We start from the raw sequence: 57671 nt of genomic DNA, 5'->3' as shown, positions 1-57671 counted from the left end.
GCTATTTTATCTTCAATGACAGTGGAGGATGCTTATAGCAATAGAGAGCAATTTGCACAAAAAGTACATGAAGTTGCTTCGACAGATTTAAAGAAAATGGGACTTCGTATTGTCTCCTTTACGATTAAAGAAATCATGGATAAAAATGGTTATTTAGATGCTTTAGGTCAACCGCAAATCGCAACAGTGAAACGTGATGCAACAATTGCGAATGCGGAGCGCGAAAAAGAAGCACGTATTGAAAAAGCTCGTGCAGAAAAAGAAGCAAAAGAAGCTGAATATCAACGTGATGCACAAATTGCTGAGGCTGAAAAGCATAAAGAATTAAAAGTACAATCGTATAAGAGAGAGCAAGAGCAAGCTCGTGCTGATGCGGACCTTTCGTATGAATTACAGCAGGCGAAAGCACAACAAGGCGTTACAGAAGAACAAATGCGAGTTAAAATTATTGAGCGTGAAAAACAAATTGAATTAGAAGAAAAAGAAATTGCGCGTCGTGAAAAACAATATGATGCGGAAGTAAAGAAAAAAGCAGATGCAGATCGTTATGCAGTTGAACAATCAGCGGAAGCCGAAAAAGTAAAACAAATGAAAAAAGCAGATGCAGATCAATATAAGATTGAGGCAGAAGCAAAGGCACGTGCGGAAGAAGTACGTGTAGAAGGTTTAGCAAAAGCTGAAATTGAAAAGGCACAAGGGCAAGCAAAGGCAGAAGTTCAAAAAGCGCAAGGTACAGCGGAAGCGGATGTTATTAGGTTAAAAGGTTTAGCAGAAGCAGAAGCAAAACAAAAAATTGCGGAAGCATTTGAATTATATGGGCAAGCAGCAATTATGGATATGGTTCTTAAAATGCTTCCAAGCTATGCGAAAGAAGTTGCAAGCCCACTTAGCAATATTGATAAAATTACTGTTGTTGATACAGGCGGCGGTGGAAAAAACAGCGGCGCTGGAAAAGTGGCAGGATACGCAACGGATCTAATGGCAACGATGCAAGAAACATTAAAAGCTTCTTCTGGTATTGACTTAAAAGAACTATTAGAAAGCTTTGCTGGAAAAGGTACTGTGCAGCAAGCGGTAAGTGAGAAGCCTGTTGTGCAAGTAGTGGAAGAAAACGAGAAAACTGAAAAATAAAAGCGGAAGGCCCCTAGCATTAGGGGCCTTTTTAGGATCTAATGCAAAGAGAATATACTACATATATTTCTAGCGGAATTATATTCGATGATATCAGTGAAAACAATTGATGGATGAATTCCTTCAATTAGTTAAATTTAATTTGAATAAAGTAAATACAGATTAATGGAGAAATGATTATGTGTTAAACTACATTAAAATATATTTAATTATAATTCGTTACATAACTTGCTGCAAGAACATTAGGAGGATTAGAAAGATGAGGAAATTGAAAGCAGAGATATACAAGTATGGAAAGATTACTACCTTTTACTAAACAAGCTTATTTCAAGTGAGATTACAAATAGGATGAACTGTTGTGTATAGAGTAACTCAAACATTTTTATGGTCATATAAAAAATATTTTGTAACCCATTTTTATTTTTAACATTCTTTAAAGTTGATAAGAAGCAAGAAATAACTTAGGAAGGCTAATTATATCAGCACTATTTTGTAAAAGTATAATTTTATTTAGTGTGTTGTTATCGCAGTTTTTATAAGTAACTAAGGAGATTTAATGTATGAAAAAGAGAATTGTAATCATAGAAGATGAAGATAATATCCGAGACATATGTAAACGGTACTTGGAAAGAGAAGGATATGAAGTATACACCGCTGTAAATGGAACGGAAGGTTGGGATGTATTTCAGCAATATCAACCAGATTTAATTATTTTAGATTTGATGATGCCGAAAAAAGATGGTTGGGAATTATGTGAGGAAATTCGCCAATACTCTAATATCCCTATTATTATGTTAACAGCTAGGGGAGAGGAAAGAGATCGAATTTTAGGATTAACAATGGGTGCGGATGATTATGTGACAAAGCCGTTTTCACCTCGTGAATTAGTATTAAGGGTACAAATTATATTAAGAAGAGGAAATTATGTAACACCACAAACACAAGAACCGGTATCGGAAATGATAGAGTTTTTAGATTTGAAGATTTGTCCAACAAAAAGGCGTGTATTTGTTTGTGAACATGAAATCGAGCTAACTGTGAAAGAATTTGAGGTACTTTATCTAATGGCAAAACATCCAAAACAAGTATTTTCCCGTTCCCAACTTCTTGAACAAATTTGGGGTTTTGAGTATGAAGGATGTACAAATGCAGTTACTGTGTTAATGAGTCGCTTACGTGAAAAATTAGAGAAGCATACAACAAAGAGCCGTTGGATTCATACAGTTTGGGGCATTGGTTATCGCTTTGAGCCAGAGGAAGGAAGTCAAGCATGAAATTACGTAATCAATTGTTATTGATGAATCTATTAAGTACAAGTATCATGTTAATTTTTATTTGGTACAGTGAAAGGCGAATGTTACTTAGACCGGAACAAACAAAATTATTAATAGGAATTGTGATTGTAGCAATGATTGTTTCAACGATTATTTACTGGTTAATGACACGTCCTATTATGAGATCTATTCAAAATTTGATTGCATTAACCCAACAGTTTAGTGATAGGCAATTTGGAACGATGTACATAATAGGAAAAGAACCAGAAGAATTTAAGGAATTAGCGACAGCTTTTCAACAAATGGCTAAAAAATTAGAAGAAAGCTTTACTAAGTTAGAAAAAGGGGAGAAAGCACGTACAGAGTTAATTGCGAATATTTCCCATGACTTACGAACTCCTATAGCTAGTATACAATTGATGATAGAAGCGTTACAGGATGGTTTAATTGAGGAACCTAACATGAAAATGCAGTACTTAACGACAATTCTAAACGAAATACAAAGATTAAGTGGATTAATTAATAATTTGTTCGATCTTTCTAAGTTAGAACTTGGACAAGAAGCATTTCAGCCAAATTTAACACATGTAGATAGCATTCTATTAAAAGTACTAGATTCACATTCAATTTTACTAGAGGAAAAAGATATTCAGTTGCAATTGCAAGTTGCGGATACATTGCCACGACTTTGGATTATGCCATGTAAAATAGCACGAGTTATAGGGAATTTGTTACAAAATGCGATTCGGCATTCTCCTACGTTTGGAACAATTGAGTTAATTGTAGAGGAAAATAAACAGAAACAGCAAGTCAAATTCACTCTGCGTGATGAAGGAGAAGGGATTTCTTCCGATGACCAATTACGTATATTTGATCGTTTTTTCAGAACAGACCCATCAAGAAGTTCACAATCTGGAGGATCTGGACTTGGGCTCGCCATTGCAAAATCGCTAGTTGAAATGCACAATGGGGAAATTGGTGTTCAGGATCGTCCAGATGGAAGACAGGGATGTGAATTTTGGTTTACTCTCCCTGTTATATCAGAAAAGAAATAAGACGGTTGAAAGACTTTTGTAACATTTATGAGAGAGAAATGAAAGCTTTGTTGGCTATGATGAAGTTAATCTTACTAGTAGATGTTCGAACTCATCTAGAAAACAAGGAGAAAAATGACGATGAAGAAATTAAAACCAACACTTGGGGTATTAAGTGGTGTAACGATGGCGCTGACTTTAGCATCCCCTACTTTAGCTGAAACAACACCTGAACAAGGCGGAAAAGTGGAAACTTTTAAAGAAGATAAAAATATGAAGGAAGGGCAAAATATTATCTATGATGGTTCTGAAAAAAAAGGAATCATAATTATGGAAGAGCCTCAGGAAAATAATGACTGGGATAATGATGGCATTCCTAATGATGTAGAAGAAAAAGGATTTAAAATTGTATTTAATAAAAAGACAGGAAAAAATGAAGCCCAACTATGGGATCAACAGCAAGACTTTGGTGAAAAGAGATTTATAACAAATCCTAGGAGTGCAAACTCAGATGGAGACCCTTTTACAGACAGCTATGAAGTGGAGCATTATGGCAGTGATTCTGATGTAGATTTCAATCCTATGATTGCGAATGTACCAAATCTACAAATTGCTGTAAAACGCATCGATATTACTCCAGTTGCTAGTATTACAGATTCAAATGGTGAATCACGTACTAAGACTTGGGAAAAAAGTTTATCGGTACAACATTCTTTTAATATAGGTTTAGCTGGTGAAGCTGGTGCTGAGGGATCAGCAGCGGGTCCTGTACCTTCAGGAAAAGGATCGTTAAATGTGGGGTATGGTTATTCTAATACAAAAACGGAAACAGAAAGTATCTCTAATAGTTTTGATTGGTCAACAGCAACCACTGTTGATTCAGCTAAAGCAGCAAATGTGCGCTTTCATCTAGAATATAAAAATACGGGTACAGCATCTGCTGGAGATGTTTCACCTCACTTTAACATTCGATTAGGAAATAAAATTATCAATACTGTAAAGGCAACACAAGACCGTTATAAAGCAAACTTGTTAACTACAGAAAAAGGAGGGAACAATAAAACTGAAATTCTAATGGACAGTGTAGAAGGTCAAGCCGATGTGAAAATTTCCCTAACACTGGATGAATTAAAAGCAGTAGAACAAGGGGCACCTCTTTCTATTGAAGTATTGCCTACTAGTACGATGAATGTGTATACAATGAAAGATGGAAAATTTGAAAATTTAGGAGATTGGGCGCATTTTGCGTCTAATGTAAATGCTTCTACTACATTAGTAGAAACAAATTTGGGTTCTATACCAAAATTTAGAGTGTATACGCCAAAAAATGATAAAACAAAACCTGCTAGCGTTGATCATAATCTTTCACTGGACGAATTTTTTAAACATAGCGGGATAGATAGTTATGTTTGGTCAGTAAACGCTGTAGTGAATGGTCAGTTAAACAAAAATCTAGTTCGTTATGGTCCAAATCGGACTCTTTTAGAACGAGGTAAGAACCTTGGTTTCTTTGATAACCGCGCACTACGACCAACTCTATCATATAGCAGTTATGATTATAGCAAGAAAAAGATTTATGCATCGGTTATACCAGGTTTATTTAATATAAGTGAAGAAATCTTTGTTACGGTTAGAAATAAAGAAGGTGAGCAACAAAAGGTAAAGTTAGTTCGAAATAAGAATTCAAATGTGTATGAATCTAAAGAGAATGAACCTGTAGACTTAGCAGTAAACAAAAGAGCTCTTGGAGAAACAACAGTTAAGTTTGAACTCAATGATGTCCAAGATAATAAAACTGAAGTTTCTGTGCCCCTTGTTTCAAATAAAAGCTATCTAGAGGCTATCGATAAATTAGTAGTAGATAATTCCGGAGAACCTATTCTAGAAGGAAAACAGTACTATTTGAAGACGAATGTTAACATACGTGAAGGGGTACAGGAGAATTGGCACATTGGTTTAGACCAAACAATTAGTGGGCGATATGTACACTTTTCACCTCAGTCGAATTGGGATAGATTGAGACTCGGTCCTATACAAAAAGCAATACATGGGGCAGACATTCAAGCAACACCAGTAATGATAGAAAGAAAAGGACAGCCTAAACCAGGACAACCATTCAAAAAAGATGAAGAAGTGTTCCTTAAGTTTACTAGCAGTAGTTATAGTGGTTATCAGTATTTAAATATTGGAAATGGTTATGATTATAACTGGTTAGATACTGAAAACAATAGATCTTCTATTAAATTAGACAAGCTTCCTAATCAGAATAGCTTCTATCTAAAATCTGATTCTACTTATATCACATTTAGACAAAATAATTGGCTAAGTAGTGTTGCAGATAATGGTAGCGCCCCACTTGTAGCAGGTAGTGAGTTTATTTTAAAACCTGAGCATACAACTTCACCAGGTAATAACCATAAATGGGAATTAGAAAGTATTAAGTAAAGTAAGAGATTATAAGGCTGGAAGTCTGGTTTTAGAAGACTTAGCGACCTATGCATATTTGAAAGCTACGTGCGGTAACAATCAATAAAGGTTAAGTTTATCTTGTTATTTACGCGGGCAGTAATACTACTGCCTAAGAACAAAGAGTAGAAGTACTACTGTCCGTAAAATTCTAATAAGTGAAATCTTACAAAACTGTCATCTTTATGTAAGGTTATTAGATGGTTCATTTATTATTTCAATGTGATAATAAAGGTATAAGAAATACCAGTAAATTTGTAGATATTATAGGAGAGTGTCAGTGATGATTATAACAACAACTTCAACGATTCAAGGAAAAGAAATTATTGAGTATATCGATATTGTAAACGGTGAAGCGATTATGGGTGCAAATATCGTACGTGATCTATTTGCTTCTGTTCGTGACGTTGTCGGTGGCCGTTCGGGTGCATATGAAAGTAAATTAAAAGAAGCTCGTGATATTGCAATGGAAGAGATGAAAACTCTTGCGAAGCAAAAAGGTGCAAATGCAATTGTTGGTATTGATGTAGACTATGAGGTCGTTCGTGATGGAATGTTAATGGTTGCTGTAAGTGGCACAGCTGTACGTGTATAAAATAAAAAGTATAATGGCTAAAGCACCTTGTTAAGAGTAAGGTGCTTTTCCTTTTTTGTAAAATGAGAAAGGTGAAACACTTAAAGGGAAATAATATCTTATTTTCTTTAAGTTACTGTAGTGTTTTTTGTACCATTAATATTTTCAATTATGATATATTTTTTAGCAGAAGAAGATGTTCAATTCATCATAAAAAGGAGAATGTGTTGTTGGGAAAAAGTGGGGTAACTACAATTATATCGATTTCAATACCAGTTTTATTGATCTTACTCATAGTTAACTTTATAAATGAAATTATTTTAACTGTATTTCATGGGATTTCCCTTGTTTTACCTTTATTTCTTTGTCCTATTGGATTTATTTTAGCTATATTTTCTTATACAGTAGATAAAAATAATGGAGCAAAGATTGGGATAGTATTAAATGTGTTAGTATTCTTAATTCCTTTTATTTTGCTGATACGGGGAACGATGTGATTTCTATTTTGATTATATTTAAATAGAGTTACTTTCTCTAAATGGGAAAAAACGTAGAAAAAGCCCTTGATAATTTTGGGGGATTCTGGTGCTAGAAATATATGTGGTATATTCTCTTTTATTTTGCACCAGCCCACCTTTTTAGACACTATTTAGAAGTGTATTTTATTTCTTCTAGTCTATCCAGTATCCTTCTTTTCTTATAAAGCATTTTCCCTACTTCTGCAATTTCTTCAATTGTTTTTCGGTTTAAGTAGGCTCCAAAAATCATGCCAGCAACAGGAATCATCTGAAATAACTTTTTCCAACCATAATTGTCACGATACACAGTAAACACTTCTCGCCATGATTTAATTTGTGACACACTGTCGTCATGATTGGCGCGGCCATCAAAATGTTTTAATTCATGAAGGATTGTTTGTTTTCCTACAATATCAGATGAAGAGAATTGTAAGCATTTTACGATAAATAACCTCTCTTGAATATCTTCGGGATTATACCCGTAGCAAATTGCAATTTCTTGCAAAATATTTAGTGACATACTTAAAACTGCCGGAATATCAATTGCTAGAGTAAAAATACCGCCAAATCCAGTTGTGGCTCCTTGGGCTGTTGCGACAGATTTTCTATTTTCGATAATTTTATCAACGATTGTATCCATCTCATGTAAAGAGAATTTTTGAACATCTGTTAAAGAAGCTGCATTTTCAAATTTCTTTATTGTTGTTTGTGGATGAATTAAATATTTACTTCCAGAATTGAGATATTGAATGAGTTCATCTAGTAAAATATTAATTTTTTTATGAATGAATTTTGGAGTTAGTTTATCAAGAATAGCAAACGGAATTTTCCCCCACTTTTCAAAGAACCAAAGGTCTTCCTGGTTTCTCTCCCATTTTTCAATCATTGCGATTTCTTTTAATAAAAGTTCCTGTGACTCCATTTTTTACCCTACTTTCTTATAACCGTATCTTTTTATTTTACTGGATATTTTTTGAATAATAAATAAAATTAGGAGTTTGGATTAGGGTGGAATATGGTAAATAATTAGAGAAATAATGTTATTAAACGCATAATTGTCATTTTATTTATGAATTTAATTTTGAATTTTTAAAAACATAATGAGTTTATTACATGAGTGATAGAATAGATGAGAAAAATAGAGAAGCGTGAAGTAGGGAGTAGATTTTGAATGAAAGCGATGATTGAAGAAATTTATAGTTCATATAAAGGAAGAGTAGAAGAGATTTTCGTTGATGAATCATCTTACGTATATGAATGGGAACAACTAATGACAATTCGAAAAAATGATGGAATACTGGAGAAAGTAGCAGTAGGAATTAGTGGTCATATACGATCTATAAATATAGAGATTGGTCAGGAAATTGATACGGATACATTGTTACTTAAGTTAGAAGATGATTTATTAATTACTGGCTGTGAATGAAAAAAGATGTGTAGAAATTGCTACACATCTTTTTCATTAGTAATAGTTCTTCATATATAATATAAACATCTGTATTATATACTTGTTCTCATTTTTGATAATATGGGCATAGGATATATTAGGAAAGAAGAGCGCTTTTAACTATATATTATTCTTGGAAAACAGTGAGGAGAGAATAAACATGGGGAAAGAACTGTTTGTGACGATGGAATGTGCGTATACACTTCAAGGAACATTAACACTCCCTACATATTATTCTGAATCGTATCCAGCTATTTTAATAATTGGTGGTAATGGAACCGGAGATCGTGATGGAAATACAGGTCGTTTGCAGTTAAACTTATATAGAGGGTTAGCGGATTATTTTACCTCTCTAGGATTTGCGGTGCTTCGTTATGATAAGCGTGGTACTCATAAAAGTAAGGGGGATTATTATAAATCCGGGGTAACAGACTTTATTGATGATGCTGTTTTATGGATTAGGTTTTTAAAGGATCACCCGCAAATAGATCCAAAACGTGTTATTATTGCAGGACATAGTGAGGGTGCTTTACTTGCACCAGCTGTCTACGCAAGAGAATCAGTTGCAGGATTAATATTACTTGCTGGTGCAGCAGAACCATCTAAATCTTTGTTTGAAAGACAAATAGAGAAAGTTGCTAACGAGTTAACAACTACATCAGGGTCTATTGGATGGTTATCTAGAATGTTGAAGATTCCAGAGCGGATGAAGAAGAAAAATGAAGTGCTTATGAAAAAGGTGCAAGATTCAACAAAATCTGTAATATGGATAAAAGGTATAAAAGTGAATGCAAAATGGCTACGAGAACAGTTACAATATAATGTAGTTACATATTTAGAACAAGTATCATGTCCTGTTTTAGCAATTACGGGAGACAGTGATATACAAGTGCCACCTGAGCATGCTAAACTAATTGCTTCATATGTTAATGGGGAAGCAGAGTGGCATATCATTCCGCACATGAATCATATTTTAAGAAATTATGAACATAAGCATACAATGATTCGATTAATGAAGGAATATAAGGGGCTTATGGATAAATCTATTGAAGAAGAGTTGTTACATGTGATGAAGGGATGGTTAAAAAAACATTATCTTTCATAGGAGATGTAGTTGTGAGGAAACAAAAGTTTTTATTATTTATGTTGTTAGGGCTTTTCACCATGATAGTAGCTTGTGAGAAGCAAGAAGAGGCTGAATCTAAACCGGTTCAAGTAAAAAATGAAAAAAAACAAGAGAAGACGCATACAGAGGAAGAAGAGAACAAAGAGAAAAAGGGTATGAATTTAATGGATAGGCAATTGTTACTTTCTGCAACAATTGGTGATACAGAAACAGCTATGAAATTAATAAAAGATGGGGCTAATATAAATATATCAGGAGATAAAGGAGAAACACCTGTAATGGCAGCGACGTATCATAATCATGTTGAGACAGTGAAAGCATTGATTGATGCAGGTGCAAATATTGAATTGCCAGATAAAAATAAAGAAAATCCATTCCTTTATGCGAGCAAAGAGGGTTATGTTGATATTGTGAAACTAACAATTGATGCAGGAACGAATATTAGACAAACAAATCGTCATGGTGGAACAGCGCTCATTTCAGCGGCTGAAAGAGGGCATGTGGAAGTTGTAAAAGAGCTAGTAGATCGTACAGATATCGATGTGAATTATAAGAATGACTTTGGTTGGACGGCATTGCTCAAAGCGATTGCTGTTGGGAATGGCAGTGAAAACCATAAACAAATTGTACAGTTACTTATTGATCGTGGTGCAGATGTAAATATGCCAGATCGAGAAGGAATTACTCCTTTGCAGCATGCGGAGAATCGAGGATTTAAAGAAATAGCAAATATGCTAAGAGTAGCAGGAGCAAATGAAATTATCAAACAATCTACTGAATAATGTAAGATATGGAAACAGAGATAAGATAGAATCTTATCTCTGTTTTGTTTAAAAACGATATTTTTTTGCCATCGGTTCCATACATGTATTTAATATCCAACTTAAGATTTTCCAGACCTTTTGTTGTTTATGTGGCAAATGTGCATTATATATATAGCTGTATTCAATCTGCTGTTTTGCACCGCGATTTCGTTTGAATTCCCCAGCTCCAGCACTGCAATGACAAATTAAATTTTTTTCGATAGAATCCATTGTAATAAGGAGCGAAAGAATACGATATAAGCCTTGCTGTTGGTCGGAGTTTGTATCATAGCCAAGTATAGGAGTTGTCATAACTCCATCTCTAATAAAATAAGCAATGACACCATCAATTGTATCTCCTTTTTTAATGACTTTTATTTCAAATAAATGATGCTGAAGTGCATTCCATAAATAAGCTGGTGTAAACATTGGATTATGGACGGAATACTTTTCAATATATAGTTGATTGTACAACTTGGAAATTTGTACAATGTCCTCTTTTGTTAATCCCTCATTCGTAATTATTTCATAATTGCTTTTTTTTAATAAATTTTTATCGTTTAATAAGTCTTTTCGTTCTTTTCGGTTCATTTTCTTATAGTGTTTCGGATCAAATAAGTATATGGAACGAGACATAATTTTATTGTAACCTACTGTAGATAATGCTTGTGTAATTGTAGGGTATAATTCGTTATTTAAAGAACGGAATAGAATTGTATGCTCTGGAAATTTCTCAACAAGCAAATTTGTAATCTGTTCGATTTGTTGTTTATTGACAGAATGATAAAGGTTTGTAGATAGCATCCAATTATTTACTACAATTACCTTATTAATATTCGTTCGCCTTAACCAGCTTCCGATAAAATGAATCGGATAGGTTAGTAACTTCTCTAACCACGGTTTTTTTAATTCCCATAACTCTTCTAGTGCATAGGATATGTAATGGGTATAAGGAGAACATACATAAGAGTTTTCAAATTCCTCGTTATTAACAGTAACTGGCAAGATAAGATCATCAATTTCTAATAGAAATAGCTGAGTGTTAACATTTTCAATAAATACTGTAAGGTCATTTTGTAAGAGGGGCAGAAAGCTGTCTCTTACATATGCTCCATCTTTTTTTGTGGTCCATTCAATGCTGTGTAAGGAATGAACATCATGTAACTTAATCATACATGCTCACCATGCTTTATAAGGCTCTCTATTCTTTTTAATTTTTTATCACATAGTTCAATATCATAATGCGAAAAGAAAAAGTGTGGTACAATACAATTTTTTGTGCTCCATAGTGTGTTTAATTCTCGTATCACATTTGATTTACATGATTTGAAATGTTCAGGTGGTATTTTAAGTTGAATTTCAATTTCCTCTGTGCTGTGCTGAATCACTTTAAATTCTTGAATTTCATTGGATGCAAACATAATTGCTCTTCGAATGAAGTCAGGAAAAATAGATACTTCACTCTTATCCAATTCATTTATCCCAATAAATATATCATCACATCGACCATCAATTCGTTCTAAGGCTAAGAAGGGAGAACCACAGGTGCACGCTGTTTTTTTCTCAATTAATATGTCATTGAGACGATAGCGGATTATAGGCTGTGTTTTCCTCATGAAATCAGTAATAATGGGAACGAATATCCCTTTTTCCTGATCTAAGTATTCTTTTTCAATATGAACGAGATCTTCATTGATATGTAATGTACCATGTTTACATGTTGTAGCAAGAAATCCTTCTGTGCATTGATAAATTTGGTGTACTGTCTGTTGAAAAATTGTACTGATAAACTCTCTATCAATATCTTCAAGTACTTCTGCAACAGAAATAATTTTCTTTGGACAAATCGTAATAAGCCCTTCTTCTTTCCAATGTGCGATTTTTCGCAACATTGAAGGGGGAGCAACTAAAATAGATGGATTTACTTCATTTAGTCGAGTGATATGTTGTTGAAAGGAATCTAGTAGATCGAAAAAATGAAATGAAATGCGTTTGTTCTTTGTCGTTTCATATAAATTGCTGTTCGCTCGTAAGAAAAAGGCAATTGTATGTTTATGTAGAATGCTAGAAGGAAGCACTTTGCCGATAATAGAACCAGCCCACATCATTTGTTCCTCTTCAGAAACGAGAAAGATTCCGCGATTTCCGCTAGTGCCAGATGATAGTCCAACAGTTATATTACGGATTGTTGGAGAGAAATTTCGGGTCTTTTCTGCTTCAAATGCTATATGAAAGGCCTCTTCCTTTGAAATATCAACTGTATTTAATGTGTCAAAGTGCGCCATCATTACTTTTTTGTCAATGATGGGAAGTACAGTTAAATTCCCCTTGTGGATTTCTTTTAAAAAAGGGGTATATAACTGGCGATAGAACGGAGACGTTTCTATCGTAAACAAAAGTTGTTTTGTTATTTTTTGCTGATGAAACTGTTCCAATTGCTGGCGATTTGAAAAACGTAAGTAATATTTTGTTTTCAAATATTGCTTTAGAATCTGTAATTTATTCATAGTGTACTCCTGTTTTAATTTTGTCCCATGTGTACTCACAGTGAGTTGGAAGAATTTCAATTTCTGGTGATATTCGCGATAAATGATGTAACTTTTCGATGTTTCGACGATAAGATTTCGTATCTCCAGTTAAAAAATTGGCAACCTTACTTGGAAATACAAGATTCTTATAAGTTTTACTTAGCCACACTGCATCTGCACAAAGAAAAACAATTTTATTACTATGTAAATGGACGAAGACACCAAATTGTCCAATTGCATGTCCTGTTAAATCAACAGCGAGTAATGAGCCATCACCAAATACATCATAGCCCTCTTCAAACTTTCCATATGTAGGGGGTAGGGTAAGTAATGTGGTTTGGTCAATGAATGTCATTCGTTGTTCTAAATCAATTGGTAGCGTATCTTTTAAGCAACCTTTTAATAGAGAACCAAATTTACTTCTTTTTTTTATATCCTCATAAGCTTTCGCGAAAGTTAGTATTTTTGCTTTCGGAAAGTCTGGTAGCCCTGCTGTATGATCACCATGAAAATGAGAAAGAATGATATATTTAATTTCTTCTGGCCGTATGCCATCAAGAATCAGTTGCTGTTTAATAGATTGCTCCTCTGTAAAATGAACAGGGGTAAGTTTAGCATATACAGAGTAAGGAAATTTTTTGGTTGCTTCTTTAAAGTGCTCGGCATATCCAGTATCAAACAAAATATATCCTAAGCTTGGATGTTGGAGTAATCCTACTGTAGCTGGAAAACGTATTTGTTTCCAACTCCCCTTGGAATATGCAATTTTTTCGGGATGTGTGCAATATCCTGTATCATATAGCTTTAAAAAATTGATTTTCATTGTATTTTCCACCATTCTACAAAGTTTGTGATTCCTTCTTCTATGCTGATGTTTGGAGCATAGCCTAGTTCTTTTTTAGCTTTATCAATACTTAAAGTCTGGCTTTTTGAAAGCACACTGACTGTATATTTTGTGAGAATAGGTTCTTTCCCGAATAAAATAGTTTTTGAAATGCCCTCTAGTATAGCAGCAATTGTAAAAGCAGCTTTGTAGGAAATTTTTTTATATTGTACCTCCTTTCCAAGGCGCTTCATTACATTCTCAATTACTTCATATAAATTTACACGTTCGCCATTTGTTATATTGTATTTTTGTCCTAATGTATGCTTAGGCGAATGCATACAAAGAAGTAAGGCATCTACGACATTATCGATATATGTAATATCGACAAGTACATCCTCTGTACCAATTCTCGGTAGAGCGCCTTTTTCACATACTTTAATAAGGCGTGGAAGAATGGCGTTATCTCCTGGGCCAAATAAAGCACGTGGGCGTATCGTGATGACCGGTAACCCATGTTCAAACGCTTGATCAACAGCTTGCTCGGCCATGTATTTTGTTTTCGCATAATGGTTTACAAGTGTATTAGGAAGTTTCGCATTCTCTGCTACATCTTGTCGTTCATCATAATAGAAATAAATACTCGGTGTTGATACATGAATGAGGCGCTTTACATCAGACTTTAGACTTCCTTCGATAATATGCTTTGTTCCTAATACATTTGCATTGTAAAAATCTTTATATTTGCCCCAAGGAGAAGAAAGGGCACCGCTATGAAAGATATAGTCTTTATTCTTACAAACTTGTAGAACACTATGCCTGTCTTCCAGGGGACAGTGTACAAACTCAATTCCATTTTGCTCTAATAATTTGCCAATTGTTTTATTTCTTCCGATTGCTGTTACTTCATAGCCCATACTGGCTAATCGAAAAGCGAGTTTTTGTCCTAGAAAACCAGTTCCTCCAGTTACCAGCATTTTCATAACTTTTCACCGTCCCATGATATGTCATATGTTGTTTGCTCCAAAATAGTTCGACCATGTTTATTGCTTTCAAGCCATAGTTTATACATGCTATAGAACTGATAAAAAAATGGTTTCCTATCAGAACGACTATAAATGATATCTGGATAGGAACATAGGACTTTCCACCATCGTTTACGTGTTTGTTTGTTTTTTAAGTAAGGAGGTCCATATAAAAACATTGCTAATCGAATTGCACATTGGGAATCTGGCTTTGGAATTAGCATATTGTTCACTTTTTTATCAAAAAAGGCGGATAATATTTCTTCATCGAATAAATGTAATCCACTTGTGGTACGAGGATTACACTCAATCGGAATAGCATCTCCATCCTCTGTAATTATAAAATCAAAGGCAATTTGCCCAGAGAAATTTAGCTCTTTTACAATATGTTCAACAAATTGGTCAATTTTTGGATGATTAATATGCTTGAAAGCAATAGTAGCGCCTAAACCAGCCGTGAACTCCGTTTTGTAGACAGAGTGAACTAATACTTTTCCAGCATGTACAACACTATAGGAGCAATGTTGAACTCCTTTTATAAACTCTTGAATGATATGATTTTGCTTGCCCATTGTGATGCCTGCTGCAACATCTTCTTTTGTAATAAACAGTACTTTATCGGAAAAACGAGAAAAAATAGGTTTTAGTACAAAATAAGTGACAGGCAATGTTTGCTGAAGCATTAGCTGAACGGCTTGTTCATTATTTGTTTTATATGTTGCAGGAACTTGCCAACCTAATTTCGTGACTAACTGAATAAACTCCCATTTATTATGGAGTAAGGAAAGTTTGTGAAACTCGTCTACTAATACATGACAAAATTGGCTTAACTCCTGTTTATGTCTAGATATATAAAATACTTCTTCACAAGTAGGAATAAGTAAATCTACATTATGATTTTGAATAATTGATTGTAGTACATAGATACTTTCATATGTGTTCCATTTTGGAGAAGGAATTTCATAAAAATAATCAGTACTCGTTGAAACTTTACTTAATGGATAAGGGATACTATCTGTCATAATGACGGTATGTCCACTTTTCTTGAACAGTCTGCCTAAATGTAATGCTGCTGGTGCGCGTGCCCCTGTGATTAGTACTGTTTTCTTAGTACTCAAGAAGAATGCCTCCGATAGAAAGTCCCGCAGAAGTACCCAATAACAATATTTTATTCCCGCGTTGCACTTTCTTTTGTTTAATGGCTTCGAAAAGAGCGACTGGAATAGATGCAGAAATCATATTCCCATAGTCTTCAAAAATAGTCATAAAGCGATCCTCATCGACACCCAATTTTTTACGAATCAGCTTCATAGCTGGCCCGCTTGCTTGGTGAGGGATAATTAAATCAATATCATCTAGGGAATAACCAGTATGCATAAGCAGTTTCTCGATAAAACCTAACATATATTTAGCGGACAATTTGAAAATTGCTCTGCCATTCATATCAAACAAGAAGTCTTCTTTTCGTTCTTCGCTATATTCTCTAGGGTGAATCATTGTTCCGCCACCGCGAATTTCTGATAGGTGCGCACCAGAGCTGTACGTTTCCATATGGGAAGCTATAATAGAAGAAGTTTGATCGCTTTTTGTTACAACAATAGCGGCTGCGCCATCCCCGAATAAAATGCTGCTTTCGTTTTGTCCCCAATTTAATCCTACAGAAGAAATTTCAGAAGAAATGATGACAGCATTTTTGTATCTCCCACATTCAATTGCATAAGAAATTGTATCAAGCGCTGTTACGAAACTTAAACATGTGGAGTTGATATCAAAACATGGAATACCAGAATGCTGTAGTCCAAGTTGTTCCTGAATTAGTGAAGCAGTAGAAGGAATTGCCTGCTGAATTGTTCCGCTTCCGCAGATGATACAATCGATATCTTCCCATGTTAGATTAGCATCTGCTACAGCTTTTTTGGCAGCTTCGGCTCCCATATAAGAAGATGTTTCATCGTCAACAAAGTATCGTGTTTTCACCCCGGCCTTTTTTAATGTCCAGCCTTCTGGGACACCTAACATACGATCTATTTCAAAAGAATTTACTTTTCTTTTTGGAAAATATGTACCAATTCCTTTTATTTTAATATATCTTTTCATTCTATATCGCCTCTTAATCTTTTTATAAATTTATAAAATTCTATCATATATATATTATTATAGATAAAATATGGAAAAAAGTTTTTTTTGAAATTTAGTATTTTTATGTTAATTTGTGGCGTTGTAAGAAAAGGCAGTACGAAATGTATCCTGTTGTAAGTGATGTGATGAATATTGTAAAAAAACTATTAACATGTGATTAACATCTTATTAACAAATCATCAAAACTGACTTAATAAATAAGTAATATAGTAAAGATAACAACGTAACTAGGGTAGAAAACATTTGAGAACACCCGCTTACATATAACAATCCATTTATATTTCTTACATTTACTCTAGTTTATAGCGTTTTAAATGAGAAGAAGATTGTTCTATGTAGGTTGTTTTTATTTATTAATCTATAAGTATATTTAAATTATATAAAAATCAATGTTTATGGAACCTTTTCCTTATGAATCTACTTGTAGAGAAGTTGTTTTTTAGATGTATTTAAGCCAAAAAAAGGGGTGGGGATTGCAGTTAAAGCGGATTTCACTAAGCTGCTGTGAAGTATGGTTATAAGAACAAAAAAGGAGTGCAAACTGATGATTGAATTAAGAGATGTATCAAAAGTTTATAAAGATTCAAAGGAAATAGCAGTTGAAAATGTTTCGGTGCAGATTCAAAAAGGTGAATTTTTTGTTCTAGTTGGCCCTTCTGGATGTGGAAAAAGTACATTACTGCGAATGATTGCAGGTTTAGAAGAAATTACTTCTGGGGCGTTACTTATTAATGAAAATGTTGCGAATGATTTAGAACCGAAAAATAGAAATTTATCAATGGTATTTCAAAATTATGCTTTATATCCACATTTGACGGTAGAAGAAAATATTTTATTTGGATTGAAAATACGGAAAATTCCGAAAGAAGAACGACAAAAACGACTAGTAGAGGCAGTAGAAATGGTAGGGCTTACGGAGTATACAAAATCAAAACCAGGGCAATTATCAGGTGGACAAAGGCAACGTGTGGCGCTTGCGCGAGCAATTGTAAGTCAAGCACCAATTTGTTTAATGGATGAACCACTTTCTAACTTGGATGCAAAGTTGCGTGCACAAATGCGTATTGAAATTAGAGAGATTCAGCAGCGATTAGGTATTACGATGATTTATGTGACCCATGATCAAATTGAAGCGATGACGATGGGAGATCGTATTATGGTGTTAAACAAAGGGAGTATACAACAGGTAGGCACACCGCTTGATATATATAACTATCCTGCAAATGAATTTGTCGCTGGCTTTATCGGTTCACCATCCATGAATATTGGTGATGGAATCGTAGATAAAGGAATGGGGAGCTTACATGTCGATGGGTTACAAATTCCACTGTCTTTTGGGAAATTCCAACAGTTTCCAGAACGGAAAGTACGCTTAGGGATTCGTCCCGAGCACATTGTACTAGCTGAAGATGGTCAAGAAGTTACACTACAATCTGTAGAAGTATTAGGAAATGAAACAATCTTAAATTTTGTAGTAAATGAAAAAACATGGAGTGCAAAAGTAATTGGACAACTTATTTTGAAAAAAGGTAATAAAGTCAAATTACAGTTTCCGGTAGAAAAACTATGTTTCTTTCATAACGATACAAACGAAAGGATTCGATTGGTTGCCGATGAAGAGTTGAAGGCGGTGGCAAAGTGATGATTGAGATAGAAAACTTACCTGTTCAAACAGAAGTTTCAAGAAAGAGGACGTTATGGAGCCGCACGAAAGATTTACGTACAGGATTGTTATTTTTAGCACCTTCCATAGTCTTATTTGCAATCTTTTTGTTTTATCCATTGTTTCGCACTATCTATTATAGTTTTTATTTAACAGATGTTCATGGTGAGGCAAACCTGTTCGTAGGACTTGAAAACTATCAATATTTATTGTCTGATCCAACTTTTTATAAAAGCCTAAAGTCTACTTTACTCTTTGTATTGTATACAGTCCCAACTAGTATTGTGTTGGCTTTGTTCCTTGCATTAATTGCAAACGAAAAAATAAAAGGAATAGGGTTGTTTCGAGTTTTATTCTCTTCAACAATGGGAATTTCAGTAGCAGCTAGCGCAGTAATTTGGTTATTTTTATTCCATCCAAGTGTCGGTTTATTCAATAATATACTCGGCTCGATGAATCTTCCTGCAATTGCATGGCTAACAAGTCCGGACTGGGCATTATTTTCTGTATCAGTTACAACTGTGTGGGTAAATACAGGTTTTACATTTTTAGTTATATTGGGTGGTTTGCAAAATATTGATACGACTTTGTATGAGAGTGCATCTATTGACGGTGCTAGTTATTTACATAAACTTCGACGCGTTACATTACCAATGCTATCGCCTACATTGTTTTTTATTATAACTGTTACTTTAATTAGTGCATTTCAAAGCTTTGGACAGATCGATATTTTAACGCACGGTGGACCGAATGATGCAACAAACTTAATTGTGTACTCTATCTATAAGGAAGCTTTTGCAAATCATCAATTTGGCACAGCGAGTGCACAGGCAATGATATTGTTTATTTTTATTTTCATTGCTACATTACTTCAATTTAAGTTTGCGGAGAGAAAGGTGCATTATAAATGATTGCTAAAAGGTGGAAACAATATATTCTGTTATATACTTTGCTTACTATTAGCGCAGTGATGGTCTTTTTTCCAGTTCTATACGCATTTTTGTTAGGGTTTATGACGCCGGAAGATATTCAAATGAGAAGGATGCTTCCGACACAATTTACATTCGATAATTTTATACATATCTTTCAGAAAGTGCCGCTGTTTTCTTATTTATACAATAGTTTTATAGTTTCAACAGGGGTAATGGTCGGACAGCTTGTTGTATCAAGCTTAGCCGCTTATGCATTTGTATTTTTAAACTTTAAAGGACGAAATCTTATTTTCTTTCTGTTTATTTCAACGATGCTTATTCCGTGGGAAGCAACGATGGTACCCAACTTTTTAACGGTACAACAATTTGGATGGATCAATACGTTTACTGGAATGACAATACCGTTCTTTGCAACTGCTTTTGGTATTTTTTTATTACGCCAGCATTTTATGACACTTCCAAATGAGTTGAAAGAAGCTGCTTTTATCGAGGGGATTGGCCATGTGAAGTTTTTATTCCGAGTAGTCATTCCGTATTGTAAAACAAGCTTTATTACGCTTGGTATATATAGCTTTTTAACAACATGGAATATGTACTTATGGCCGCTTCTAGTTACGAATGATGAGAAAATTCGAACCGTGCAAATTGGAGTGAAACAACTTCAATCTCAGGAAGTTGCGACAGATTGGGGGAGTGTGATGGCTGGAGTTACAGCCATTGTTATTCCAACTTTAATTTTATTGTTTTTAGGTCAGAAGCAGTTACAACAAGGTTTAACAAAAGGGGCAATTAAGTAATCATACATGTGAAAGGGTGGGAGTAAGATGAGATTTTGGAAAAAAGGTGCTGCTATTATAATGGCAGCGACAATGGCATTATCGACTGCAGCGTGTTCAAGTAGTAAAACAGAGGGGAAATCTGAAGCGAAGGAAAAGATAGCTCCCGTAGAGAAAAGTGGAGACAAAACAGTCATTCGCTTTTGGCATGCAATGGGTGGAAAAACGCAAGGTGTACTAGATGGAATTGTTGCAGACTATAATAAGTCACAAAATAAATATGAGGTGAAGGCTGAATTTCAAGGTTCCTATGAAGAATCTTTAACGAAGTTTAAAAATATAACAGCGTCAAAGGAATCACCAGCTCTCGTTCAATCTAGCGAAATTACAACGAAATATATGATTGATAGTAAGAAAATTACACCGATTGATAGTTGGATTAAAAAAGATAAATATGATACATCGAAGTTAGAAAAATCGATTACGAATTATTATTCAATTGATGGGAAAATGTATTCCATGCCATTTAATTCATCTACACCGGTATTAATTTATAATAAAGATGCCTTTACGAAAGCGGGACTCGATCCAGAAAAAGCACCGAAAACATACACTGAATTAAAAGAAGCAGCAAAAAAATTAACTGTTAAGGAAGGCGAAAGCGTAAAACAGTACGGTTTTTCAATATTAAATTACGGATGGTTCTTTGAAGAGCTCTTGGCAACACAAGGTGGGCTATATGTTGATAAGGAAAATGGACGTAAAGATGCGGCAACAAAAGCTGTATTTAATGGAAAAGAAGGACAGAAAGTATTTGATTTATTAGATGAACTGAATAAAGCTGGTACATTAGGAAAGTATGGGGCAAGTTGGGATGATGTTCGTGCCGCATTCCAATCCGGGCAAGTTGCGATGTATTTAGATTCTTCAGCAGGTGTTCGTAATGTAATTGATGCATCTAAATTTAATGTGGGAGTGGCAGATATCCCATATCCAGAAGATGTGAAACAAAATGGAGTTGTGATTGGTGGTGCATCACTATGGATGACAAATATGGTTGCAGAAGAAACACAAAAAGGTGCTTGGGACTTTATGAAATACTTAACAAAAGCAGATGTGCAGGCAAAGTGGCATACAGAAACAGGCTATTTCTCTATTAATCCAGCCGCATATAATGAACCTTTAGTAAAACAACAATATGAAAAATATCCACAGTTAAAAGTAACAGTAGAACAGTTACAAGCAACAAAACCATCTGTTGCAACACAAGGTGCACTTATTAGTGTATTCCCTGAATCTCGCGATGCGGTTGTAAAAGCGCTAGAAGCAATGTATGACGGGAAAAATAGTAAAGAAGCGTTGGATGAAGCAGCAAAAACAACGGATCGTGCAATTAGTATTTCGAATCGTACAAGTCAAAAATAAAAGAAAGCCATATCTGTAAAAAAGGATACGGCTTTCCTATTAGGGAGATAAGGGACCAAAAGAATGATGAAACCTTATCTCTCTTTAGGTCATTATATATGGCATAGTAGTTTTCCTCGTTTCTTTATTTGTTTAACTCTATCGCAACTTGTTTTCCGTTTATGAAAACCTCTACCACCGCTACTACAACTTCAATCACTTTTTTCATCTCTCATCTCTCCTTGTTTGTATCGTACTTCTTACTATAGTGAAGTATGAGCTTTATAACTATCGAATTGAGTGACAAGAGACTTACAATCTTGTAAGAGAAATTTGGTGGGTTTGTAAGGAGAGCGCTATTTGAGGACTAATAATCAGTGGATGATAAAGCCCCCCATTGATTTATTTTTTGAATGAGGTTTCGGAATATAAGTCAGAAGATTCAGATATGATAAGTTATAATATGGAGTAAGTTACTCTAGAAAGAAGGGGAATATATGCAGAGGTTTCTTGTAATAAGTGATATTCATGGAGAAATAGAGAAATTTGAAAAATTGTTAGTAGAAGCACAATATAATGCAAAACAAGATCAGTTAATTTTACTAGGAGATTACGTTGATCGAGGACCGAATGCAAAGGCTGTAATTGAAAAAGTGATGGAATTGAAAGAAGAAGGAGCTTTTGTTTTAAAAGGAAATCACGAAGATATGATGATTAAAGCATTAACAACCGATGAAGAGCAATTATGGAATCATTGGGTGAAGAGAAATGGTGGGAATAAAACGTTATATAGCTATAACTTTTCAGAGAATGATATTGCTACAGATGAAGAAGAGTTTAAGAAACCTAATTTGAAATCTGAGATACTAGAGAAACATTTGCAATTTATCCAAAAACTAGAACATTATATCGAAACGGAACAGTATATATTTGTTCATGCTGGTGTAGAACCAACAAAACCAGTTTCTGAATCCGAGCCATACACGTTAATGTGGATACGGAATGAGTTTCATAGTGGATATAATGGTGAAAAGACCGTTGTATTTGGACATACAGAAACCAAGACACTTCATGGTGATGATAATTGTGATGTATATTTTGGGAATAACCGAATTATCGGAATTGATGGCGGGGCAGTATATGGAGGCCAGCTAAATTGTTTAGAGTTACCAAGCCAAATTGTATATGCAGTAAAAGAATAATATAAAAAGAGATAAGGGATCAAAGTAAAGACCAAACCTTATCTCTTTTTACGTGCTTATATAATTTATAAAACCATCACGGAGATTCATTATCGATTTAACTCCATTATAACTTGTTTCCCATTTACAAAAACCTCTACTACTGCCACTACAACTTCAATCATTTTTTTCATCTCTTATCTCTCCTTTGTTTGTTTTCTTATTTCTTACTTTAAGTATAATAGGCAGTAAGTTTCGTAACTATCGAATTAGGTGACGAGAGGATTACATTGTTGTAAGATACAAATCTTCTGTTTTTAAAACTCCTTTTTTAAGGGAAAGTTAAGGAAGGGATTTCATAATAACCTTCATATACAGAAAAGTGGATGATAAAGTGAGAGAAAGAATGCTTTATATTATGACAAGCTTGCAGAGACAATGATATATAATTATTTTAATTACATATGATTTGGCGGTAACGGAGTGAGAGAGTTTTTTATGCTGTTCATAAAAGTTTGATTGGTGATGGCAGTTTCATTCTGTAAGTGAATAGAAAGAGATCTTATGTTAGATGAAAGGTGAGAAAGTGATATGCGCTTGTTAGTTGTAGAAGATAATGCACCTTTATTAGAATCAATTACACAAATTTTACGTGATGAGTTTGAAGTTGATACAGCAATGAATGGGGAAGATGGCTTATTTTTGGCATTGCAAAATATTTATGATGTAATACTTCTTGATGTGATGTTACCAGCGATCGATGGTTTTGAGGTAATTCAAAGAATACGAAATGAAAAAATTGAAACACCTGTCTTATTTTTGACTGCTAAAGATTCTTTAGAAGACCGTGTGAAAGGGTTAGATTTTGGTGGAGATGATTATTTAATAAAGCCATTTCAAGCTCTAGAATTGAAAGCAAGAATTCGAGCTGTATTACGAAGAAGTGGTAATTTAACAACAAAGCAAACCATTACCTACCGTGGAATCGAGTTGTTTGGAAAGGACAAAGATATTCACGTAGATGGAGAAGTAATGAAATTAACATTAAAGCAATATGAACTTTTAGAGTACCTAATTCAAAATAGTGGAAAGATTTTAATGCGTGAACAAATCTTTGATCGCGTTTGGGGATTTGATTCAGATACCACGGTAGCGATTGTTGAAGTGTATGTTCATCATTTACGAAAAAAATTGGAGCCATTTGGTTATCAAAAAGATATTCAAACCGTTCGCGGGATTGGATATATGTTAAAAGAACAATGAAGAGGAGAAGTATGTTTCAAAAAACACGCATTCGCCTTACAATTTTAAATTCATTAGTGTTTATTATATTAATTGGGATATTGGGAAGTGTTATTTATTCGTATACACACGACCGAATTTATAAAGGAATAGATGACTCTATAAGGAATTTTATTGTTAAGCAAACAAAAAATAATCGGGCACTGCAAAAACAGTTTGGCTTAAATAAAGATTTACGTATTGGAGATTCGAGGATTCTTGTATTGAAATGGGACGAAAAGAATCAGTTGATAGATATGGAGCCGAAATTTCGAGGGCCTAATTTTTTGGAAGATAATCAATCTAAGTTATTTCCAAAAAAACTTGGAGATTTTCATGATATAGAAGTAGAAAGAAAAAGTTTTCGAACATGGGCGTTTCAAATGAATTTGTTATCTGGAGAAAAAGTGACATTTCAAATATTACGTGAAACAACTGCTGAAAAAGAAATGCTCCACACACTATTACTAATTATCATCATTGGATGTAGCATTGGAAGTGTATGTGCAATTGGGATGGGATTTTTCTTAGCTGGAAGAGCTCTTATACCAATTTGTAATTCTTGGGAAAAGCAGCAACAATTTGTTTCCGATGCCTCTCATGAATTAAGAACACCGCTAGCGGTCATTCAATCAAAAACAGATGTACTATTTCAGTCTCCTTCCGCCACGATAGAGGAAAAGGCAATTGATGTTTCTACAATTTCAAAGGAGTGTAGAAGGTTATCAAAGCTAGTTGCTAATTTATTATTGTTAGCTCGTTCAGATTCGAATCAAATTGAAATGGATAAAAAGGAATTTGCACTAGATGCATTATTAATAGAAGTAGTAGATCCTTATACAGAGATTGCTGCGTATCAAGAGAAAAAGATGACATTGGAAATCGAATCTAAAGTATCTTTTACTGGTGACAGAGAAAGAATTCATCAAATGGTTGTAATTTTATTAGACAATGCGATGAAATATACTGATGTTGGTGGGACGATTCAAGTAGCATGTATGCAAACAAGTAGTTCAATTATGATTCAGGTAAAAGACAATGGAATTGGAATAAAAGAAGAAGATATTCCAAAGTTATTTGATCGTTTTTATCAAGGAGATAAAGCGAGAACGAAATCAGAAGGAGCTGGCTTAGGTCTTTCAATTGCTAGTTGGATTGTAGAAAAACATTATGGAAAAATAAAAGTAGAGAGCAAAATGAATGAAGGTACTTGTTTTGAAGTGATTTTACCTAAAAATCAACGAATATAAAGAAATTAGAGGCGATCTTGTTTTTACAAGGTCGTCTTTTTTTTAAGGGAAAGTTAAGAAATGTTTTTCATAATAGAGTTTACAGAGAATAAGAAGGAAAAAAGAGAAAAAGTAATGACTTTGCATTCTTTTTGCGGATAGATAGTTATATTCATGGGTGATTTTAATACGAGCCGAACTGAACGTATCCTTTTCAATAATATGGAAAAAATGGAAGGCGGATTGTATGAGAAACATAAAGGAGGAGAAGCAATTTGAAAAAGAAAAAGGTAGCATCATTATTTGTTATTGGAATAATGAGTTTAAGCGTAATGGGAGGGGCGTCTGCTTCTACAACGTCAAAAGGCAAAACTAACTTTTCGCAGTGTAGTAATGAACAACTGAATAACGGAGAAATGCATGTGGCCTATACAGAGGAGAAGGCGCAAAAACTAGGAATTGAAACGGATGGAAAAGAGCAACTTATGTTAGAAAAGGAGATTCATGAAACAGAAGTTGATCGAGAAGCGGCACAATTAGGAATCTCTACTGAGGGAAAAGATGTAGGGGTTCTTTCAGAAGAAATCTATGAAACAAAAATAAAACAGGAAGCAAAAAAATTAGGAATACCGATCGAAAATACATCTATTGTCGATTTAATCAATCAAATTAATACAATCAAAATAAGTAATGAAGCAGATAAATTCGGTATTTCAAAAGAAGGAAAAAAAATAGATGAAGTTGCTGAAGAGGTTTATGGAACAAAGGTAAAAGAAGAAGCGGAAAATCTCGGGATTTCTCAAAAAGGGAAAGGTATAGAGGAGTTAGCGCAAGAAGTATATGAGGGGAAAATTCAAGCCGAAGCAAAAATACTTCATATTGATTTATATGGTAAAGATATTTACCAAGTGCTAAAAGAAATCAATGAGCAGAAAGTAATACAAATTGCAGACGAGCTTGGTATAGATCGTACAAATACAAATATCGAGCAGTTAAAAGAGAAAATAAAAGAAGAACAGCCTGAAAAGGGAAAGGAACTTGTCTTTTTACCTATGGTTCAAACAGATGCGGATGCATTTTATTCGTATTTAACGAATTAAAAAGGGGTGTGAAGATAGAAGGATGATACGAAAGTGGAAGATGTATATATGTGTAATTGTATTAGGAATATTTATCTGTAGTGTATATATGAAAAGAAGTGACATAATTCCTGTTACTAAACATGTAGAGAGTGTAAAGAGAATCGTCTCAAACCAATTTAATCAAAAGAAAAGGGAACTAGTGAATATGGATGAAGAAAAAGTAGTACTACAAAATGTACCCTTTATTCAGCAGTTACCAGAGCTAGACAGAGGTTGCGAAGTAACAAGCTTAGCTATGATGTTACAGTACGCAGGTATTTCTGTAGATAAGCTAACACTAGCAGATGAAATACAGAAAGTTTCCTTTTCAAATGATGGTGTACGCGGTAATCCACATGAGGGGTTTGTAGGGAATATTTATACTTTTTCTGAATCAGGATATGGCGTGTATCATGAACCATTGTTTCAGTTAGCAAACAAATATTTACCGAATCGCGCTGTTGATTTGACAGGTGAGAACATAGATGAAATTTATAAAACTGTAAAAGAAGGCGCACCAGTTGTGATGATTACAAATGCAACGTATGCACCTTTAGATGAAGATGAATTTGATATATGGAAAACGGATGCAGGTAATGTTTCTATTACATATAATGAACATTGCGTTCTTCTTGTTGGCTACGATGAAGAATCGGTGTATATACATGACCCGCTTAGTGACACGAAAAGTGTAAGTGTTCCGCGTGAAGACTTTGAACAGGCATGGGTACAAATGGGGAGTCAGGCAATTAGCTATATGGAACAACATGAATAGATTCAAGAAAAAATAAGAGGAGTTCAGTATATTTATTATACTGAACTCCTCTTTATTATTTATCTTTCATTTCTTTTTGTTTGGTATTTCATTTTATACGTTCAGTATAAGGGAAAGATGGAGATGCAACGATCGAAGGAGAAGACATGAGAATTCCGTTGTTGTAAGAATAAAAAGTGGATAGAAACTATTGTGAGAGAATGAATTAAGGTAGATGTCCTTATTTAATGAAAATGAAATGGTTGTATTTATAAAAAAGAATAAGTAAGATAGATTTCACGTGTAATAAAGAAGGAATAAGGGAGACAATAAAGGGATGAGGAAAAGAAAAAAGTTGTTAAGTTTATGGAAGACGATTACATTACTAGTGTGTATTGTTATTTTACTTTCTTTACTTGTGACAGATATATTAATTAGTCATAATGTCGAGCGTACGACGGAAGAAAGTCAGGCTGAAAAAGCAAAAACAATCGCGCGTATTGTAGCGAATTCGCCACTTGTCATTGATGCTTTAGTAGGAAGAAAAGATATATCTGAAGTTCAAACGTATACAAATCGTTTATTAAAAAATACAGATGTTCAATTTATTGTAGTCATGGATATGAATGGAATAAGAAAATCTCATCCAAATCCTCAGAAAATCGGTCATCATTTTGTTGGAGGAGATGAGGGGATAGCTTTGAAAGGGAAAGAACATGTATCGATGGCAGAAGGAACGTTAGGAATTTCTATGCGAGTTTTTGTACCGATCTTTTCTGAAGCAAAAGAACAACTTGGGGTTGTCGCTGTCGGAATTTCAGCTGATAATGTGCATGAGAGGGTAAAAGAGAGTAGGCACATTATTTATATTGGTATCAGTGTTGGAATCTTAGTTGGAATTATAGGTGCTATTTTATTAGCTAGACATATTAAGAAAATTTTATTTGATCTTGAACCTAGCGAAATCGCAAAAATTTTAGAAGAACGAAATACGATGTTACAATCTGTTAAAGAAGGAATTATTGCTGTCGATAAAGAGGCGAGAGTTACTTTAATTAATAACGAAGCGAAACGGTTATTTAAGAAGAGTGGTCTCGAAGAAGATTTTATTGGTAAAGATATTGAGAAGTATATGCCTAACTCATGTATAAAAGAAGTGTTACAAACGGGGAAAGCACAATTGTATGAGGAACAAAATCTTTATGGAATTACCATTGTTACAAACAGAGTTCCTTTATATGTTAAAGGAGAAATTGTTGGTGCCATTGCAACATTTCGTGATAAAACAGAGATTAGGCAATTAGCAGAACAATTAACAGATATTCGACTTTATGCAGAAGCGCTCAGGGCACAATCTCATGAGTTTATGAATAAGATGCACGTTGTATTAGGGCTTACACATATGAAGCATTATGGACAATTAGAGACCTATATTAGTAACATGGTCTCGGAGCATCAATATGAAATTGGTGGTGTGATGCAAAAAATAAAAAATCCTGTATTTGCAGGGTTTATGCTTGGTAAACTTAGTTACGCAAGGGAAAAGAATGTCCAACTTATTGTAAGTGAAAATTCTTACTTACCAGAGCCATATGCCGAAAGCATTATTCATGAACTCATTACAATTGTAGGAAATTTAATCGACAATGCATTAGATGCGGTGATGAATTGTGAATATAAGCGAGTAGATATTTCTATTCAATATCAGGATAAATTGATTATTACAGTGAAAGATACAGGATTTGGAATCCCGAAAGAAGAAATTGAAAAAGTATTTGCCAAAGGGTATTCCACAAAAGGAACAAATCGAGGATATGGCTTATATCTTGTAAATGATAGTTTAAAGCGGATAAATGGATGCATACATGTCGATTCATTGTTAGGAAAAGGAACGACAATAACCATTGAAATACCATACAAAAGTAGGGATGAGATAGGAACATGATCAAAGTTTTGATTGTAGAAGATGATCCAATGGTAGCGATGTTAAATAAGCATTATTTAGAGCAAGTAGGAGGATTTGAACTTGTTCATATAGCTAATTCTGTGAAAGAAGCAGTAGAGATATTAAAAAAGTCGGCTATAGATTTCGTATTGCTCGATATTTTTATGCCTGGTGATACAGGGTTTGACTTGTTAATGCATATTAGGAATCAAGAAAAAGAAATTGATGTAATTATGATTTCAGCTGTGCATGATATGGGAAGTATAAAAAAAGCGCTTCAATATGGAGTTGTTGATTATTTAATTAAACCATTTACATTTGAAAGGTTTAAGGAAGCATTAACCGCATATCGAGAAAAATTTATATTTATGAAAGAACAGCAAAAAATTAGCCAATCTGAATTAGATACGTTGATTTTACAAAAAGAAAAAGTAGAAATTCATGCAGATAAAGAACTGCCAAAAGGGCTAACAAAGCAAACATTACAGTTGATATGGAAGCAAATAGAAGCGCTTCATGGACAAGCATTTACAACAGATGAAATGGCTCAATTAGTTGGGATTTCAAGGGTGTCTATTCGAAAGTATGTAATGTTTTTAACTGAAATTGGAGTTTTAGAAAATGAAATGGTTTATCAACATGTAGGGAGACCGGTAAGTAAATTACGATGCATCGATGAAAACAAAATACGTTTGTATGTATAAGCGACTTATGTAAGTCGCTTATACTTTTTTTAATTACAAAACTAGTTACAAAACTTACAAATACTATTTTTACTGTTGAAAGCGTTTTAATATTATAAACAAGAATATAAGGAGGTGCCTATATGGGGATTCAAAAAAAAGTGGAAGCGATATCATCCGTGGAAACAACAGAAGTGGAACAAAAAACTTTTGTTTCGAAAGTTATGAATATTAAAATTGGCGTTATACCTTTACCGTTATATATCGTATTAGCAGCTATCATTTATGGAGCATCTGTATATAACAAATTACCTGCTGATATGATTGGTGGATTTGCAGTCATTATGATTATGGGAATTTTCTTAGGTGATATTGGGATGAGGATCCCGATTTTAAAAAATATTGGTGGACCAGCAATTCTTTCATTATTTATTCCATCTTTACTAGTGTTTTTCAATTGGATGAATCCAGCTTCAATGGAAGCAGCGACGATGCTAATGAAAAAATCGAACTTTTTATATTTATATATTTCTTGTTTAGTAGTCGGAAGTGTTTTAGGAATGAATCGAAAAGTGTTAGTACAAGGGTTTATTCGTATGTTTATTCCGTTAGTTGTAGGAACACTAGCTTCTATTGCAGTGGGATTATTAGTTGGATCATTATTTGGATTTGAAATGAAGAGAACATTCTTCTTTATCATTGTACCAATTGTGAGCGGTGGTATCGGAGAAGGGATTTTACCACTTTCCTTAGCTTACAGCGAGATTTTAAATCAATCATCAGCAACATTTGTATCTCAGCTTATTCCAGCAGCGGTTATCGGGAATATGTTTGCGATTGTAGGCGCTGGATATATGAAGCGATTAGGTGAGAAAAAACCAGAACTTAGCGGTAATGGTGTGTTGGTAAAAACAGGTGATCAAGACGAATTATTAAAAGAACAAAATACAGAAAAACCAATTGACTTCTCATTAATGGGAGCAGGTTTATTAATCGCATGTACGTTCTTTATTTTCGGTGGATTTGCTTCTAAATTTATTGGTATTCCAGGAGCAATCATTATGATCTTTTCAGCAGCACTTGTGAAATACTTCAAATTAATGCCAGCGAAAATGGAACAAGGTGCATATCACTTATATAAATTTATTTCGAAAACCTTAACTTGGCCATTAATGGTCGGTTTAGGATTGTTATACATTCCGTTAAAAGATGTGGCAGCTGTTCTTTCAGTTGGATATGTTGCGGTGTGTGCATCAGTGGTAATCACAATGATCACGACTGGTTTCCTTATTGGAAAAGTCATGAAAATGTTCCCGGTTGAATCTGCGATTGTAACAGGATGTCATAGCGGATTAGGCGGAACTGGAGACGTTGCGATTTTATCAGCTTCAAATCGTATGGAATTAATGCCATTTGCGCAAATTTCAACGCGTTTAGGTGGCGCTGCTATGGTTGTAACAGCGACAATTTTATTAAAAATGTTTTCATAATTTATCATCAGACAAGCTAGCTATGTAAAAACGTAGCTAGCTTGTCAAATTAGGAGGAGTTTATTTATATGTTAGAAAGTCAAATTAATGAACGTTCATTATTACTTCATAAAGAATTGGTAGGAAAAATTGAAATTACAAGTAAAGTAGAAGTAAATTCAGCAGATGATTTAAGTTTGACATATACACCAGGAGTGGCTGAGTCTTGTAAAGCGATCGCTGCAGATGAAGAAACAGCTTATGACTATACAGCGCGCGGTAATATGGTGGCAGTTGTTTCGGATGGAACAGCAGTACTCGGATTAGGTGATATTGGACCGAAGGCAGCTATGCCTGTTATGGAAGGGAAAAGTATTTTATTTAAAAAATTTGCGAATGTAGATGCATTTCCGCTTTGTCTTGGAACGACTGATGTAGATGAAATCGTAACCATTGTTAAAAATTTAGAACCTACATTTGCAGGTATTAATTTAGAAGATATTGCAGCGCCGCGCTGTTTTGAAATTGAAAAGCGCTTAAAAGAAGAAACAAATATTCCAGTGTTCCATGATGATCAACACGGAACAGCAATTGTTGTTTTAGCTGCAGTTATTAATGCTTTAAAAGTTGTAAACAAACAGATGGATGAAGTGAAGATTGTCATTAATGGTGCCGGTTCTGCAGGGATTGCAATTGGTAAATTGTTATTAAATGCAGGCGCGCAGCATATGACGTTAGTAAGTTTAGAAGGTATCGTTTGTGAAGGAGAATCATGGATGAACCCTGCACAAATCGAGATTGCGAAAGAAACAAATCGTGAATTTGTACGTGGAACATTAAAAGAAGCGATTGACGGCGCAGATATTTTTATCGGTGTATCTGCTCCTAACGTATTAACAAAAGAACTTGTGAAGACAATGAATGAAAAACCAATTGTGTTTGCAATGGCGAATCCAGTACCAGAAATATTCCCAGAAGATGCACTAGAGGCTGGAGCAGCGGTTGTTGGAACAGGACGTTCTGATTTTCCAAACCAAGTAAACAATGTCTTAGCATTCCCTGGTATATTCCGTGGTGCATTAGATGTACGTGCAACAGATGTCACAGAAGAAATGAAGTTAGCTGCAGCATATGGAATCGCTAACATCATTACTGATGAAGAACGAAATGAGAACTATGTAATTCCAAATCCCTTAGATAAAAGAGTTGTTCCAAGTGTTGCTGCTGCAGTAGCAAAAGCGGCAATCGAGTCAGGAGTCGCACAGATTACAAAAATGCCAAGTTATAAATAATAAAACGCAGTGCCCTTTTAAGGAGGCACTGCGTTTTTAGTGAGATAAGAGATCAGAGCAATAAAGAAATCGTACCTCCGCTTATGGTTTTATATTATTAGTAATAAATATTTCGCTTTGCATTATTTATTCAACTCCATTGCAACTTGCTTTCCATTTACGAAAACCTCTACCAAAGCCACTACAACTTCCATTACTTTTTTCATCTCTCATCTCTCCTTGTTTGTTGTTTCATTTCTTACTTTTAGTATAAGGGAGAGAAGGGGATGCAACTATCGAAGTAGATGACATAACAATTACATTGTTGTAAGAAAGACATTAAGCTTTGTCACTTTTTTCTACTTGAATAACAATTTGCTCATAATATTTCTCATCAATATAGACATTTAAGACCCATAATCCAGGAGAAGGTAGTGACATAAGGAAAGGGAGTTCTTTTATATTTGAATGAATGGGAGTAGGAGCAGTCCAAGTTTGTTCGAAAGTTTCATCTTGAAAGAGTATGGGAGTCGGTTTTGTAGATCCTTGTTTTAAGGCGATAATAGATAGTTTTCCAGATGGCATTTGTGGATCGAGGAAGAACCACATCTGTTTATTTTTCTCACCAGCAATGAATGTACTATCTGCAATTGCAACTTTTCCTTCAATGCCTTTTAATGGTGTCTTTCCAGCTACAAAGGAAGGACTTTCTTCCCAGTTAACATCTTTTAAGACGCTTAAGTGAAAAAATGAAGGTACATTATTTTGAGGTTGAGAGGTTTTTGTTATTTCTTTTATAGGTGCTTTGGAATCTTGCTCGATTGAGGTACATCCAGTGATGAGAAAGGAGAAAAGTAGCACAGTGCCAATTTTTTTCATTTTGCCACACTCCTATTTTTCATTGTTAGTGTAATTGTATTTGCTAGAAGAGCGGACAATTCCTTTTCATTCATAAAAAGAGGTCAGAAGTTTAGTATGACCTCTTTCGATATTTTGCACTATATTTGTTCAGGTGTGAATGTAGGTTCTGCTTCTTTTTCTGGCATTGTTAAGAAAATAACTGCGCTGACGATACATACACCGCCTAGTAATTGGTATGCGCCGAAAGATTCTTTTAGCCAAGTGATGGAAACGATAGCCGCTACAAGCGGTTCAATACTAGATAAAATACTGGTCTCTGTTGCGGATAAATATTTTAAACTGCCAATGTAGAGAAGAAAAGAAAGTGTTCCACTTATAATAATTAAAATCAGCATAGAGAATGTTGGAAGTGTAAAGGTTTGTGAAAGTTGTTTCCATTCAAAAGAGTGATTATAAATAAATAGTGAAATGCCCCCGATTAACATACCCCAGCCAATAATAAGAGTTGTGCCCCATTGTTTAATAAGAGAAGCAGGGTGAAGTGTATAAAAGGCAAAACCAATAGCTGTTAATAGACCAAATAAAATAGCTGCCTTCGATAAAACAATATTTTCAATTGATCCATTTGTAATAATAAAGTATGTGCCTGTTAGGGCAGCGACAATGGCTAACACTTGCATAGTTGAAGGAAGTTTTTTATACCGTATTGCAACATAAACGGTAATGAGAACTGGCCCTAAAAACTGGAATAAAGTAGCGGTAACTGCGTTGCTAATATGCACTGTTTCAATAAAAGCATACTGGGCGCCAAGCATTCCAAGAATAGAGAAAATGATAAGTTGTAAAAGATGGCGTGGGTGTTGCCAAATACGAAATATATTTTGTTTTTTTATAAGTAGAAAACATAAAATAAAGACCCCAGCAAGCAATAGGCGAATTACTAAAAAATCAATAGATGATACTTTCGTATGTTGAAAGAGCCACTGAATCATTGGACCTGATAATCCCCATAGAGTAGCTCCTGTAATAATCATAATGAGGCCGAGACGTCTGTTATTGTTCATCATGATGCTCCTTTCTAGGATTGATTTTTTAAAATTTACATGATAAAAGGAATTATATATAACTTCTGGTACTGTAAGAAGTATCAATAATGCATTTTATAAAGGGGTCAGATTTTATGTTAGAGTTAACACCAAATTTGAATATGGAGAAAAAAATCCCGCTGTATGTACAGTTATACGAGTATATAAAAACAGAAATAAGAAGTGGGAAAATCCCTCCCTTGACGAAGCTTCCAGCAAAAAGAAAGTTAGCAATGCATTTAGAAGTAAGTAAAAATACAGTGGAATCGGCATATGAACAACTTCTTGCAGAAGGATATATTGAATCGGTTTCACGTAAGGGGTATTTTGTATGTGAAATTGAACAAATGATACATACAATGAAAAAAAGAGAAGTCGTTAAGGAAGTATTGCATGAGGAACAGAAATATAAATATGATTTTACACAAACGGGTGTAGATGCAAATACATTTCCATTCTCTGTATATCGGAAAATTTCAAATGAGGTATGGCAACTAGAAAATAAGGACCTTCTATTTCTTGGGCATCCTCAAGGTGAATCCAGTTTACGTGAAGAGATTGCGAAATATTTATATGAATCAAGGGGTGTGAGATGTTCAGCGAGTCAAATTGTAATAGGAGCCGGAACACAATTTTTAATAAGAATGTTGTTTCAGCTACTAAAGGGAAGTCATTTTGCAGTTGAAAATCCAGGGTATCACCGAAAGTTGGTTGTCTTTGAGAAGGGGGAAGAAAATGTTCAAATGCTCCCGCTTGATGAGGATGGGATTTGTATTTCAGATTTAGAAGGTAGCAATGCGAATGTTGTGTTCGTTACTCCATCCCATCAATTTCCGTGTGGAATGATTATGCCAATTAAAAGAAGGATGCAACTATTACAATGGGCACAAGGGAGGAGTGGGCGTTATATTATTGAAGATGATTACGATAGTGAGTTCCGTTACTCTGGAAAGCCGATCCCAGCGTTGCAAGGGCTTGATACAGAAGGGAATGTAATTTACATGGGAACACTTTCAAAAGCTTTGCTTCCATCATTACGGATGAGCTATATGGTGCTACCAAAACAGCTAATTGAGTTGTATCAAACACAATATTTATTTTATGCACAAAGTGTTTCAAGAATTGATCAAGAAATTATTAGAAGGTTTTTAAATGAAGGACATTGGGAAAAGCATATTTATAAGATGCGAGTCGTTTATCGGAAAAAGAGAGATGCTCTTGTCTCAGCAATAGAAAAGTACTTTTCTAATAAGGCGGAAGTAATTGGGGAAGACTCTGGCTTACATATTTTATTAAAGGTTCACAACGAAATGTTAGAAGAAGAATTAATAAAGAGGGCAGCTGAAAACGGTATAAAAGTATATCCTGTTTCTACGTATTATAAAGAAGGGAGTACTCCTAAAAATACGGTTTTACTTGGGTTCGCTATTTTATCAGAGGCAGGGATTGAAGAGGCAATTCAATTATTATATAATGCGTGGTTTGCACTGTAAAACGCTAATAAAAAAATCCTCATATATTTGAGGATTTTTTTATTACTTTTCTGTATCTAAGAATAAAACCATATGCTCTTCATCCCAATATTGACCGTTATATTTTAAAGAACGCTCTTGTACACCAAAAGTTTTAAATCCTAATGATTCGTAAAGTTTTTTTGCACCGTCATTTCCGACCACAACATCAAGCATAATTTGTTCTACTTCTAATGTTTTTGCAAGTTCAATACACTCTTTAATGAGGGATTTTCCTGCGCCAAGTCCACGTGCTTTTGGCGATACATATACCGAACCAATCTTTGCTTTATGTTCTTGTTTTACGTATGGTTTCGTTTCCAAGGTTGCAACACCGATCAATGCACCGTCTTTAAATGCACCTAATGTATAGTTTTCATCTTGGGCTAATTTTTGTGCTTTATACTCAATCGGGCATTCTTTATTAATAATATCTTCATAAGAAGAGCTGAAAGCCTCAGGGTTTTGTTTTAATCCTTCTACACGAAGTTCTAAATAAATTTCTGCTTCATCCTTTGTTAATACATGGATATCCAATTATATCACCCTCCAAATCTTTGACAAATGTAGTTATATTTTATATTGAAATAAGAATAATTTCAAAAAGATAGCTTTTTCTAGTGATGTTTTACTGTTTTTTTTCTTAAAAAGTTAATAAATAATGGCTATTAACATAATATCACCAGCAGTTTGAAAGGAAAGATACTACTGGTGATTTACCGTACATACTATTCAATTGGTAATTCAATAATAAATTCTGTTCCAATTCCTAACTGACTTTTTACTTGTATGGAGCCGCTATGTAACTCAACAATTTCTTTTGCAACAGCTAAACCAATTCCTTTACCGCCCGTAGCTCGAGTTCTTGATTTATCAACTCGATAAAAACGATCAAAAATATGCGGGATATCTTCTTGTGGAATCCCTTCACCTTCATCTTGCACACTTATAGAAAAAGTATTCTCATTTTGATAGGCGTGTACAGTAATAACTGATTGTTCATAAGAATGCTGATAGGCGTTGTGTAATAAATTTAGCATTACTTGTTCCATTCGACGTTCATCCATATAGACATTAGGATCATCTTTACAGTGAAATTTAATTGTTATTTGCTTTTTAGCAAGTGTTGGTTTGGTTTTTTCAATCATGCGTTCTAGAAAAGGCTGTAAAGGAATCTCTTGTTTTTTAATAATAAATTGATGCTGTTCAAGTTGCGCTAAATCAAATAAGTCTTGAACAAGTTCGGTTACACTATCTGTTTCGTCTTCAATAATTTGTAAATATTCTTCACGCTCTTCTTTAGAGAGAGAATCTCGTTTAGCCACTTTTGCATAACCCTTCATATAGGTAAGTGGTGTGAGTAGTTCGTGAGCTACACTTGCAAGAAACTCATTTCGTTCTTTTTTCATGTAGGTCAATTCACTAGATAATTCTTCAATGGTTTTGGCCAAACTACCAAGTTCATCATTGCGTTTAATTCCTAATTTAATTGGTTTATTTAACTTTGACATTTTTTCTGTTGCACGTTTCATTTTAATAAGAGGATCAGTAATGACACGAGAAAAGATAAAGACAGAAATTGTTGTTAAAACAAGAGTTAATATACCGATAATAATAAATTGATGTGCTAAACGAAGAATCATTTTTTCTAAAAATGCTGTATCTAAAAACATATGTACATACCCAGTAATTTGTTTATGAATGATAATTGGCGTTGCTGTTGAAATATATTTCGATGTTTTCCAATTTTTTTCAATCATAGTTCCATCTATTGAAGTACAACGTATTTTGTTAGCAAGTTGCTTTTTCATTTCTGGGGTTATCGGATCAGAAGAAGAAAGTATTTGCCCATTGGTGTCTGTTATGACTAACTTTGTGTCTGAATTAGAATGTGATTCCATTGCTGCAGCATGTTCAAAAGCTCGTGGACCATAACGTCTTGAAATAAAGTTACTATAGCGCTTTCCTTTTTCTAAAAGAGCGGCTTTTTCTTCTTCAATACGCATGTTCGACAAACTTGTATAAAAAGATACAAAAGCGATGGCTTCAAGACATAGAGCTAATATTAAAAAGCATGTACCAATTTTAAGGGAAAGCTTGTTCATTTTTTCACCATACCTTTATGTCACATTAATGGTCAGTGGGAAGAATCTAACCACTGACCAAAGTTGTATCACGAGTTGCTTAAATAATTCTAAGTGTGGGGCGAGTCATTTCCTACCTAGAAAAGTTTCACTTTATTATTTTTATTCACTTTTCCACTTATATCCCACCTTATAGATGGTCTCTAAGTATTTTTCAACAGGAAAGTCCTTTTTTCGTAATTTATCACGGATATTGCGGATATGTGAGTCGACAGTACGATATTCAATATCCGTTTGATATCCCCATATTTTTTCAATTAAATCATCACGGCTATATGCTCGATTGGTATTTTGTAAAAACAGTCCTAGTAATGAAAACTCGATAGGTGTAAGTGAAATTTTTTCGTCGTAAACAGTAACAGTATGCTTTGTTTTATCCCATTCAATGCCATTGAAGCTGATAAAACCGTCCTTTTTTGTTCGGCGTAGCACAGCTTCAATTCGGGCAACTAGTACTTGTTCGTCAAAAGGTTTTGTAATATAGTCATCCGCTCCCAGTGTGAGTCCCTTTATCATATCGTAGTTTTGATTACGAGCTGTTAACATTATAATTGGAACATTGCAGATTTGACGGATTTGATAACAGGTATCCCATCCATCCATCTTGGGCATCATGACATCTAACAAAATGATATCGAAGTTTTTTTGTTGAACTAATTCAAGAGCTTCAATACCAGATGTGGCTTTCATACAAAAATAACCACGTGGACTTAAGAATAAATCTAATAATCGCAACATACGCTCTTCATCATCTACTAATAAAATTTTTATCATAGTTCTTGTGCACCTCAAAACATTCAGTCTACCTTGTATAGTTTACATGAAAACGATAAAAAACTCTGTTTATGTGATTGAATTGTAGTGCATTTTTTGTACTATGGCAATTGACATAAAAAATGCACTACTTTTGCACAACTCTTTTTTATAATAAAAGGCGTAGCGACACAAAATACCCTATGTTGCGACATAACGTCATGTCATTTTATTTATAAAATGACAATTCCATTCTATTGTGTATGTGAGATAGTGAGAAATTTCGTATTCACCTCGCATCGGATAAGGAAAATCTCCTATCTCACACTTTTTTTATTGCTATAAAGGGGATTATACACATGAGTAAAAAAGAAGAACGTTTTCAAAAAGATAAACAAGAGCGCAATGCTGTTGTGATGTGCATTGCTGTATCTATGCTAATCATTGTGACGTGTGCTAATAAATTTTTTGGAATTCTATAATAGATGTATGAGCTCGTTGCTGCATTTAGAGAAGTAACGAGCTTTTTTATTTGTAGGAAAAAATCCCCTGTATGCTATATACAGGGGATTTTTGTATAGGAAGGAATCAACAAATGATAGAAGTTTTATACAATAAACCAAGGAAGAATTGCTAATCCTGAAGTGACGATTATTGTGCCGCAAATTAAAAAAATAAGATGTTTGTGCTGTTTCATATCTATTCCTCCTCTAATTCTTGATTTAATTCTATCGCTACGAATTTTCTGTTTACCATTACTTCTATCATTTTTTCATCTTTTAGCTCTTTCGGTTGTGGTTCTGTACTTTTAGTATAGCGAAGAGAAGGGAATAGAACCATTGAATAAGATGACATGAATATTACATTGTTGTAAGAAAAAAGTACCTTTATCTGAAAAGGTACTTTTGGAGAAATCTATATAAATACATTTTGATTTTTAGACATATAAGTTCCAGTTTAAAACAACAAAAGATAATTCGCTCTCGTTGTTTTAAACTGGAACTGACCACTTCTATGCATGGAAGAATACTCTTTCCGAGCTAGAAAGAAAGGTTTTTTTGTTGTTTTTCACTTTGCATTTGATTCGTTAGTTAAAAATAAAACCATATGTTCTTCATCCCAATATTCTCCATTGTGTTTTAAGGAACGTTCTTGTACGCCATATGTTTGAAAGTCAAGTGACTCGTATAATTTTTTTGCAGCTGCATTTCCGGCAACAACATCGAGCATGAGTTGTTCTACATGTAATTTATGAGCGTTTTCAATAATGGCTTTTATTAACGCACGGCCAGCGCCAAGACCACGCGCTTTCGGAGAGACGTAAACAGAGCCGATTTTTGCCTTATGTTCTTGTTTTATAAATGGCTTAGTTTCTAAAGTGGCAATTCCGATTAATTCGTTATCTTTAAAGGCACCAATTGTATATTTATCCGGATTGGCTAAACGTTTCGCCATTGCAGCAACAGGATCCTCATGTTTTAGAACGTCTTCATAAGAAGAACTAAAAGCTTCTGGATTTTGCGTTAATCCTTCCATACAAACTTTTAAATAAATTTTTGCATCCTCTTTTGTTAATAGACGAATTTCCATGTATATAACCTCCTAAGTGTAACCAGCTCTACAGGATAAGCACGCTACAAGAGCACGGTTGTTGATGCTTTTTCAATTGATAACAGTTCCGCTTTATAGTAAAAAATGTTATATGCTGCACTCATTCCATCTTAATTTGTTAAAGAATAAGGAGATATATGCGGAGAAGAGCAGGGACCTTCATCTGTTTTTCCAATCATTCAATTTATCCCGCTGTTTGTGGGCAATAACACCCCATGGATTTAAGTTGTACTTTATGTAATGAAATTATATATTAACTTTATTAACTATTCAACAATTAAATATATTACATTTTTATAACTAAAAAATGATTCCTTTGCTAGGAATCATTTTTTTCTGTTATATATCCTTCAATTCGTTCTGGGTGAGTATAGATATTACAAGAATCATTGCGAATAAAACCGACCACTGTTATGCCTAAATCATGAGCAAGTTGCAAAGCTAATTTTGTTGGAGCTGATTTAGAAAGAACGATTTCGCAACCGATTTTAGAAACCTTTAGTAAAATTTCAGATGAGATTCGGCCACTAAATGCAATAATTTTTCCTTCGATTGGGATATCATTACGTAAACAATGACCATATATTTTATCTAATGCATTATGTCTACCGATATCCATTCTTGATATGAGAATGGTATTTCGATCGCAAAGGGCGGTATTATGAACTCCGCCTGTTTGATGAAACGTAGTGGAAGATTGCTGTAAGGTATTCATTAAATGAAAGCACTCTTCTGGAGTCATTGTTACATGGATATCATGTAAAGTTTTTGCTTTTGCTGCATCATTTACAAATACAAAACCTTGCCTACTTTTTCCGCAACAAGAAGTGACATATCGTTTGTTATATAGTGTTTGATAGAGCGGATTGATCTGTGATGTTTTTACATGGACAACACCTTTGTCTTTCTGTATCCACAGCTCATCAATGCCTTCGTAAGAAGCAATAATTCCTTCAGAAATTAAAAAACCTATTACCATATCTTCAATATAATTTGGAGTACATACAACTGTTACGTATTCTTCCCCGTTCAATTTAATTGTTACAGGATATTCTGTGACAATTTCATCTTCTTGTTCGAGGAATGTTCCAGTTTGATAACGTACCATTTTACATGTTTCTTGAACAGGCCCCATAGTATTTTCCCCTTCATATGTATTTTTCTTACTATTTATCATAAAACATAAAAAAAATAAAAGCATCTGTTATCTATTTCTATGCATGGGTGGATGCTCTCTCTCAGCTAAAAAGAAAGATTTTATGTTTGTTTTCAGTTTCTCTATATTATTTGGTTATTATTGTATGTGTGAGATATAATAGAATAGTAGAATAGTGGCATTTTTATACCTTATAGCATCAAGAATCGACTTCTAAGATAGAGTTTCAACAGGGCGTTTCAAAAAAATGTATAGCGATATATTTTTGAAAACGGATTCAAAAATATATTGTACAGTTAGTTGTAAGGAGAGGGGAACTATGGCAGAACAAACAGTTCGTGTAACTGTAGATGGAAAAGAATTTCTTTCATCTGGTGAAAAAACGATACTGCAACTATTTAACGAGAGTAATTTAGAGCATCCACAAATTTGTCATGTACCAGAGGTGGATCCAATTCAAACTTGTGATACGTGTATTGTGGAAGTAGATGGGAAATTGCTGCGTGCTTGTTCAACGCAATTGGAAGATGGCATGCAGATTGAAAGAAAATCAGTGCGTGCAAAATCGGCGCAAACGGAAGCGATGGATAGAATATTAGAGAACCATTTATTGTATTGTACAGTATGTGATAATAATAACGGTAACTGTAAAGTTCATAATACGGTACATATGATGGAGATAGAAGAGCAGAAATATCCATATGAACCGAAAGTTAGTGCAAAAGAAGTGGACATGACTCATCCATTTTACCGTTATGATCCAAACCAATGTATTGCTTGTGGACAATGTGTAGAAGTATGTCAAAATTTACAAGTTAACGAAACGTTATCAATTGATTGGAGCTTAGATCGTCCTCGTGTAATTTGGGATAACGGCGTAAGTATTAACGATTCATCTTGCGTTAGTTGCGGACAATGTGTCACAGTGTGTCCTTGTAATGCATTAATGGAAAAATCTATGCTTGGAGAAGCTGGGTTTATGACTGGATTGAAACCGGATGTGTTAGATCCAATGATTGATTTTGTAAAGGATGTAGAACCTGGATACAGTAGTATTTTAGCAGTTTCAGAGGTTGAATCTGCAATGCGTAAAACGAAGGTTAACAAGACAAAAACAGTTTGTACATTCTGCGGTGTGGGTTGCTCGTTTGAAGTATGGACGAAAGACCGTCAAATTTTAAAAGTTCAACCTGTATCAGACGCACCAGTAAACGGGATTTCTACATGTGTAAAAGGAAAATTTGGTTGGGACTTTGTAAATAGTGAAGACCGTATTACGAAACCATTGATTCGTCAAGGAGATATGTTCGTTGAAGCATCGTGGGAAGAAGCTTTAGAGGTTGTTGCATCCAATATGCAACATATTAAATCTGAATATGGTAACGATGCATTTGGCTTTATTTCTTCTTCAAAAGTAACAAATGAAGAAAACTATTTGCTGCAAAAGTTAGCTCGTCAAATATATGGAACAAATAATGTAGATAACTGTTCCCGTTATTGCCAATCTCCAGCAAGCGATGGTTTAACAAAAACTGTTGGTATAGGTGGAGACGCAGGGACAGTGAAAGATATTGCGGAAGCTGGTCTTGTTATCATTGTGGGGGCGAATCCAACGGAAGGGCATCCTGTACTTGCTACTCGTGTGAAACGTGCCCACAAATTACATGAGCAAAAACTGATTGTATCTGACCTACGTAAGCATGAAATGGCAGAGCGTGCGGACCTATTTGTTCATCCGCGCCAAGGAACTGATTATGTATGGCTTGCGGGAATAACAAAATATATTATTGATCAAGGTTGGCACGATAAGAAATTCTTAGATGAAAATGTGAAGAACTTTGATGAATATAGAAAAATGTTAGAGAAATATACACTTGATTATACAGAAAACATTACAAGTATTTCGAAAGATACATTAAAAGAAATGGCTCGCATGGTATATGAAGCAGATGGTACTTGTGTACTTTGGGGTATGGGCGTTACGCAAAATACAGGTGGAAGTACAACGTCTGCGGCAATTTCAAACTTACTTCTTGTAACAGGTAACTACCGTCGCCCAGGTGCTGGTGCATATCCACTCCGTGGTCATAATAACGTACAAGGTGCTTGTGATATGGCAACATTACCAAATTGGCTTCCAGGCTACCAAGCAGTGTCAGATGATACACTTCGTGCGAAATTTGAAAAAGCATATGGTACTAAAATTCCAAAAGAGCCAGGGTTGAATAACATTGCAATGCTTGCGGCTGCAGAGGAAGGAAAACTACGTGGTATGTATGTAATGGGAGAAGAAATGGCATTAGTCGATTCCAATGCAAATCATGTGCAACACATTTTAAGTAATCTCGACTTCCTTGTAGTTCAAGACATATTCTTATCAAAAACAGCTCGTTTTGCTGATGTTATTTTACCAGCGGCACCAAGTTTAGAAAAAGAAGGAACATTTACGAATACAGAGCGTCGTATTCAGCGTTTATATGAAGTTATGAAACCGCTCGGTGATTCGAAACCAGATTGGTGGATCCTGCAAAAAGTAGCCCGTGCCCTCGGTGGTGATTGGAATTATGAAAGCCCAAGTGAAATTATGGATGAAATCGCATCACTCGCGCCGTATTATTCACAAGCAACATATGATCGTTTAGAAGGATGGAATAGTTTATGTTGGGGTAGCCATGATGGTAGTGACACACCATTATTATATGTTGATGGCTTTAATTTCCCTGACAAAAAAGCGCGTCTATCACTAGATGAATGGATACCACCAGTTGTGGCACCGGAAGAATACGATTTATTATTAAATAATGGTCGTATGTTAGAACATTTCCATGAAGGAAACATGACAAATAAATCAGTAGGGATTTTATCTAAAATTTCTGAGGTGTTTGTTGAGGTTTCACCAGAGCTTGCTGCAGAGCGGAATGTGAAAGATGGTGGCCTTGTAGAACTAGCATCACCGTTTGGGAAAATCAAAGTACAGGCACTTATCACAGACCGTGTAACTGGAAACGAGTTATATTTACCGATGCATGCGACAGTAAATGAAGAAGCGATTAATATTTTAACAGGAACAGCGACGGACCTATATACTTGTACACCAGCTTATAAACAAACGATGGTGAAAATGCGCGTATTACGTGAAAAAGGTAATCGTCCACTTCCTGATTCAAACCCAAGAGGTAAAAAACGTCATCCGCAAAATGGTGTTGAAATTCAGCAGAAATGGCAACGAAAACAATACGTATCACTTGTGGATCACAACTAGGGGGCGAAGGACGTGGCAAAAGAGATTACATTGATTCAGAAAAAGGTCATTACAGAAGAAGAAAAGAAACAACAGTTATCAGATGAACTGTTAACACAATTAGCGGAGAACCGTGAGGCGGTAGAAGAAACAATGCAGTTGTTATCACAGCTGCAGCAAGCAGGTATATTAGATGCAGCAATCAGTCTGCTGGCCGCGAAAGAAGACGTTTCTAAAATTGCAGTTGAGCAATTAAATCGTGAACCAGTAAAAAATGCATTAAATAATATGATGGGAGCAGGAGAAGCATTATCTTCTGTCGATCCAGAAATAACAAAACAGATTACATCTAGTTTAGTTACAGGGTTACAGTTTGCAACAGAAGAGTTACAAAAAGGTAAGAAAACAAAAGTTATGGACTTCTTTAAAGTGCTAAAAGATCCCGATATTAATAGAGCCATTACTTTTGGGTTTAGTTTTTTAAAAGCGTTTGGACAAGGATTAGAGAAAAAATAAAAGAGGGAAAGAGTGATGGAAAGGTAGCCATCACTCTTTTTTGTGGATGTATAACAGTGTTCATGTTAAGCGGAATATATTATTATAAGAAGATGGATTTTAAATGGAAATATGGAATCCATCTCAAATATAATTTTAGAATGTGGAGGAATTTATGCTACATCGTAAAAGACTATCTATACCAGGGGTCATGAAACATTCCTTTCAAACGGTACAATTTGCTTTTTGGAATGTATTGACGTTTCAACTTGTTTATAAATTATTAGCAGCTATTGTATTTATACCTCTATTCGGTATGATTATTAATAAGTTGTTGTATTGGGGCGGCTATGCAAATGCGACAAATGATGAATTGCTTGCTTTTTTGAAAACTCCATATGGTATCGCAGCTATATTAATTGTATCGTTATTGGCACTTTTTCTCATTTTTACGGAGTTTGCAGTGCTTATTATTATTTCGTATTTTGCACATAAAAGGCAAAAGGTGAAACTGCGTCCAATTTTGTATAAAACGGTAACGTATTTACCATCTCTTTTCACATATTGTTTGCCAGGGTTTATCTTGTATGCCGTTGTATTGTTACCTCTGTTAAATTTGGGATTTAAATCTGCACTAATTCCAGAAATTCAAATTCCAAATTTTATTACAGGTGAATTGTTTAAAACGACAATGGGACAAGTAGGTTACTACACTTTCTTTGCTGTAGTTACATACTTGAATCTTCGGTGGATCTTCGTTTTACCTATCATTGTTTTAGAAGAAAAGCCATTTCGCACAGCCGCACGTAAAAGTGCAAATTTAGTAAAAGAAAGTTTCTTTAAAGTGTTGTTCTTTTTAGTTGTCTTTTTGGTTTCAATCGGAATCGTATTTGTTTTATTTACGGGTATATACTTGCTATTTTTATGGGGTGTATATGAATTTACAAACCCAAAAGGAACATTTGCCTTATTAGCAGAATCAACGCTATCGGTATTTTTAACGAGTACATTGTATTTACTTGGTTTTATTGTCACACCGTTTTATATTATGGCATTGACAAGGTTATATTTACAAAAGGTTTCAATTGAAGATGTTTTATTAGAAGAGGGCTTAGATTATTCCAAAACAAAAGCAGATAAATGCTTTTTTAAAAAGCATCGTTTGAAGTTTATCGGTGTATATATTGTTGGGGTTTTCACAGTTGGTATGGTAGTTGCATTCATTGCAACGTTTATTTCGAATTCTTATAAAGATCCAGTGATTATGGCTCATCGTGGATATGGTTCAAAAGGAGTAGAGAATACGAAAGAGGCAGTGCAAGGTGCGATTGATGCAAAGGCAGATTATGCTGAAATTGATGTATTGCAGACAAAAGATGGTGAATTGGCAGTGATACATGATTTGAAATTAAAGCGTCTTGCCAATGCGAATGTACAAGTGTCAGACTTAACGATGGATGAACTACGGAAACTTACTCTTAGTCAAGATGGGTTCACGGGGAAAATTAGTACACTTGATGAGATGATTAAGCTTGCGAAAAACAAAATAAAACTTAATATAGAAGTGAAGCTGCATGGGAATGAGAATGAAAAAGATTTTGTAAAGAAGGTATTAAAAACAATTAAGGATAATGACTTTGAAAAACAATGTGTCATTCAAACATTGCACTATCCGCTCATTAAAGAATTTAAACGTGCAAATCCAGACATAAAAGTAGGATATGTATTATATGCAAGTAGAGCGAATTTAAAATACGTTCAAGCAGACTTTTACGTAGCAGAAGAATATATGCTAAACAAGAGTCTAGTAAAATCAGCCCGCAAATTAAATAAACCGATCTATGTATGGACTGTGAACGATATGGAGAATTTAAGCGAATATTATAAGCTCAATGTAGATGGAATTATTACAGATTACCCTAAAGATGCCCAAGAAACGATTAAGATGATGAAAGAGCAAGAAGAGAATGAAACGGATATGATTGATAAGATTATAGAAACAACAGAAGATTTATTTTCAAAGTTATTTATGAGTTATCCAGCTGCTGGTTAAATACCAGTAGCTTTTTTTGTAAAAGGATACATCTTTAAAATATTACAGGGACTATAAAGTGTAAATGTATGCGGGAGTGTTGATTTTACATTGTTATATTATTATAAATAAACGTGAGAACAGCATTTTTCTTTGAGGTATATAGTGAAAAACAGCAATACGAAAAGCGAAGAGGATAGATGGGAAGAAATTGCCTGTAAAAACCCGATTGGTGAGGGTTTTCTATTAGTGGAGGATGAAAAAAACCTCCACTGATGGAAGTTTCACTTTCCATAAAAAGAATATACTTCTAAAATGTTACAGGGAACTCGAAGTGCATATGTATGCGATTTGTGTTGGATTTTTGCATTGTTATATTATTGTCAAATAATAAAAGGTTAACGCTGAATTACAAAGGTTATAATAAAAAGAGAGTAATAGATAAACGGAATAGGAGAAAACCCCTTAAAAATAAAGTTCTTTATATTTACACTATTCGAAATATAAAAACTTTTAAAATCTGATATGTTAGCGTTTTCATAACTTTGAAGTTATGCTAGAATAAGGACATAAGTTATTAATTATTAAAAAAAGAAAAAAGAATTCCTTTTTTCTGTTAATTATAAGGGGGCATTTCATTATGCGTATTGGGGTACCAACAGAAATTAAAAACAACGAAAACCGTGTGGCAATGACACCAGCTGGTGTTGTGCATTTAGTTCGAAACAACCACGAAGTATTCATTCAAAAGGGTGCAGGTTTAGGATCTGGTTTCACAGATGCTGAGTACATTGAAGCAGGTGCAAAGATCGTTGACACAGCTGAAGAAGCTTGGAACATGGATATGGTAATGAAAGTTAAGGAACCAATTGAAAGCGAATACAAACACTTCAGCGAAGGTTTAATCTTATTCACATATTTACATCTAGCTCCAGAACCAGAATTAACAAAAGCTTTAATTGAAAAGAAAGTTGTAGCTATCGCTTACGAAACAGTACAATTAGACAACCGTTCTTTACCATTACTTGCACCTATGAGTGAAGTAGCTGGTCGTATGTCTGCACAAATTGGTGCACAATTCCTTGAGAAAAATAAAGGCGGTAAAGGTATCTTACTAGCAGGCGTTCCAGGGGTAAAACGTGGTAAAGTAACAATTATCGGTGGTGGACAAGCTGGTACAAATGCTGCTAAAATTGCAGTTGGACTAGGTGCGGATGTAACAATCATCGACTTAAGTGCAGAACGTCTTCGTCAATTAGATGACATTTTCGGTAACCAAGTGAAAACTTTAATGTCTAACCCATACAATATTGCAGAAGCTGTAAAAGAATCTGATCTTGTAATCGGTGCGGTATTAATTCCAGGTGCAAAAGCGCCAAAACTTGTAACAGAAGAAATGATTAAATCAATGGAACCAGGTTCTGTTGTAGTAGATATCGCAATTGACCAAGGTGGTATTTTCGAAACAACTGACCGCATTACAACTCATGATAACCCAACTTATGAAAAACATGGCGTTGTTCATTATGCAGTTGCAAACATGCCGGGTGCGGTTCCACGTACATCAACTCTTGCATTAACAAACGTAACAGTACCATACGCAGTACAAATTGCAAACAAAGGTTACAAAGAAGCTTGCTTAAGTAATTCTGCACTATTAAAAGGTATTAACACTTTAAATGGCTACGTAACATTCGAAGCAGTTGCAGAAGCTCACGGTGTAGAATACAAAGGTGCGAAAGAATTATTAGAAGTAGAAACTGTATCTTGCTAATTGAAGCATAATACAAAAAAACAATCGAACAATATTTAATACAACATGATAAGAGCTAAGAGAGAAACCTCTTAGCTCTTCTTAGTAAAAGGGGGCATACATCGTGGCCAACCTATTTAAAAAGAAATCCGTTACGCAATTGTTAGGGGAAAGTAAAAGTAAGACTTTGTCTAAAACTTTAGGGGCATTCGACCTAACAATGCTAGGGATTGGTGCGATAATCGGTACAGGAGTTCTTGTATTAACTGGATTAGTAGCAGCGAGAGATGCTGGTCCAGCAGTTATTTTTTCATTTATGATTGCAGCAATTGTTTGTGGGTTTGCAGCATTATGTTATGCAGAAGTTGCATCTACGCTTCCGGTATCAGGTAGTGTGTATACCTATTCATATGCAACAATCGGTGAGTTTGTAGCTCATTTAATGGGATGGACATTATTGTCAGTATATGTTTTAACAACAGCGGCCGTAGCTGGTGGATGGACAGGTTACTTCAATAACTTAGTGAGTGGATTGGGAATTGAAATTCCAAAAGCCTTGTTAACGATTCCATCGCAAGGTGGTATGGTGAACTTACCAGCAGTTATTGTTACATTGGTGATAACTTGGCTATTATCACGAGGTACGAAAGAAAGTAAGCGTGTGAATAATATAATGGTATTAATTAAAATTGGTATTGTTGTTTTATTCATCGCAGTCGGTGTATTTTACGTGAAACCAGAAAACTGGGTACCATTTGCACCGTACGGTTTAAGTGGAGTTTTCGCGGGGGGAGCAGCAGTATTCTTTGCTTTCTTAGGATTTGATGCATTAGCAACTTCAGCAGAAGAAGTAAAAAATCCACAGCGTGACCTTCCAATTGGTATCATTGCTTCGTTAGTTATTTGTACGATCATTTATGTTGCAGTTTGTCTTGTTATGACTGGTATGGTTTCTTATAAAGAATTAGATGTACCAGAAGCGATGGCTTATGTACTGGAAGTTGTAGGGCAAGATAAAGTGGCTGGTGTAATTGCTATTGGAGCTGTAATTGGTATTATGGCTGTAATTTTTGCATACATCTACGCAACAACACGTGTATTCTTCGCTATGAGCCGTGACGGTTTATTGCCAGAATCTTTCGCGAAAATTAACAAGAAGACAGAAGCGCCAACATTTTCAGTTTGGTTAACAGGAATCGGTAGTGCTTTAATTGCTGGATTTATCGATTTAAAAGAATTGTCGAATTTAGCGAATATTGGAGCGTTATTAACATTTGCGATGGTTGGTGTATCAGTAATCCTTCTTCGTAAAACACATCCGAAATTACAGCGTGGATTTATGGTGCCACTTGTGCCAACTTTACCGATCATTTCAATCGTGTGCTGTCTATTCTTAATGGTAAACTTACCATTAACGACATGGATATACTTCGGTGCTTGGTTAGCAATTGGAGTAGTCGTATACTTTGTTTATTCGAAAAAACACAGTCATTTAAAAGAAGATGAAAGTTCGCAAGATAGCTTAGAAAAAGCTAATTAAGGGGATATAAAACATGTAAGCCTTGTGCGTCTAGGGAGCGCGCAAGGCTTTTTCTTTTGGCCAAAGGAGGAGAAAATAGCAACTTATGGAATTTGTATATTGAAATATTCAAAGGGGTGAAATGATGGTTGTAAAAGAAGAATTAAAAATCGTTGTGGGTGCAGGGGAATTTAACAATAACCCGGGTTGGTTACATACAAATGAAGAAGAATTAAATTTATTAAAAAGAGAAGATTGGATAAAAAAGTTTGATCCTAGCTCTTTAGCAGTAATTTTAGCAGAGCATGTATGGGAACATTTATCATATGAAGAAGGCATAGAAGCAGCGAAAGTATGCTATGAATTTTTGAAGCCGAGTGGTTATATTCGATGTGCGGTTCCGGATCGCTTTTTCCCAGATGAAGAATACCAAGAAGGGGTAAAAGTTGGAGGACCTGGACCGTTAGATCATCCAGCAGCGAGCCATAAAATTGTTCATAATTATAAAACGATGGCATCTATGTTTGAGAGTGCGGGGTTTCAGGTGAAACTTTTGGAGTATTGTGATGAAGATGGAGAGTTTCATTATAATGATTGGGATGAGAAGGAAGGGTTTATTTATCGTTCTAAGCGTTTTGATTATAGAAATCAGGACGGAAAGTTAGGGTTTGTTTCTTTAATTGTTGATGCTGTGAAGAGTGAATAGATAAGAATAAAGAGGATGTGCTAAAGGGATACAGTTTTAGCAACATCCTCTTTTGTATGAAGCATATAAAGTGTGAGGAGAATATGTTATATATGCTTTCGTTTAAATGTGAACAAAATGTTCGAAAAAATGATTGTGGATTTTATTGACACATATGAACGAACGCTCATATAATAAAGGTATAAGATATATGAATGGTTGTTCATATGTTTAGATAAAGAGGTGAGCTATAATGGCTGAAAATAAAGTGGAAACATGCCAAGAGGCGTGTTCTCAAACGATTATCCATGAAGACGTTGTGGATCAAGTGAAACAAACAATTCCGAATGATGAAAGCTTAAGTAAAGTAGCGGAGTTATTTAAAGTGTTAGGCGACCGTACACGTACGAGAATTTTACACGCATTATTTGAAGCAGAAATGTGCGTGTGTGATTTAGCATATTTACTTGGAATGACACAGTCGTCTATTTCACATCAGCTTCGTGTATTAAAACAAGCAAAGCTTGTGAAAAACCGTAAAGAGGGAAAAGTGGTTTATTATTCATTGGCGGACCATCACGTAATCGGTATCTTTGAGCAAGCATTTGAACACGTAAATGAAGAAGAATAGAAAATAAAAGCACAAGGAGGGAGAAAGATGGCAGAACCACTAGTGAAGCGAAAACTTGTGTTAGAAGGACTGGATTGTGCGAACTGTGCGATGAAAATCGAAAAAGGCGTTGGGGGATTAGATGATGTCTTATCTTGTTCCGTGAACTTCGCAACTAAGACAATGGTGTTAGAAACAGAACAAAATAACGAAAAACATGTTATTACTGAGGCGATGCAACTTGTTACGAAATTAGAGCCTCATATTAAAGTACAGGAAGAACAACAATCAAAAGTTGCGAAAGAAGTATTTGTATTAGAAGGATTAGATTGTGCGAATTGTGCGATGAAGATTGAAACAAAGGTAAAGGAAATGCCTTCTGTTTCAAATGCTACAGTGGATTTTGTATCGAAGAAATTAAAAATAGAAGTTGCAAATAAAAAAGAACTTGAAACGACAGTACAAGATATCAAAATGATTGTTCATAAGTTAGAACCAGATGTAAAAGTTGTTCGCGAAGAGAAGGAAAGCCATAATCATAGCCACGACCATGGTGAAGGAAATGTGAAGAAAATGATTTGGCGTTTAGCAATTGGTGGCGTTTTAACAGGGATAGCTGCACTAGCGGGATTACCACAAATGATGACAATTCCACTTTTTGTTATTGCGTACCTACTAATTGGTGGAGATATCGTTTGGCGAGCTGTAAGAAATATAACACGCGGCCAAGTATTTGATGAAAACTTTTTAATGGCGATTGCCACACTTGGAGCTTTTGCGATTGGGCAGTATCCAGAAGCAGTTTCTGTTATGCTCTTTTACCAAGTAGGTGAATTATTCCAAAGTATCGCTGTAAATCGTTCTCGAAAATCAATTACTTCATTAATGGATATTCGTCCTGATTATGCAAACGTGAAAGTTGGAAACGAAACAAAACAAATTTCACCAGAAGATGTTAAAATCGGTGACTACATTATTGTAAAACCAGGTGAGAAAGTACCGTTAGATGGAAAAGTAGTTGAAGGAGCATCGATGGTAGATACTTCAGCGTTAACAGGCGAATCTGTACCGCGTGAAGTAGAGGTTGGTAATGATGTATTAAGTGGTTTCGTGAATCAAAATGGTGTATTGACAATTGAGGTAACGAAAGAGTTTGGTGAATCTACAGTATCTAAAATTTTAGACTTAGTGCAAAATGCAAGTAGTCGAAAAGCACCAACAGAAAACTTTATTACGAAATTTGCTCGTTACTATACGCCAGCTGTCGTAATTACAGCTGCAGTACTAGCGTTTGTTCCACCTCTCATTTTAGAAGGTGCTACATTCTCAGATTGGATTTATCGAGCTTTAGTATTCCTTGTTATTTCTTGTCCTTGTGCGTTAGTGGTGTCCATTCCACTTGGATTCTTTGGCGGTATTGGTGGAGCATCTAAAAACGGGATTTTAATCAAAGGTAGTAACTATTTAGAAGCGCTAAATGATGTGAAATATATCGTCTTTGATAAGACAGGAACATTAACAAAAGGTGTTTTCAAAGTAACGAAGATGGAGCCAAGTGGAACAACTACAAAAGAAGAGCTTCTTGAGTATGCGGCATTTGCAGAAGTGTACTCAAATCATCCAATTGCGCAATCTATTCGGAGTAGCTATGGAAAATCAATTGATGAAAATATGATTGAAGATTATAGTGAAATCTCTGGTCATGGTACAGTTGTAAAAGTGCAAGGTAAAGAAATTTTTGCAGGTAATGCAAAATTAATGAAAAAAGAAAGCATTACATTTGAGCAGCCACAAACTGTAGGTACTCTTGTTCACGTTGCTGTAGATGGTGCATATGCAGGGTATATTGTCATTTCGGATGAAGTGAAAGAGGACTCAAAACAAGCGATTCAAAAATTAAAAGAGCTTGGGATTAAGAAAACAGTCATGTTAACAGGTGATGCAAAGTTAGTTGGAGAAGCGGTTGGTAAAGAGCTTGGTTTAGATGAAGTTCATGCTGAATTATTGCCACAGCAAAAAGTAGAAGAAATTGAAAAAATTGATGGAGCAAAACAAGCAAAAGAAAAAATTGCGTTCGTTGGCGATGGTATTAATGATACACCAGTATTAGCAAGGGCAGACGTCGGAATTGCGATGGGTGGATTAGGATCTGATGCAGCGATTGAAGCAGCGGATATTGTAATCATGACAGATGAACCTTCTAAAATCGCAACGGCTGTCAAAATTGCCAAACGTACACGCAATATTGTATGGCAAAATATTATCTTTGCACTTGGTGTAAAAGGGCTTGTCCTATTACTTGGTGCATTCGGAATTGCAACAATGTGGGAAGCAGTTTTCTCAGACGTGGGTGTTACATTACTTGCTGTATTGAATGCGATGCGTGTGCTTAGAGTGAAAGATTTGTAAAATAAAAAGAGAAGCGAAGGCTTCTCTTTTTATTTTTGTATATTTTTTGCAACTTGATCTCGTACTGTTTGAATATAATTCATTTTATGATCCCAGCACTCTTGACTTAAATCTACAGGATATTCTTCGGGATTTAGCGTTCTCATATATTCTTCCCAGAATAGTGCTAAGCTGCTTTTAGTGTATTTTTGAATGTCTAATATATTTGGTAATTCGTATGTTCTTCTACCATTTGTGAAAATGGCATGATGAAGCTCGCGTGCTTCAAAGTTTGTTACGAATTTACTAATATACGTATGAACAGGATGGAACATTTTTAAACGCTCTTCCTGTTGAGGTTCTTCGGATTCTAAAGCGATATAATCACCTTCTGTATGATTGTTCACGCGATTAATGATTCGATAAATTCGTTTTAATCCTGGTGTTGTGATCTTTTCAGGGTTAGAAGAGATTTTAATTGTGTCATTTAATATGCCATTTGCATCTTCAATCGCAACTAATTTATAGACAGCGCCTAATGCAGGTTGTTCAAATGATGTAATCAGTTTTGTTCCGACGCCCCATACATCAATTTTTGCTCCCTGTGATTTTAAATGCATAATTGTATATTCATCTAAATCACTAGAAGCAATAATTTTTGTATTTGTAAACCCAGCTGCATCAAGTAGTTTTCGTGCTTCTTTTGATAAATAAGCCATATCGCCACTATCGAGACGAATGCCATAAAAATCAATGTGGTCACCGAATTCCTTAGCAACGCGAATCGCATTTGGTACACCAGATTTTAACGTATCATATGTATCAACGAGAAAAACACATTTTTGGTGCGTTTCAGCGTACTTTTTAAATGCAACATATTCATCACGATACGCTTGGACAAAAGAATGAGCATGCGTACCAGCAACTGGAATACCAAAGCGTTTTCCAGCACGGACATTGCTTGTAGAAGAAAATCCACCGATAAAGGCCGCTCGTGTACCCCAAAGGGCAGCGTCAAATTCGTGAGCGCGGCGGGTACCAAACTCTAAGAGTTCATCATTGTCCGCTGCATGTTTCATGCGAGCTGCTTTTGTAGCGATTAATGTTTGGTAATTCACAATATTTAACAAGGCGGTCTCAATAATTTGAGCTTCACCAAGAGGTGCGTCAACACGCAATAATGGTTCGTTATTAAAAACAACTTCTCCTTCTTGCATACCACGAATTGTCCCAGTAAATTTCATGTTTTGTAAATAATGTAGGAACTCTTCTTCAAATTGTAGTTCTTTTAAATAAGCGATGTCACTTTCGGTAAAACGAAAAGTCTCTATGTATTCTATAATTTTTTCAAGACCAGCAAAAATGGCGTAACCATTTTCGAATGGGAGCTTTCGGAAATATAAATCAAAAACAGCACGGCGATTATGAATCTTGTCTTTCCAATATGTATAAGCCATGTTGATTTGATATAAATCTGTGTGTAAGGCGTAACTATCATCTTTATAATGATTCATTGTGAAAACACCTCCGTAATTTGGTTATATTATATCGTTTATTTGTAGTTTATCCCGCATTAACCGGCAGTAATACTTTCACCTCAAAATTCAGCGAAAGCATTGTCCGGCTAATAATCAGAGGGGGATGAAGCCCCCTCTGATTAAAGTTTCACTTTATGCCAAAGCAGCTACTTCAATTAAGAGTAGATTTTACCCGGGATTATGCAGTTAATAGAACAATTCCAAAAATGAGCACGAGAGGACCGAATAAAATCCCCCATGCTATGGGGCGAGCGAAATTGAAAGTCCATCCAAGTCCAAAGCGCTTTTCTAACATGAGTGTAGGATCATTTCGATTGTAATAAAATTGTCCCAGTTTCCAAAAATGATCATCATCTTGTTGAATAGAAAAATTTTCATTGCTTGATAAAGTATCTTGATTTATTGGTTTTCGTGCAATAATGATTGCCCAAGTAATTGTTATTGTAGTTATGATAATGGTGCTAATGATTAATTTAAGAGGTGAAAATGGAACGATATAAGAAATTTGGAACAAAGTGAATAGAAATACAGACAGCAAGGAAGATCCAATCATAAATAATGACCACTTCCTGCGGGATTGAATGCTAGAAATTTTAGATGCATCTGCATTTTGAACATTGAGTTGTTGCTTAGCGCGTTTTAATAGTATATTGATACCCATAAAAAGCAGAATTGTTACGAATTGAATAAGTGGAAAAACAGAGAAAAGCCCGATTGTTTTTTCACTATAGGTTGTTATAGTGCCATCCCAATTGAATTTCGTTGGGATTTGATTTGGCAATTCAGGATAGAACGAGATAGTAATAAGAATTGTTATAAAACATATGAATGCATGAATGGAAAATAATCCGTTAGAATAGGTTAATTTTTCATTTCGAAAAGATGTATCAATTACAATAGGTTGCTTTTTTTCAATAGCCCAATTCATATTATTTCGGATGACTTTCATTTTTTTATGACAATGTAAATAAATAAAAAAATCGGCAATTAGAAATCCGATAATACAAATAATAAGGCCTGTTGCTTGTGCTGCTTCATTTGAAAAATATACTGAAATACTGATGAAAAAGATTGTAAATAACAAGCTGAAAAGCAAGTGGGTGTTCCGAAATTTTTTACGCAAGAGGACAATTTCATCTAAGTTATATGCGTTTTCGGGGATTCGGATACCAAAACTATATATATTTGGAGTCATTTGTGGCGTAAAAGTAATAATGAGGAAAAATGGTGCTAGTATCGCTACAAATAGAATGATATTAATCCATATGTCCATGTTTTGTTTCCTCCCATTCAAAATGATTCGCTAAAGATTGTACAAATTGCAAGAGTGCTTTTTTTGAAATACCACGACATTTTGCTTCTGCTATAAATGGTTGTAGAGTCAGTTCACTCCTCTCAAAAAATGCGGAGTTATCATGTAATTGTGTTGTATTTACAGTAGCGCCTTTTTGTCGATGAATTTGAATAAATCCTTTTTGTTTTAGCAGTTGATACGCTTTATTAACAGTGAGCATATTTACACCTAAATCAGAAGCAAGTAATCGAACAGAAGGTAAAGTTTCGCCTTCTTTTAGTTCTTCTTTGGCAATTCCTTCGATAATTTGATGAACGAGTTGTTCGTATATTGGAATATTAGACTGTATGTTAATCGTTATAAACATGTTGCACCTCCTTTGTCGCTATAACTGTTAT

The 57671-nt window shown here is 34.8% G+C and carries 50 protein-coding genes (1 of these 50 only partly in view); 32 read left to right on the top strand and 18 right to left on the bottom strand.

Translation table 11 applies throughout. The features are described 5' to 3' along the window. From CN288_RS08510 to CN288_RS08480, 6 genes are all read left to right on the top strand, one after another. Nucleotides 1–1131: the 3' portion of a flotillin family protein gene (locus CN288_RS08510; protein ID WP_026593980.1), read on the top strand. 429 nt of this gene lie to the left of the window's left edge; the window shows 1131 of its 1560 coding nt (coding positions 430–1560); its start codon lies beyond the left edge, outside the window; the stop codon is at nt 1129–1131. A gap of 560 nt (nt 1132–1691) precedes the next feature. Beyond that, on the top strand, nt 1692–2405 hold the full coding sequence (locus CN288_RS08505) for a response regulator transcription factor (RefSeq protein WP_026593979.1): 714 nt from the start codon (nt 1692–1694) through the stop codon (nt 2403–2405). Then, nucleotides 2402–3460, top strand: a complete 1059-nt coding sequence (locus CN288_RS08500; RefSeq protein WP_026593978.1) for a sensor histidine kinase — start codon at nt 2402–2404, stop codon at nt 3458–3460. Before CN288_RS08505 ends, CN288_RS08500 begins: the two co-directional genes overlap by 4 nt. A gap of 120 nt (nt 3461–3580) precedes the next feature. Further along, nucleotides 3581–5884, top strand: a complete 2304-nt coding sequence (locus CN288_RS08490; RefSeq protein ID WP_026593977.1) for a binary toxin-like calcium binding domain-containing protein — start codon at nt 3581–3583, stop codon at nt 5882–5884. A gap of 304 nt (nt 5885–6188) precedes the next feature. Further along, nucleotides 6189–6500, top strand: a complete 312-nt coding sequence (locus tag CN288_RS08485; RefSeq protein WP_000587631.1) for a heavy metal-binding domain-containing protein — start codon at nt 6189–6191, stop codon at nt 6498–6500. A gap of 206 nt (nt 6501–6706) precedes the next feature. Next, complete coding sequence (locus tag CN288_RS08480; RefSeq protein WP_026593976.1) at nt 6707–6976, top strand: hypothetical protein; 270 nt, start codon at nt 6707–6709, stop codon at nt 6974–6976. A 148-nt stretch (nt 6977–7124) separates the two neighbouring features. On the opposite strand, the gene CN288_RS08475 is transcribed toward CN288_RS08480, so the two are convergent. Continuing rightward, the gene (locus tag CN288_RS08475) at nt 7125–7919 is read right to left on the bottom strand and encodes an EcsC family protein (protein WP_026593975.1); all 795 of its coding nucleotides are present in this window, start codon (nt 7917–7919) and stop codon (nt 7125–7127) included. 249 nt (nt 7920–8168) lie between these two features. Here CN288_RS08475 and CN288_RS08470 point away from each other — a divergent pair, with 249 nt between their 5' ends. The 3 genes from CN288_RS08470 to CN288_RS08460 all read left to right on the top strand — a co-directional run bounded on the left by CN288_RS08470 (nt 8169) and on the right by CN288_RS08460 (nt 10352). Beyond that, the gene (locus tag CN288_RS08470) at nt 8169–8423 is read left to right on the top strand and encodes a hypothetical protein (RefSeq protein WP_090693041.1); all 255 of its coding nucleotides are present in this window, start codon (nt 8169–8171) and stop codon (nt 8421–8423) included. Between the two features lie 181 nt (nt 8424–8604). Further along, a complete protein-coding gene (locus tag CN288_RS08465) occupies nt 8605–9549 on the top strand; it encodes an alpha/beta hydrolase family protein (protein ID WP_098302119.1) in 945 nt (314 codons plus the stop codon). Further along, on the top strand, nt 9522–10352 hold the full coding sequence (locus CN288_RS08460) for an ankyrin repeat domain-containing protein (protein ID WP_098302118.1): 831 nt from the start codon (nt 9522–9524) through the stop codon (nt 10350–10352). The genes CN288_RS08465 and CN288_RS08460 overlap by 28 nt, the downstream gene beginning before the upstream one ends. Before the next feature lie 48 nt (nt 10353–10400). Here CN288_RS08460 and CN288_RS08455 read toward each other — a convergent pair whose 3' ends face one another. The 6 genes from CN288_RS08455 to CN288_RS08430 are packed head-to-tail and all read right to left on the bottom strand — an operon-like array spanning nt 10401 to nt 16846. Beyond that, nucleotides 10401–11546 carry a hypothetical protein gene (locus CN288_RS08455; RefSeq protein ID WP_098302117.1) on the bottom strand — a complete coding sequence of 382 codons (1146 nt, stop codon included), beginning with the start codon at nt 11544–11546 and terminating at the stop codon, nt 10401–10403. After that, nucleotides 11543–12880 carry a F390 synthetase-related protein gene (locus CN288_RS08450; RefSeq protein WP_098302116.1) on the bottom strand — a complete coding sequence of 446 codons (1338 nt, stop codon included), beginning with the start codon at nt 12878–12880 and terminating at the stop codon, nt 11543–11545. The genes CN288_RS08455 and CN288_RS08450 overlap by 4 nt, the downstream gene beginning before the upstream one ends. Further along, nucleotides 12873–13724: an MBL fold metallo-hydrolase gene (locus tag CN288_RS08445; protein WP_026593970.1), complete on the bottom strand. Its 852-nt coding sequence runs from the start codon at nt 13722–13724 to the stop codon at nt 12873–12875. The genes CN288_RS08450 and CN288_RS08445 overlap by 8 nt, the downstream gene beginning before the upstream one ends. Further along, on the bottom strand, nt 13721–14707 hold the full coding sequence (locus CN288_RS08440; protein WP_026593969.1) for an NAD-dependent epimerase/dehydratase family protein: 987 nt from the start codon (nt 14705–14707) through the stop codon (nt 13721–13723). The genes CN288_RS08445 and CN288_RS08440 overlap by 4 nt, the downstream gene beginning before the upstream one ends. Then, a complete protein-coding gene (locus CN288_RS08435; RefSeq protein ID WP_090693026.1) occupies nt 14704–15867 on the bottom strand; it encodes an ATP-grasp domain-containing protein in 1164 nt (387 codons plus the stop codon). The genes CN288_RS08440 and CN288_RS08435 overlap by 4 nt, the downstream gene beginning before the upstream one ends. After that, nucleotides 15857–16846 carry a beta-ketoacyl-ACP synthase III gene (locus CN288_RS08430; protein WP_090693023.1) on the bottom strand — a complete coding sequence of 330 codons (990 nt, stop codon included), beginning with the start codon at nt 16844–16846 and terminating at the stop codon, nt 15857–15859. The genes CN288_RS08435 and CN288_RS08430 overlap by 11 nt, the downstream gene beginning before the upstream one ends. 586 nt (nt 16847–17432) lie before the next feature. Between CN288_RS08430 and CN288_RS08425 the strand changes: the two genes are divergently transcribed. The 13 genes from CN288_RS08425 (at nt 17433) to CN288_RS08365 (ending at nt 32618) form a co-directional block, all read left to right on the top strand. Further along, nucleotides 17433–18530 (top strand): ABC transporter ATP-binding protein, encoded by a 1098-nt coding sequence (locus CN288_RS08425; RefSeq protein WP_141527938.1) that lies wholly within the window; start codon nt 17433–17435, stop codon nt 18528–18530. Beyond that, on the top strand, nt 18530–19462 hold the full coding sequence (locus tag CN288_RS08420) for a carbohydrate ABC transporter permease (protein ID WP_090693016.1): 933 nt from the start codon (nt 18530–18532) through the stop codon (nt 19460–19462). Before CN288_RS08425 ends, CN288_RS08420 begins: the two co-directional genes overlap by 1 nt. Further along, nucleotides 19459–20280 (top strand): carbohydrate ABC transporter permease, encoded by an 822-nt coding sequence (locus CN288_RS08415; RefSeq protein WP_090693012.1) that lies wholly within the window; start codon nt 19459–19461, stop codon nt 20278–20280. Before CN288_RS08420 ends, CN288_RS08415 begins: the two co-directional genes overlap by 4 nt. Nucleotides 20281–20307: 27 nt before the next feature. Then, nucleotides 20308–21684: an ABC transporter substrate-binding protein gene (locus CN288_RS08410; RefSeq protein WP_098302114.1), complete on the top strand. Its 1377-nt coding sequence runs from the start codon at nt 20308–20310 to the stop codon at nt 21682–21684. A 476-nt stretch (nt 21685–22160) separates the two neighbouring features. After that, nucleotides 22161–22865 carry a metallophosphoesterase family protein gene (locus tag CN288_RS08405; protein WP_098302113.1) on the top strand — a complete coding sequence of 235 codons (705 nt, stop codon included), beginning with the start codon at nt 22161–22163 and terminating at the stop codon, nt 22863–22865. A gap of 570 nt (nt 22866–23435) precedes the next feature. Continuing rightward, nucleotides 23436–24107 carry a response regulator transcription factor gene (locus CN288_RS08400; protein ID WP_098302112.1) on the top strand — a complete coding sequence of 224 codons (672 nt, stop codon included), beginning with the start codon at nt 23436–23438 and terminating at the stop codon, nt 24105–24107. Next, nucleotides 24104–25375: a sensor histidine kinase gene (locus CN288_RS08395; RefSeq protein WP_098302111.1), complete on the top strand. Its 1272-nt coding sequence runs from the start codon at nt 24104–24106 to the stop codon at nt 25373–25375. Before CN288_RS08400 ends, CN288_RS08395 begins: the two co-directional genes overlap by 4 nt. A gap of 296 nt (nt 25376–25671) precedes the next feature. After that, a complete protein-coding gene (locus tag CN288_RS08390) occupies nt 25672–26454 on the top strand; it encodes a transporter (RefSeq protein WP_141527940.1) in 783 nt (260 codons plus the stop codon). 22 nt (nt 26455–26476) lie between these two features. After that, nucleotides 26477–27250 (top strand): C39 family peptidase, encoded by a 774-nt coding sequence (locus tag CN288_RS08385; protein ID WP_026593958.1) that lies wholly within the window; start codon nt 26477–26479, stop codon nt 27248–27250. 316 nt (nt 27251–27566) lie between these two features. Then, nucleotides 27567–29174 carry a sensor histidine kinase gene (locus CN288_RS08380; protein ID WP_098302109.1) on the top strand — a complete coding sequence of 536 codons (1608 nt, stop codon included), beginning with the start codon at nt 27567–27569 and terminating at the stop codon, nt 29172–29174. Further along, nucleotides 29171–29878 (top strand): response regulator, encoded by a 708-nt coding sequence (locus CN288_RS08375; RefSeq protein WP_026593956.1) that lies wholly within the window; start codon nt 29171–29173, stop codon nt 29876–29878. Before CN288_RS08380 ends, CN288_RS08375 begins: the two co-directional genes overlap by 4 nt. A gap of 122 nt (nt 29879–30000) precedes the next feature. Then, nucleotides 30001–31347, top strand: coding sequence for a 2-hydroxycarboxylate transporter family protein (locus CN288_RS08370; protein WP_098302108.1), 1347 nt, complete (start codon nt 30001–30003; stop codon nt 31345–31347). Between the two features lie 68 nt (nt 31348–31415). After that, entirely contained in the window at nt 31416–32618 is a 1203-nt protein-coding gene (locus CN288_RS08365) for an NAD(P)-dependent malic enzyme (protein WP_026593954.1), read from the top strand. A 318-nt stretch (nt 32619–32936) separates the two neighbouring features. Here CN288_RS08365 and CN288_RS08360 read toward each other — a convergent pair whose 3' ends face one another. Further along, on the bottom strand, nt 32937–33476 hold the full coding sequence (locus CN288_RS08360) for a DUF4871 domain-containing protein (RefSeq protein WP_098302107.1): 540 nt from the start codon (nt 33474–33476) through the stop codon (nt 32937–32939). A 119-nt stretch (nt 33477–33595) separates the two neighbouring features. Next, complete coding sequence (locus CN288_RS08355) at nt 33596–34522, bottom strand: DMT family transporter (RefSeq protein WP_098302106.1); 927 nt, start codon at nt 34520–34522, stop codon at nt 33596–33598. A 116-nt stretch (nt 34523–34638) separates the two neighbouring features. Here CN288_RS08355 and pdxR point away from each other — a divergent pair, with 116 nt between their 5' ends. Beyond that, nucleotides 34639–36036 (top strand): MocR-like pyridoxine biosynthesis transcription factor PdxR, encoded by a 1398-nt coding sequence (pdxR, locus tag CN288_RS08350; RefSeq protein WP_090692986.1) that lies wholly within the window; start codon nt 34639–34641, stop codon nt 36034–36036. Nucleotides 36037–36078: 42 nt separating this feature from the next. Here pdxR and CN288_RS08345 read toward each other — a convergent pair whose 3' ends face one another. The 3 genes from CN288_RS08345 to CN288_RS08335 form a co-directional block, all read right to left on the bottom strand. Next, nucleotides 36079–36591, bottom strand: a complete 513-nt coding sequence (locus tag CN288_RS08345; protein ID WP_026593950.1) for a GNAT family N-acetyltransferase — start codon at nt 36589–36591, stop codon at nt 36079–36081. A 191-nt stretch (nt 36592–36782) separates the two neighbouring features. Continuing rightward, nucleotides 36783–38159 (bottom strand): sensor histidine kinase, encoded by a 1377-nt coding sequence (locus CN288_RS08340; protein ID WP_026593949.1) that lies wholly within the window; start codon nt 38157–38159, stop codon nt 36783–36785. 141 nt (nt 38160–38300) lie between these two features. Further along, the gene (locus tag CN288_RS08335; protein WP_026593948.1) at nt 38301–38972 is read right to left on the bottom strand and encodes a response regulator transcription factor; all 672 of its coding nucleotides are present in this window, start codon (nt 38970–38972) and stop codon (nt 38301–38303) included. 338 nt (nt 38973–39310) lie between these two features. On the opposite strand from CN288_RS08335, the gene CN288_RS29475 reads away from it, so the two are divergent. Further along, the gene (locus tag CN288_RS29475) at nt 39311–39433 is read left to right on the top strand and encodes a hypothetical protein (RefSeq protein ID WP_090692978.1); all 123 of its coding nucleotides are present in this window, start codon (nt 39311–39313) and stop codon (nt 39431–39433) included. Between the two features lie 217 nt (nt 39434–39650). On the opposite strand, the gene CN288_RS28680 is transcribed toward CN288_RS29475, so the two are convergent. From CN288_RS28680 to fdhD, 3 genes are all read right to left on the bottom strand, one after another. Further along, nucleotides 39651–39806, bottom strand: coding sequence for a hypothetical protein (locus CN288_RS28680; RefSeq protein WP_176527659.1), 156 nt, complete (start codon nt 39804–39806; stop codon nt 39651–39653). Nucleotides 39807–40019: 213 nt separating this feature from the next. Beyond that, complete coding sequence (locus tag CN288_RS08325; RefSeq protein ID WP_098302105.1) at nt 40020–40541, bottom strand: GNAT family N-acetyltransferase; 522 nt, start codon at nt 40539–40541, stop codon at nt 40020–40022. 340 nt (nt 40542–40881) lie between these two features. Beyond that, on the bottom strand, nt 40882–41697 hold the full coding sequence (fdhD, locus tag CN288_RS08320; RefSeq protein WP_026593946.1) for a formate dehydrogenase accessory sulfurtransferase FdhD: 816 nt from the start codon (nt 41695–41697) through the stop codon (nt 40882–40884). Nucleotides 41698–42037: 340 nt separating this feature from the next. Here fdhD and fdhF point away from each other — a divergent pair, with 340 nt between their 5' ends. The 8 genes from fdhF (at nt 42038) to CN288_RS08280 (ending at nt 54462) form a co-directional block, all read left to right on the top strand. Beyond that, the gene (gene fdhF, locus CN288_RS08315; protein ID WP_098302104.1) at nt 42038–44980 is read left to right on the top strand and encodes a formate dehydrogenase subunit alpha; all 2943 of its coding nucleotides are present in this window, start codon (nt 42038–42040) and stop codon (nt 44978–44980) included. A 12-nt stretch (nt 44981–44992) separates the two neighbouring features. Further along, nucleotides 44993–45475: a DUF1641 domain-containing protein gene (locus CN288_RS08310; protein WP_026593944.1), complete on the top strand. Its 483-nt coding sequence runs from the start codon at nt 44993–44995 to the stop codon at nt 45473–45475. 154 nt (nt 45476–45629) lie between these two features. Further along, nucleotides 45630–47507 (top strand): glycerophosphoryl diester phosphodiesterase membrane domain-containing protein, encoded by a 1878-nt coding sequence (locus CN288_RS08305; RefSeq protein ID WP_026593943.1) that lies wholly within the window; start codon nt 45630–45632, stop codon nt 47505–47507. A gap of 619 nt (nt 47508–48126) precedes the next feature. Further along, entirely contained in the window at nt 48127–49260 is a 1134-nt protein-coding gene (gene ald / locus CN288_RS08300; protein WP_026593942.1) for an alanine dehydrogenase, read from the top strand. A gap of 103 nt (nt 49261–49363) precedes the next feature. After that, nucleotides 49364–50779 carry an amino acid permease gene (locus CN288_RS08295; protein WP_026593941.1) on the top strand — a complete coding sequence of 472 codons (1416 nt, stop codon included), beginning with the start codon at nt 49364–49366 and terminating at the stop codon, nt 50777–50779. Between the two features lie 124 nt (nt 50780–50903). Beyond that, a complete protein-coding gene (locus CN288_RS08290) occupies nt 50904–51464 on the top strand; it encodes a class I SAM-dependent methyltransferase (RefSeq protein ID WP_098302103.1) in 561 nt (186 codons plus the stop codon). A gap of 232 nt (nt 51465–51696) precedes the next feature. Beyond that, nucleotides 51697–52074 carry an ArsR/SmtB family transcription factor gene (locus CN288_RS08285; RefSeq protein ID WP_026593939.1) on the top strand — a complete coding sequence of 126 codons (378 nt, stop codon included), beginning with the start codon at nt 51697–51699 and terminating at the stop codon, nt 52072–52074. 27 nt (nt 52075–52101) lie between these two features. After that, nucleotides 52102–54462 (top strand): heavy metal translocating P-type ATPase, encoded by a 2361-nt coding sequence (locus CN288_RS08280; RefSeq protein WP_026593938.1) that lies wholly within the window; start codon nt 52102–52104, stop codon nt 54460–54462. A 29-nt stretch (nt 54463–54491) separates the two neighbouring features. Here the strand turns inward: CN288_RS08280 and CN288_RS08275 are convergent, their stop codons facing one another. From CN288_RS08275 to CN288_RS08265, 3 genes are all read right to left on the bottom strand, one after another. Continuing rightward, nucleotides 54492–55955, bottom strand: coding sequence for a nicotinate phosphoribosyltransferase (locus CN288_RS08275; RefSeq protein WP_098302102.1), 1464 nt, complete (start codon nt 55953–55955; stop codon nt 54492–54494). A 202-nt stretch (nt 55956–56157) separates the two neighbouring features. Then, complete coding sequence (locus tag CN288_RS08270; protein ID WP_026593936.1) at nt 56158–57252, bottom strand: DUF1648 domain-containing protein; 1095 nt, start codon at nt 57250–57252, stop codon at nt 56158–56160. Beyond that, nucleotides 57236–57640 (bottom strand): GntR family transcriptional regulator, encoded by a 405-nt coding sequence (locus CN288_RS08265; RefSeq protein WP_090692928.1) that lies wholly within the window; start codon nt 57638–57640, stop codon nt 57236–57238. The genes CN288_RS08270 and CN288_RS08265 overlap by 17 nt, the downstream gene beginning before the upstream one ends. Nucleotides 57641–57671 lie beyond the last annotated feature (31 nt).

The sequence above is a fragment of the Bacillus sp. AFS023182 genome, assembly GCF_002560575.1.
Classification (GTDB): domain Bacteria; phylum Bacillota; class Bacilli; order Bacillales; family Bacillaceae_G; genus Bacillus_A; species Bacillus_A arachidis.
Note: the sequence above shows the minus strand (reverse complement) of the source record. Positions and strands in the feature narration are given on the sequence as shown.

What these genes read in the sequence shown, in the direction of transcription:
- CN288_RS08505 (WP_026593979.1), top strand. Translation starts at nt 1,692, where the DNA reads ATGAAAAAGAGAATTGTAATCATAGAAGATGAAGATAATATCCGAGAC.
- CN288_RS08500 (WP_026593978.1), top strand. Translation starts at nt 2,402, where the DNA reads ATGAAATTACGTAATCAATTGTTATTGATGAATCTATTAAGTACAAGT.
- CN288_RS08490 (WP_026593977.1), top strand. Translation starts at nt 3,581, where the DNA reads ATGAAGAAATTAAAACCAACACTTGGGGTATTAAGTGGTGTAACGATG.
- CN288_RS08485 (WP_000587631.1), top strand. Translation starts at nt 6,189, where the DNA reads ATGATTATAACAACAACTTCAACGATTCAAGGAAAAGAAATTATTGAG.
- CN288_RS08475 (WP_026593975.1), bottom strand. Translation starts at nt 7,919, where the DNA reads ATGGAGTCACAGGAACTTTTATTAAAAGAAATCGCAATGATTGAAAAA.
- CN288_RS08470 (WP_090693041.1), top strand. Translation starts at nt 8,169, where the DNA reads ATGAAAGCGATGATTGAAGAAATTTATAGTTCATATAAAGGAAGAGTA.
- CN288_RS08465 (WP_098302119.1), top strand. Translation starts at nt 8,605, where the DNA reads ATGGGGAAAGAACTGTTTGTGACGATGGAATGTGCGTATACACTTCAA.
- CN288_RS08460 (WP_098302118.1), top strand. Translation starts at nt 9,522, where the DNA reads ATGGTTAAAAAAACATTATCTTTCATAGGAGATGTAGTTGTGAGGAAA.
- CN288_RS08455 (WP_098302117.1), bottom strand. Translation starts at nt 11,546, where the DNA reads ATGATTAAGTTACATGATGTTCATTCCTTACACAGCATTGAATGGACC.
- CN288_RS08450 (WP_098302116.1), bottom strand. Translation starts at nt 12,880, where the DNA reads ATGAATAAATTACAGATTCTAAAGCAATATTTGAAAACAAAATATTAC.
- CN288_RS08445 (WP_026593970.1), bottom strand. Translation starts at nt 13,724, where the DNA reads ATGAAAATCAATTTTTTAAAGCTATATGATACAGGATATTGCACACAT.
- CN288_RS08440 (WP_026593969.1), bottom strand. Translation starts at nt 14,707, where the DNA reads ATGAAAATGCTGGTAACTGGAGGAACTGGTTTTCTAGGACAAAAACTC.
- CN288_RS08430 (WP_090693023.1), bottom strand. Translation starts at nt 16,846, where the DNA reads ATGAAAAGATATATTAAAATAAAAGGAATTGGTACATATTTTCCAAAA.
- CN288_RS08425 (WP_141527938.1), top strand. Translation starts at nt 17,433, where the DNA reads ATGATTGAATTAAGAGATGTATCAAAAGTTTATAAAGATTCAAAGGAA.
- CN288_RS08420 (WP_090693016.1), top strand. Translation starts at nt 18,530, where the DNA reads ATGATTGAGATAGAAAACTTACCTGTTCAAACAGAAGTTTCAAGAAAG.
- CN288_RS08415 (WP_090693012.1), top strand. Translation starts at nt 19,459, where the DNA reads ATGATTGCTAAAAGGTGGAAACAATATATTCTGTTATATACTTTGCTT.
- CN288_RS08410 (WP_098302114.1), top strand. Translation starts at nt 20,308, where the DNA reads ATGAGATTTTGGAAAAAAGGTGCTGCTATTATAATGGCAGCGACAATG.
- CN288_RS08405 (WP_098302113.1), top strand. Translation starts at nt 22,161, where the DNA reads ATGCAGAGGTTTCTTGTAATAAGTGATATTCATGGAGAAATAGAGAAA.
- CN288_RS08400 (WP_098302112.1), top strand. Translation starts at nt 23,436, where the DNA reads ATGCGCTTGTTAGTTGTAGAAGATAATGCACCTTTATTAGAATCAATT.
- CN288_RS08395 (WP_098302111.1), top strand. Translation starts at nt 24,104, where the DNA reads ATGAAGAGGAGAAGTATGTTTCAAAAAACACGCATTCGCCTTACAATT.
- CN288_RS08390 (WP_141527940.1), top strand. Translation starts at nt 25,672, where the DNA reads ATGAGTTTAAGCGTAATGGGAGGGGCGTCTGCTTCTACAACGTCAAAA.
- CN288_RS08385 (WP_026593958.1), top strand. Translation starts at nt 26,477, where the DNA reads ATGATACGAAAGTGGAAGATGTATATATGTGTAATTGTATTAGGAATA.
- CN288_RS08380 (WP_098302109.1), top strand. Translation starts at nt 27,567, where the DNA reads ATGAGGAAAAGAAAAAAGTTGTTAAGTTTATGGAAGACGATTACATTA.
- CN288_RS08375 (WP_026593956.1), top strand. Translation starts at nt 29,171, where the DNA reads ATGATCAAAGTTTTGATTGTAGAAGATGATCCAATGGTAGCGATGTTA.
- CN288_RS08370 (WP_098302108.1), top strand. Translation starts at nt 30,001, where the DNA reads ATGGGGATTCAAAAAAAAGTGGAAGCGATATCATCCGTGGAAACAACA.
- CN288_RS08365 (WP_026593954.1), top strand. Translation starts at nt 31,416, where the DNA reads ATGTTAGAAAGTCAAATTAATGAACGTTCATTATTACTTCATAAAGAA.
- CN288_RS08360 (WP_098302107.1), bottom strand. Translation starts at nt 33,476, where the DNA reads ATGAAAAAAATTGGCACTGTGCTACTTTTCTCCTTTCTCATCACTGGA.
- CN288_RS08355 (WP_098302106.1), bottom strand. Translation starts at nt 34,522, where the DNA reads ATGAACAATAACAGACGTCTCGGCCTCATTATGATTATTACAGGAGCT.
- pdxR (WP_090692986.1), top strand. Translation starts at nt 34,639, where the DNA reads ATGTTAGAGTTAACACCAAATTTGAATATGGAGAAAAAAATCCCGCTG.
- CN288_RS08340 (WP_026593949.1), bottom strand. Translation starts at nt 38,159, where the DNA reads ATGAACAAGCTTTCCCTTAAAATTGGTACATGCTTTTTAATATTAGCT.
- CN288_RS08335 (WP_026593948.1), bottom strand. Translation starts at nt 38,972, where the DNA reads ATGATAAAAATTTTATTAGTAGATGATGAAGAGCGTATGTTGCGATTA.
- CN288_RS29475 (WP_090692978.1), top strand. Translation starts at nt 39,311, where the DNA reads ATGAGTAAAAAAGAAGAACGTTTTCAAAAAGATAAACAAGAGCGCAAT.
- CN288_RS28680 (WP_176527659.1), bottom strand. Translation starts at nt 39,806, where the DNA reads ATGTCATCTTATTCAATGGTTCTATTCCCTTCTCTTCGCTATACTAAA.
- CN288_RS08325 (WP_098302105.1), bottom strand. Translation starts at nt 40,541, where the DNA reads ATGGAAATTCGTCTATTAACAAAAGAGGATGCAAAAATTTATTTAAAA.
- fdhD (WP_026593946.1), bottom strand. Translation starts at nt 41,697, where the DNA reads ATGGGGCCTGTTCAAGAAACATGTAAAATGGTACGTTATCAAACTGGA.
- fdhF (WP_098302104.1), top strand. Translation starts at nt 42,038, where the DNA reads ATGGCAGAACAAACAGTTCGTGTAACTGTAGATGGAAAAGAATTTCTT.
- CN288_RS08305 (WP_026593943.1), top strand. Translation starts at nt 45,630, where the DNA reads ATGCTACATCGTAAAAGACTATCTATACCAGGGGTCATGAAACATTCC.
- ald (WP_026593942.1), top strand. Translation starts at nt 48,127, where the DNA reads ATGCGTATTGGGGTACCAACAGAAATTAAAAACAACGAAAACCGTGTG.
- CN288_RS08290 (WP_098302103.1), top strand. Translation starts at nt 50,904, where the DNA reads ATGGTTGTAAAAGAAGAATTAAAAATCGTTGTGGGTGCAGGGGAATTT.
- CN288_RS08285 (WP_026593939.1), top strand. Translation starts at nt 51,697, where the DNA reads ATGGCTGAAAATAAAGTGGAAACATGCCAAGAGGCGTGTTCTCAAACG.
- CN288_RS08280 (WP_026593938.1), top strand. Translation starts at nt 52,102, where the DNA reads ATGGCAGAACCACTAGTGAAGCGAAAACTTGTGTTAGAAGGACTGGAT.
- CN288_RS08275 (WP_098302102.1), bottom strand. Translation starts at nt 55,955, where the DNA reads ATGAATCATTATAAAGATGATAGTTACGCCTTACACACAGATTTATAT.
- CN288_RS08270 (WP_026593936.1), bottom strand. Translation starts at nt 57,252, where the DNA reads ATGGACATATGGATTAATATCATTCTATTTGTAGCGATACTAGCACCA.
- CN288_RS08265 (WP_090692928.1), bottom strand. Translation starts at nt 57,640, where the DNA reads ATGTTTATAACGATTAACATACAGTCTAATATTCCAATATACGAACAA.